Origin of the sequence: Okeania sp. KiyG1, from assembly GCF_014132355.1 — a bacterium.
Lineage (GTDB): Bacteria > Cyanobacteriota > Cyanobacteriia > Cyanobacteriales > Microcoleaceae > Okeania.
In genome coordinates this window covers 57672-115036 of the sequence record NZ_BLZO01000136.1, presented here as the reverse complement: position 1 = coordinate 115036, position 57365 = coordinate 57672, and the positions used below count along the sequence as shown (strand labels likewise).

At 37.9% G+C, this 57365-nt stretch carries 58 protein-coding genes and 2 pseudogenes (1 of these 60 only partly in view); 32 read left to right on the top strand and 28 right to left on the bottom strand.

The window, feature by feature from the left end:
- Both SAGCYANO_RS32675 and SAGCYANO_RS32670 read right to left on the bottom strand, forming a co-directional pair.
- Positions 1 to 1156: the 5' portion of an RNA-guided endonuclease TnpB family protein gene (locus SAGCYANO_RS32675; RefSeq protein WP_202223875.1), read on the bottom strand. Its footprint begins 44 nt before the window's first position; 1156 of the gene's 1200 nt are visible here — the first part of the coding sequence; it begins with the start codon at positions 1154 to 1156; the stop codon falls past the left edge of the window.
- Positions 1062 to 1517 carry an IS607 family transposase gene (locus SAGCYANO_RS32670; protein WP_237396916.1) on the bottom strand — a complete coding sequence of 152 codons (456 nt, stop codon included), beginning with the start codon at positions 1515 to 1517 and terminating at the stop codon, positions 1062 to 1064. The genes SAGCYANO_RS32675 and SAGCYANO_RS32670 overlap by 95 nt, the downstream gene beginning before the upstream one ends.
- A gap of 218 nt (positions 1518 to 1735) precedes the next feature.
- Here SAGCYANO_RS32670 and SAGCYANO_RS32665 point away from each other — a divergent pair, with 218 nt between their 5' ends.
- From SAGCYANO_RS32665 to SAGCYANO_RS46120, 5 genes are all read left to right on the top strand, one after another.
- Entirely contained in the window at positions 1736 to 2191 is a 456-nt protein-coding gene (locus SAGCYANO_RS32665; protein ID WP_202223874.1) for a M67 family metallopeptidase, read from the top strand.
- A 105-nt stretch (positions 2192 to 2296) separates the two neighbouring features.
- Positions 2297 to 3469, top strand: a complete 1173-nt coding sequence (gene moeB / locus SAGCYANO_RS32660; RefSeq protein ID WP_202223873.1) for a molybdopterin-synthase adenylyltransferase MoeB — start codon at positions 2297 to 2299, stop codon at positions 3467 to 3469.
- Between the two features lie 224 nt (positions 3470 to 3693).
- Positions 3694 to 3930: a helix-turn-helix domain-containing protein gene (locus SAGCYANO_RS46130; protein ID WP_237396915.1), complete on the top strand. Its 237-nt coding sequence runs from the start codon at positions 3694 to 3696 to the stop codon at positions 3928 to 3930.
- A 35-nt stretch (positions 3931 to 3965) separates the two neighbouring features.
- Positions 3966 to 4475, top strand: a complete 510-nt coding sequence (locus tag SAGCYANO_RS46125; RefSeq protein ID WP_237396923.1) for a transposase — start codon at positions 3966 to 3968, stop codon at positions 4473 to 4475.
- 107 nt (positions 4476 to 4582) lie between these two features.
- Positions 4583 to 4891 (top strand): transposase, encoded by a 309-nt coding sequence (locus tag SAGCYANO_RS46120; RefSeq protein WP_237396914.1) that lies wholly within the window; start codon positions 4583 to 4585, stop codon positions 4889 to 4891.
- 125 nt (positions 4892 to 5016) lie between these two features.
- Here SAGCYANO_RS46120 and SAGCYANO_RS32650 read toward each other — a convergent pair whose 3' ends face one another.
- Together SAGCYANO_RS32650 and SAGCYANO_RS32645 are read right to left on the bottom strand one after the other, a co-directional pair.
- Entirely contained in the window at positions 5017 to 5292 is a 276-nt protein-coding gene (locus tag SAGCYANO_RS32650) for a hypothetical protein (protein ID WP_202223872.1), read from the bottom strand.
- The gene (locus SAGCYANO_RS32645; RefSeq protein WP_202223871.1) at positions 5258 to 5455 is read right to left on the bottom strand and encodes a hypothetical protein; all 198 of its coding nucleotides are present in this window, start codon (positions 5453 to 5455) and stop codon (positions 5258 to 5260) included. Before SAGCYANO_RS32645 ends, SAGCYANO_RS32650 begins: the two co-directional genes overlap by 35 nt.
- Positions 5456 to 6462: 1007 nt before the next feature.
- Here SAGCYANO_RS32645 and SAGCYANO_RS32640 point away from each other — a divergent pair.
- Positions 6463 to 6675 (top strand): hypothetical protein, encoded by a 213-nt coding sequence (locus SAGCYANO_RS32640; protein WP_202223870.1) that lies wholly within the window; start codon positions 6463 to 6465, stop codon positions 6673 to 6675.
- 310 nt (positions 6676 to 6985) lie between these two features.
- On the opposite strand, the gene gnd is transcribed toward SAGCYANO_RS32640, so the two are convergent.
- Complete coding sequence (gnd, locus tag SAGCYANO_RS32635) at positions 6986 to 8407, bottom strand: decarboxylating NADP(+)-dependent phosphogluconate dehydrogenase (protein ID WP_202223869.1); 1422 nt, start codon at positions 8405 to 8407, stop codon at positions 6986 to 6988.
- Positions 8408 to 9213: 806 nt separating this feature from the next.
- Here gnd and SAGCYANO_RS32630 point away from each other — a divergent pair.
- Positions 9214 to 9552 (top strand): hypothetical protein, encoded by a 339-nt coding sequence (locus SAGCYANO_RS32630; RefSeq protein ID WP_237396913.1) that lies wholly within the window; start codon positions 9214 to 9216, stop codon positions 9550 to 9552.
- 558 nt (positions 9553 to 10110) lie between these two features.
- Here SAGCYANO_RS32630 and SAGCYANO_RS32625 read toward each other — a convergent pair.
- Positions 10111 to 10854 (bottom strand): trans-aconitate 2-methyltransferase, encoded by a 744-nt coding sequence (locus SAGCYANO_RS32625; RefSeq protein ID WP_202223868.1) that lies wholly within the window; start codon positions 10852 to 10854, stop codon positions 10111 to 10113.
- 411 nt (positions 10855 to 11265) lie between these two features.
- Positions 11266 to 11565, bottom strand: coding sequence for a hypothetical protein (locus SAGCYANO_RS32620; protein ID WP_237396912.1), 300 nt, complete (start codon positions 11563 to 11565; stop codon positions 11266 to 11268).
- 226 nt (positions 11566 to 11791) lie between these two features.
- Here SAGCYANO_RS32620 and SAGCYANO_RS50900 point away from each other — a divergent pair.
- The 7 genes and pseudogenes from SAGCYANO_RS50900 (at position 11792) to SAGCYANO_RS48300 (ending at position 16129) form a co-directional block, all read left to right on the top strand.
- Positions 11792 to 13086: pseudogene (locus SAGCYANO_RS50900) on the top strand (AAA-like domain-containing protein).
- A 599-nt stretch (positions 13087 to 13685) separates the two neighbouring features.
- Positions 13686 to 14423 (top strand): AAA-like domain-containing protein, encoded by a 738-nt coding sequence (locus SAGCYANO_RS32605; protein WP_202223865.1) that lies wholly within the window; start codon positions 13686 to 13688, stop codon positions 14421 to 14423.
- Positions 14399 to 14707: a hypothetical protein gene (locus SAGCYANO_RS32600; RefSeq protein ID WP_202223864.1), complete on the top strand. Its 309-nt coding sequence runs from the start codon at positions 14399 to 14401 to the stop codon at positions 14705 to 14707. The genes SAGCYANO_RS32605 and SAGCYANO_RS32600 overlap by 25 nt, the downstream gene beginning before the upstream one ends.
- A gap of 34 nt (positions 14708 to 14741) precedes the next feature.
- A complete protein-coding gene (locus SAGCYANO_RS32595; protein WP_202223863.1) occupies positions 14742 to 15218 on the top strand; it encodes a tetratricopeptide repeat protein in 477 nt (158 codons plus the stop codon).
- Positions 15187 to 15330, top strand: a complete 144-nt coding sequence (locus SAGCYANO_RS50895) for a tetratricopeptide repeat protein (RefSeq protein WP_375340037.1) — start codon at positions 15187 to 15189, stop codon at positions 15328 to 15330. The genes SAGCYANO_RS32595 and SAGCYANO_RS50895 overlap by 32 nt, the downstream gene beginning before the upstream one ends.
- Positions 15317 to 15763 (top strand): annotated as a pseudogene (locus SAGCYANO_RS48305) (tetratricopeptide repeat protein); the annotation flags it as partial. The gene SAGCYANO_RS50895 and the pseudogene SAGCYANO_RS48305, both read left to right, overlap by 14 nt.
- Positions 15755 to 16129: a tetratricopeptide repeat protein gene (locus SAGCYANO_RS48300; RefSeq protein WP_255502789.1), complete on the top strand. Its 375-nt coding sequence runs from the start codon at positions 15755 to 15757 to the stop codon at positions 16127 to 16129. The pseudogene SAGCYANO_RS48305 and the gene SAGCYANO_RS48300, both read left to right, overlap by 9 nt.
- Before the next feature lie 75 nt (positions 16130 to 16204).
- Here SAGCYANO_RS48300 and SAGCYANO_RS32580 read toward each other — a convergent pair whose 3' ends face one another.
- From SAGCYANO_RS32580 to SAGCYANO_RS32555, 6 genes are all read right to left on the bottom strand, one after another.
- On the bottom strand, positions 16205 to 16504 hold the full coding sequence (locus SAGCYANO_RS32580; protein ID WP_202223860.1) for a DUF4351 domain-containing protein: 300 nt from the start codon (positions 16502 to 16504) through the stop codon (positions 16205 to 16207).
- Positions 16505 to 16546: 42 nt separating this feature from the next.
- On the bottom strand, positions 16547 to 16762 hold the full coding sequence (locus SAGCYANO_RS32575; protein ID WP_202223859.1) for a DUF4351 domain-containing protein: 216 nt from the start codon (positions 16760 to 16762) through the stop codon (positions 16547 to 16549).
- A gap of 74 nt (positions 16763 to 16836) precedes the next feature.
- Positions 16837 to 17031, bottom strand: coding sequence for a DUF4351 domain-containing protein (locus tag SAGCYANO_RS32570; RefSeq protein ID WP_202223858.1), 195 nt, complete (start codon positions 17029 to 17031; stop codon positions 16837 to 16839).
- 45 nt (positions 17032 to 17076) lie between these two features.
- On the bottom strand, positions 17077 to 17418 hold the full coding sequence (locus SAGCYANO_RS32565; RefSeq protein ID WP_202223857.1) for an Rpn family recombination-promoting nuclease/putative transposase: 342 nt from the start codon (positions 17416 to 17418) through the stop codon (positions 17077 to 17079).
- A gap of 648 nt (positions 17419 to 18066) precedes the next feature.
- The gene (locus tag SAGCYANO_RS32560; protein WP_202223856.1) at positions 18067 to 18513 is read right to left on the bottom strand and encodes an NUDIX hydrolase; all 447 of its coding nucleotides are present in this window, start codon (positions 18511 to 18513) and stop codon (positions 18067 to 18069) included.
- 77 nt (positions 18514 to 18590) lie between these two features.
- Complete coding sequence (locus SAGCYANO_RS32555; RefSeq protein WP_237396911.1) at positions 18591 to 19265, bottom strand: hypothetical protein; 675 nt, start codon at positions 19263 to 19265, stop codon at positions 18591 to 18593.
- A gap of 1470 nt (positions 19266 to 20735) precedes the next feature.
- Here SAGCYANO_RS32555 and folD point away from each other — a divergent pair.
- The 3 genes from folD to SAGCYANO_RS32540 all read left to right on the top strand — a co-directional run bounded on the left by folD (position 20736) and on the right by SAGCYANO_RS32540 (position 23667).
- Positions 20736 to 21599 carry a bifunctional methylenetetrahydrofolate dehydrogenase/methenyltetrahydrofolate cyclohydrolase FolD gene (folD, locus tag SAGCYANO_RS32550; protein ID WP_202223854.1) on the top strand — a complete coding sequence of 288 codons (864 nt, stop codon included), beginning with the start codon at positions 20736 to 20738 and terminating at the stop codon, positions 21597 to 21599.
- Between the two features lie 661 nt (positions 21600 to 22260).
- A complete protein-coding gene (crtE, locus tag SAGCYANO_RS32545; RefSeq protein ID WP_237396921.1) occupies positions 22261 to 23202 on the top strand; it encodes a geranylgeranyl diphosphate synthase CrtE in 942 nt (313 codons plus the stop codon).
- Positions 23203 to 23211: 9 nt separating this feature from the next.
- Positions 23212 to 23667, top strand: a complete 456-nt coding sequence (locus tag SAGCYANO_RS32540; RefSeq protein ID WP_202223852.1) for a divergent PAP2 family protein — start codon at positions 23212 to 23214, stop codon at positions 23665 to 23667.
- Here SAGCYANO_RS32540 and SAGCYANO_RS32535 read toward each other — a convergent pair.
- Positions 23657 to 24280: a hypothetical protein gene (locus SAGCYANO_RS32535; protein WP_202223851.1), complete on the bottom strand. Its 624-nt coding sequence runs from the start codon at positions 24278 to 24280 to the stop codon at positions 23657 to 23659. The genes SAGCYANO_RS32540 and SAGCYANO_RS32535 overlap by 11 nt on opposite strands.
- Before the next feature lie 872 nt (positions 24281 to 25152).
- Between SAGCYANO_RS32535 and SAGCYANO_RS50890 the strand changes: the two genes are divergently transcribed.
- Genes SAGCYANO_RS50890 through SAGCYANO_RS50875 form a run of 4 tightly spaced genes read left to right on the top strand, consistent with a single transcriptional unit; the run spans position 25153 to position 26425 of the window.
- A complete protein-coding gene (locus tag SAGCYANO_RS50890) occupies positions 25153 to 25503 on the top strand; it encodes an RNA-guided endonuclease InsQ/TnpB family protein (protein WP_375340036.1) in 351 nt (116 codons plus the stop codon).
- Entirely contained in the window at positions 25503 to 25763 is a 261-nt protein-coding gene (locus SAGCYANO_RS50885; protein ID WP_375340035.1) for a hypothetical protein, read from the top strand. The genes SAGCYANO_RS50890 and SAGCYANO_RS50885 overlap by 1 nt, the downstream gene beginning before the upstream one ends.
- The gene (locus SAGCYANO_RS50880) at positions 25726 to 26220 is read left to right on the top strand and encodes an RNA-guided endonuclease TnpB family protein (protein ID WP_375340034.1); all 495 of its coding nucleotides are present in this window, start codon (positions 25726 to 25728) and stop codon (positions 26218 to 26220) included. The genes SAGCYANO_RS50885 and SAGCYANO_RS50880 overlap by 38 nt, the downstream gene beginning before the upstream one ends.
- The gene (locus SAGCYANO_RS50875) at positions 26156 to 26425 is read left to right on the top strand and encodes a zinc ribbon domain-containing protein (protein ID WP_375340033.1); all 270 of its coding nucleotides are present in this window, start codon (positions 26156 to 26158) and stop codon (positions 26423 to 26425) included. Before SAGCYANO_RS50880 ends, SAGCYANO_RS50875 begins: the two co-directional genes overlap by 65 nt.
- A 232-nt stretch (positions 26426 to 26657) precedes the next feature.
- On the opposite strand, the gene SAGCYANO_RS32525 is transcribed toward SAGCYANO_RS50875, so the two are convergent.
- A complete protein-coding gene (locus SAGCYANO_RS32525; RefSeq protein ID WP_202223850.1) occupies positions 26658 to 26999 on the bottom strand; it encodes an MgPME-cyclase complex family protein in 342 nt (113 codons plus the stop codon).
- A gap of 300 nt (positions 27000 to 27299) precedes the next feature.
- On the bottom strand, positions 27300 to 28022 hold the full coding sequence (locus SAGCYANO_RS32520; RefSeq protein ID WP_202223849.1) for a pyridoxine 5'-phosphate synthase: 723 nt from the start codon (positions 28020 to 28022) through the stop codon (positions 27300 to 27302).
- 232 nt (positions 28023 to 28254) lie between these two features.
- On the opposite strand from SAGCYANO_RS32520, the gene SAGCYANO_RS32515 reads away from it, so the two are divergent.
- The 3 genes from SAGCYANO_RS32515 to SAGCYANO_RS32505 all read left to right on the top strand — a co-directional run bounded on the left by SAGCYANO_RS32515 (position 28255) and on the right by SAGCYANO_RS32505 (position 31702).
- Positions 28255 to 28434, top strand: coding sequence for a hypothetical protein (locus SAGCYANO_RS32515; protein WP_202223848.1), 180 nt, complete (start codon positions 28255 to 28257; stop codon positions 28432 to 28434).
- A gap of 1315 nt (positions 28435 to 29749) precedes the next feature.
- Positions 29750 to 31240: a glycoside hydrolase family protein gene (locus SAGCYANO_RS32510; RefSeq protein ID WP_202223847.1), complete on the top strand. Its 1491-nt coding sequence runs from the start codon at positions 29750 to 29752 to the stop codon at positions 31238 to 31240.
- Positions 31241 to 31543: 303 nt separating this feature from the next.
- A complete protein-coding gene (locus SAGCYANO_RS32505) occupies positions 31544 to 31702 on the top strand; it encodes a hypothetical protein (protein ID WP_202223846.1) in 159 nt (52 codons plus the stop codon).
- Between the two features lie 1414 nt (positions 31703 to 33116).
- Here SAGCYANO_RS32505 and SAGCYANO_RS46110 read toward each other — a convergent pair.
- The 6 genes from SAGCYANO_RS46110 to SAGCYANO_RS46100 form a co-directional block, all read right to left on the bottom strand.
- The gene (locus SAGCYANO_RS46110; RefSeq protein WP_237396910.1) at positions 33117 to 33308 is read right to left on the bottom strand and encodes a hypothetical protein; all 192 of its coding nucleotides are present in this window, start codon (positions 33306 to 33308) and stop codon (positions 33117 to 33119) included.
- Positions 33305 to 34288: an aldo/keto reductase gene (locus SAGCYANO_RS32500; RefSeq protein WP_202223845.1), complete on the bottom strand. Its 984-nt coding sequence runs from the start codon at positions 34286 to 34288 to the stop codon at positions 33305 to 33307. Before SAGCYANO_RS32500 ends, SAGCYANO_RS46110 begins: the two co-directional genes overlap by 4 nt.
- Positions 34289 to 34730: 442 nt before the next feature.
- Positions 34731 to 35459 (bottom strand): class I SAM-dependent methyltransferase, encoded by a 729-nt coding sequence (locus SAGCYANO_RS32495; RefSeq protein WP_202223844.1) that lies wholly within the window; start codon positions 35457 to 35459, stop codon positions 34731 to 34733.
- 13 nt (positions 35460 to 35472) lie between these two features.
- Positions 35473 to 36135: a hypothetical protein gene (locus SAGCYANO_RS32490; RefSeq protein WP_202223843.1), complete on the bottom strand. Its 663-nt coding sequence runs from the start codon at positions 36133 to 36135 to the stop codon at positions 35473 to 35475.
- 438 nt (positions 36136 to 36573) lie between these two features.
- A complete protein-coding gene (locus SAGCYANO_RS46105; protein ID WP_237396909.1) occupies positions 36574 to 36762 on the bottom strand; it encodes a transposase family protein in 189 nt (62 codons plus the stop codon).
- The gene (locus tag SAGCYANO_RS46100) at positions 36737 to 36922 is read right to left on the bottom strand and encodes a transposase family protein (RefSeq protein ID WP_375340032.1); all 186 of its coding nucleotides are present in this window, start codon (positions 36920 to 36922) and stop codon (positions 36737 to 36739) included. The genes SAGCYANO_RS46105 and SAGCYANO_RS46100 overlap by 26 nt, the downstream gene beginning before the upstream one ends.
- A gap of 1933 nt (positions 36923 to 38855) precedes the next feature.
- Here SAGCYANO_RS46100 and ureC point away from each other — a divergent pair.
- From ureC to SAGCYANO_RS32475, 3 genes are all read left to right on the top strand, one after another.
- Positions 38856 to 40565: an urease subunit alpha gene (ureC, locus tag SAGCYANO_RS32480; RefSeq protein WP_202223842.1), complete on the top strand. Its 1710-nt coding sequence runs from the start codon at positions 38856 to 38858 to the stop codon at positions 40563 to 40565.
- A gap of 1238 nt (positions 40566 to 41803) precedes the next feature.
- Positions 41804 to 41932 (top strand): hypothetical protein, encoded by a 129-nt coding sequence (locus tag SAGCYANO_RS48295; protein ID WP_255502788.1) that lies wholly within the window; start codon positions 41804 to 41806, stop codon positions 41930 to 41932.
- Between the two features lie 520 nt (positions 41933 to 42452).
- The gene (locus SAGCYANO_RS32475) at positions 42453 to 42914 is read left to right on the top strand and encodes a universal stress protein (protein ID WP_202223841.1); all 462 of its coding nucleotides are present in this window, start codon (positions 42453 to 42455) and stop codon (positions 42912 to 42914) included.
- 158 nt (positions 42915 to 43072) lie between these two features.
- On the opposite strand, the gene SAGCYANO_RS32470 is transcribed toward SAGCYANO_RS32475, so the two are convergent.
- The 3 genes from SAGCYANO_RS32470 to SAGCYANO_RS32460 all read right to left on the bottom strand — a co-directional run bounded on the left by SAGCYANO_RS32470 (position 43073) and on the right by SAGCYANO_RS32460 (position 47388).
- Entirely contained in the window at positions 43073 to 44734 is a 1662-nt protein-coding gene (locus SAGCYANO_RS32470) for a bifunctional UDP-sugar hydrolase/5'-nucleotidase (RefSeq protein WP_237396908.1), read from the bottom strand.
- Positions 44735 to 45802: 1068 nt separating this feature from the next.
- The gene (locus tag SAGCYANO_RS32465) at positions 45803 to 45970 is read right to left on the bottom strand and encodes a hypothetical protein (protein WP_202223840.1); all 168 of its coding nucleotides are present in this window, start codon (positions 45968 to 45970) and stop codon (positions 45803 to 45805) included.
- 59 nt (positions 45971 to 46029) lie between these two features.
- Positions 46030 to 47388, bottom strand: a complete 1359-nt coding sequence (locus tag SAGCYANO_RS32460) for a cytochrome P450 (RefSeq protein ID WP_202223839.1) — start codon at positions 47386 to 47388, stop codon at positions 46030 to 46032.
- A 540-nt stretch (positions 47389 to 47928) separates the two neighbouring features.
- Between SAGCYANO_RS32460 and SAGCYANO_RS32455 the strand changes: the two genes are divergently transcribed.
- The 5 genes from SAGCYANO_RS32455 to cmoB all read left to right on the top strand — a co-directional run bounded on the left by SAGCYANO_RS32455 (position 47929) and on the right by cmoB (position 55038).
- Positions 47929 to 50469 carry a glycogen/starch/alpha-glucan phosphorylase gene (locus tag SAGCYANO_RS32455; RefSeq protein WP_202223838.1) on the top strand — a complete coding sequence of 847 codons (2541 nt, stop codon included), beginning with the start codon at positions 47929 to 47931 and terminating at the stop codon, positions 50467 to 50469.
- Between the two features lie 1412 nt (positions 50470 to 51881).
- Positions 51882 to 52682 (top strand): class I SAM-dependent methyltransferase, encoded by an 801-nt coding sequence (locus SAGCYANO_RS32445; RefSeq protein WP_202223836.1) that lies wholly within the window; start codon positions 51882 to 51884, stop codon positions 52680 to 52682.
- A 711-nt stretch (positions 52683 to 53393) separates the two neighbouring features.
- On the top strand, positions 53394 to 53789 hold the full coding sequence (locus SAGCYANO_RS46095; RefSeq protein ID WP_237396907.1) for a hypothetical protein: 396 nt from the start codon (positions 53394 to 53396) through the stop codon (positions 53787 to 53789).
- Complete coding sequence (locus SAGCYANO_RS32425) at positions 53759 to 53983, top strand: T9SS type A sorting domain-containing protein (RefSeq protein ID WP_202223883.1); 225 nt, start codon at positions 53759 to 53761, stop codon at positions 53981 to 53983. Before SAGCYANO_RS46095 ends, SAGCYANO_RS32425 begins: the two co-directional genes overlap by 31 nt.
- Before the next feature lie 74 nt (positions 53984 to 54057).
- On the top strand, positions 54058 to 55038 hold the full coding sequence (gene cmoB / locus SAGCYANO_RS32420; RefSeq protein ID WP_202223832.1) for a tRNA 5-methoxyuridine(34)/uridine 5-oxyacetic acid(34) synthase CmoB: 981 nt from the start codon (positions 54058 to 54060) through the stop codon (positions 55036 to 55038).
- An 837-nt stretch (positions 55039 to 55875) separates the two neighbouring features.
- On the opposite strand, the gene SAGCYANO_RS32415 is transcribed toward cmoB, so the two are convergent.
- From SAGCYANO_RS32415 to SAGCYANO_RS32405, 3 genes are read right to left on the bottom strand one after another with little or no spacing between them, the layout of a single operon-like run.
- Entirely contained in the window at positions 55876 to 56034 is a 159-nt protein-coding gene (locus SAGCYANO_RS32415) for a hypothetical protein (protein WP_202223831.1), read from the bottom strand.
- Complete coding sequence (locus tag SAGCYANO_RS32410) at positions 56031 to 57050, bottom strand: polysaccharide deacetylase family protein (protein ID WP_202223830.1); 1020 nt, start codon at positions 57048 to 57050, stop codon at positions 56031 to 56033. Before SAGCYANO_RS32410 ends, SAGCYANO_RS32415 begins: the two co-directional genes overlap by 4 nt.
- Before the next feature lie 15 nt (positions 57051 to 57065).
- The gene (locus SAGCYANO_RS32405; protein ID WP_202223829.1) at positions 57066 to 57293 is read right to left on the bottom strand and encodes a hypothetical protein; all 228 of its coding nucleotides are present in this window, start codon (positions 57291 to 57293) and stop codon (positions 57066 to 57068) included.
- Positions 57294 to 57365: the final 72 nt, after the last annotated feature.

Genomic DNA, 57365 nt, shown 5'->3' with positions numbered 1-57365 from the left:
CTACCACGCTTTTGATCAAAATTCCACGCGGGACCTTTAAGTCGCGATCGAGGCGAAAACCATCGTTACCAGTAACAACTTTTTTACCACCTAAATTATTCAGCATTTCACCAGTCCAGCTAACGGTTTTGCTAGTATAAGCTTCACTTACATCTAAGACGATTTTGTGATATTCAGCAGCTTTATGTTTCAAGAAAAGTTCAAACCTGTAATGCGCCCAATTCAGCATTTGCCTAACTGACTTACTTCTAAGTTTTCTACTTGATTTGATTGTCATCTGAGAAACTTCAAAAGTTGGGAGTAAAATCACATCAAAATTTTGAAAGCGAAGCTCCTCTGAAAGAGGCACTAAAAATAAAGCAACTTTGTGATGCAGCTCCGTTGGGAGATTCCTAATTTTCAATCTCATTCGATTAGCTGCTTTTTTCATCCGTTGCTTGGTTTTAGACTTAGCTTTAGTTAGCCTTGAAATCAAATCATCTAAGTGATAGCAAAGTCTCTGGATTTTGCCAATATCACCAGAACCTATCCAACCAAAACTATTTTCTGAAAATAGGGTTAAAAAGTTTCTAACTCCGGGGTCTAATGCTACAACTCGTCCTTGATTCTCCAGATTGTACTTTGGTAAATCCACTGACAAACAAAGGTAATATTGTCCTCGTTGCACAACTATTCTACCATCCCCAAAAGCTTCTGGAATTGGTTCGCTAAATCTAATTTGACCTAGTTTAGTGTGGTAAATACCTTTAGATGACACTGCCGACTTAGGTATGTAACAAGACTGAATAGGATTTTTACGAGATTTGAATTTAACCTGCTGAACCTGTCCTGTCTTAGAATACTTAACCTTTGCTTCTCTAACTGCTATACAAGCATCACGAATGGCAATGGATTTTATCTGGTAAGGAACAGGTTTAGACCACTCAGGTAAATCATTCAAGATACCACCTTTGATTGCTTTCCAATTAGCTTTGGTATCAGGTTGCATTAGATATTCAACGGTTCGGTTATAGGTAAACCTAGCCACACCTATCCATTGTCTGAGTAGTTGCCTTTGTTCACTATTTAGGTAAATCCGAATCTTCTTTGATTTTTTGCTTGTACTTTCTAAGTCCGTGGACTCTACAGGAGAATATGTGGATGATGGAGAGAACATCGGCGACCATTTCTGATTCTGGACAGTAGATATTTTGCCCTTGAACCACGATTTTTCCACCGTTTTGTTCGACCAAGTACTGTATAAGCTCGAATCCAAATCTGGTAAGTCTGTCCCTACAGGTAACAATAATTGTGAGCTGATCTCCTTGCAAAAGTTTGTCCAGTATGGCTCTAAGACCTTTTCGTTTGAAGTTGAGTCCACTGCCGATGTCTTTGATAACTTCTGCTTCTGGGTACTGGTTTTGCATGAACTCAACTTGTCTATTGAGGTCATCTTTTTGTTTTGCTGATGAGACTCGGCAGTAGCAAATAAGGGAAGCTCTGGTTGCACCCCTGATGTAAGATTGTGTGTTATACAATCTTTGCCCGGCTTCGTTTTTGATAATTTCGATTTTGCCTTCATCTGCATATTTGCGTGTCGGTGTTAGGATGCAAGCTAAGTATTTCTACGGCTTTCCTAAGTGGAACATAACCCATAATTCTATATTAACATATAGGAGCTTATGTGAGCAAATTATCAATAGTTAGTCAACCCTTTTTTTCTTCTTACTTTACTATTGCCTACTTTTCAAAACAAATGCCCTTAATATTCCCCCCTTCGCACTTCCAAACTATTTCCACCCATGCAGAAACAGCTTACCCAAATGAATGTTGCGGTCTAATATTAGGTAAGCAAAACCAACAGACAAAAACAGTCATCGAAGTCTGGCCTGCTGAAAATTCCTGGCAAACAGAAGCAGATGAATATTGGCCAGAACAAAAAGATTTTACAGAAGAACGAAGATATGCAATGCCCCCAGAACTAATGCTGAAAGCAATGAAATATGGAAGAGAACGCCACCTCTCCATCATCGGCATTTATCATTCTCACCCAGACCATTCAGCCATCCCTTCAGAATTTGACCGTACCTACGCCTGGCCAGAATATTCCTATATCATTCTATCTGTCCAAAAAGGCAAAACTATTGACTTTCTCTGTTGGTCTCTTGACCACAACCATCAATTTCAATCAGAAGAAATAATTAAAAGATAGGCAACTTGATGTATTGCAGGTTTAATTTAGATAATTTTGGCAAAATATTAACCATACTTGTCAAACAATACTATCTACTAGAAAAATATCTAGGCCGAAATTGCCATGTTAAATCCGAATCTGGAACAAGTCCAGTTAAATACAGAAGAGTATCAACGTTATTCCCGCCATTTAATTTTACCGGAAGTAGGATTAGATGGTCAGAAACGTCTTAAGGCAGCCAGTGTTCTATGTATTGGTACTGGCGGTCTTGGTTCCCCACTATTGTTATATCTAGCAGCAGCAGGAATTGGAAATATTGGAATTGTAGATTTTGATATTGTCGATCATTCCAACCTGCAACGACAGGTTATTCACGGAACCTCTTGGGTGGGTAAGCCAAAAATCGAATCTGCTAAAAATCGGATTCACGAAATAAACCCTCACTGTAAAGTTGACCTTTACGAGACGAGGCTAAGTTCAGAAAATGCCCTCGACATTCTCAAATCCTATGATGTAGTAGTCGATGGTACTGATAATTTCCCGACCCGCTACCTGGTTAATGATGCTTGTGTTCTTCTAGATAAACCTAATGTCTACGGTTCAATTTTCCGTTTTGAAGGTCAGGCAACTGTCTTTAATTATGAAGGTGGACCTAACTACCGCGACCTCTACCCAGAGCCACCGCCTCCAGGAATGGTACCTTCCTGTGCAGAGGGTGGTGTTTTAGGAATTTTGCCGGGAATGATTGGGGTTATCCAAGCGACAGAAACTATCAAAATTGTTTTGGGTCAAGGTACAACTCTCAGTGGTAGATTGTTACTTTATAATTCCTTGGATATGACTTTCCGGGAATTGAAACTGCGTCCTAATCCAGTACGGCCAGTTATTGAAAAGTTGATTGATTACGAACAGTTTTGTGGCATTCCTCAAGCTAAAGCACAGGAGACAGAAAGTAAGATGGCAATTCCAGAAATGACGGTTCAAGACTTGAAGCAATTATTGGATAGTGGGGCAGATGATTTTGTCTTAGTTGACGTGCGGAACCCCCACGAATATGAGATTGCTCAGATTCCTGGGTCTGTGTTAGTACCGTTGCCAGATATTGAGCAGGGTGATGGTGTGACAAAGGTTAAGGAATTAATGAATGGTCATCGTTTAATCGCTCATTGTAAGATGGGTGGGCGATCGGCAAAGGCGTTAGGTATTCTGAAGGAGGCTGGTATTGAGGGTACTAATCTTAAAGGTGGAATTACTGCCTGGAGTCAGGAAATAGATTCTTCTGTACCTCAATATTGAGGTAGCACTCAGCACTCAGCTATATAGCAGTCAGCTTCTAGTTGCTTGTATAATGGGGGTTTGAATCCCCCGTTAACAGGCATCAAGGGCTAACTACTGAAGCCGAATAATTAGACAAAGTTGGAAAAATCTTAATAAATCTTGAAAACCTGCTGATTATCTGCTATGGTATCTTAAATTCTTCTAAGTTATTAAATGCTTTTTTTCATGGTTTACCAGTTCCAATGAAATCAATCAAGACCAAGTTAAAACTTAACAATCAACAAAAAACAATACTTGCCAAACACGCAGGAGTTGCACGTCATGCTTATAACTGGGGATTAGCAACTTGCATTACTGAGTACGAAGAAACTAAAAAACGCCCAAGCGCCATCACCCTGCATAAGTGTTTAGTAGCTGAAGTCAAATCAATTAATCCCTGGTATTATGAGGTGTCGATCGGGTCCCACAACAAGCCTTAAGGGATTTAGAGAGGGCATTTAAAAACTTTCTAACAATCCCGAGTCGTGGATTCCCAAAATTTAAGAAAAAAGGTAGAAAAGACAGCTTTTACTTAGAAGGAAGTATTAAGATTTTCCAAGGAAACAACATACAATTACCCAGAATAGGAATAGTAAAAACTTATGAAATCTTACCCTCTGTACCAGTAAAAAACGTTACCATATCCAAACGAGCAGATAGTTGCTACATCAGTTTCAAGTACAATTTTGAACAAGATCCAACAGAAAAAGTAGGAGAAACTATAGGTGTAGACATAGGCATAAATACATTAGCAACCTGTTCTGATGGCAGCAAATTTGCTTTTCATGTCCGCGACAGCGGAAACGTCAAAGCCTACAGGCAAGCCAAAAAACACTTAGTTCGTCATCAACGTGCAGTCAGCAAAAAAGTTATTGGTTCTAAAAACAGACGCAAAGCAGTAAAAAAATTAGCAAAACTTCACAAAAAAGCGGATGCGACCCCGCGACGACGTCAGCTCGCTTGCGGAACGCGCACCAAGCAGTAGCTGATATCAGAGCAGATGCACTACATAAACTCACTTCGTGGTTAGCTAAAAATCACAGCACCATAGTAATTGAGGTATGACAATGTAAGTGGAATGTTGAAAAAGCGGTGCGACCCCGCGACGACGCCAGCTCGCTTGCGGAACGCGCACCAAGACACCATAAACTAGCAAGTGCCATAGCAGACTGTGGATTTTATGAATTTAAGCGCCAGCTTACATACAAATGTGAATGGTACGGCAGTGAATTAGTCATAGCGGATAGATATTATCCAAGTTCTCAAATATGTTCAAACTGTGGGCATCAACAGAAAATGCCGTTAAACTTGAGAACTTATGTTAGCGCAGCTTTGCGGAGCGCAAATGTAGTGAATGCGGTTTTGAAACTGATAGAGATTTGTTTGCGGAGCATGACCTAGGAAATGCTGCTATCAACTTGAAAAACTATGTGCATCAGTAGCTTGAGTCTGGAGTTTAGACTACGACAAAATTTCCCAAGATTGTTTTGGGTGAAAAAAGAAGGTAAATTAACCAAAAATTGAGTCTAAGTTTTCAGATTTTTGGCTTTTTTTGTGGGACTTTTTCGTTTTTTTACTACAGGATAACGGGTTCTTTTGCTTCTGATTTTACCTGTTTTCCAACCAGTAGATTTTCCACGGGGTTTGGGAGTTTTAGCAGGAGTTCCAATCTCGACTAAAAGTCCGAACATTGATTGTGCAACCCTCCCTGGACTTAAATTTTTCTGAGGCTTGTGCCAAGGAAGATGATGTTCTTCAACTATATCTCTAGACAGCCATAATTGCCAAGTTAGTAATGGCATGTTTCTCACTCCATCTTTCACATTGATGAGGTGTACTGAGTGCAGGTAATGTCCAATGTAATCTTTGCTTGATAAATCTATACCAATGGTCAACAGCGAAGCGCCTTAAATATTTTTTCCACAGTAATTCTAGGGGGAGTAAATCTAGTTTATATTTACCCATAAAAACTAACCATAAAGGTTTTTGAAGTAGCCCTTTTTTATTAGCTTTAAGCCTCTCAACTAAAATCAGGGCTTTTTTGTTCCTCTTGCGGGAGATTTGACTAGCTATCAGCTATTAGCGCTTCCCTACGGGATGCTACGCAAACAGCTATCAGCCTAAAAATTTGCGCATATAATTAGGTATCTGTTTGGGGAGCAGTCTGTTAGGAAAAGCTGATAGCTAGTTAAGTTTTTTAGAGTGCGATTTTTGGGTTGTGCATTACCAAAGTGTGGGATAAGTAAGTAGGGCAGGCGGTTGGTAATCAGTCAGCACTGATATATATAAGGTTGAGCGTATTTTTGTTGCGAAGGGGGTGCGAGTTGTTAAGCTTGTTGGACCAAAAAGTTAGGACGGCATCAAGACAAGCACAATAAATATACACCCAACAATTATTCCTCCTACTTTCTTTCTTAGCTCTCCCCACATTCCCCTCCACGGTCGGGGAGGGGCTAGGGTGGGTCCCCACCCTCCCCACACTTCCTTGACGCACTACCGATTTTTGCACCCTGATTCCAAGTAAGTTCTAATTTGCTGTCTCTTCTCTGATTAAGTTTTTGACTAAAAGGTGCTTCAATACTTAACTAGACAGTGCAAAGTTCTAGGAATAACTATTGCTAGCTAAGGCTTTCAGCTATCTAAAGGTTAGAAACTTTCTATTCAGATTTGTAGGTGCTGTAAGCCTTTTCCAGTAATACTTTTAGTCTTGAAAGCTAATCATTCTTTAGAAGAACTTTGTACTCTCCAGTACTTAACTAATATTTAGATATAAATTAAGGTTTTTTAAAAAGGACAAAATGAAATATTTTTTGATTAAGTGAAATTATTATTTATTATCGATCCCTAATAATTGTAAAACAGTTTTACATTTTTTTCATATAAGAACCAAAAGTAGTAATGATAGAAGTAGAAGGGAAGAGTAATTTTTATATGCAAGCCTTCCTTCAATTATATTAATTGAGGAGAAATCCATGGTTGTAATAACATCAAATACTAAGAAATTAACATTAACTGAAAACTTAAATCAGCAACTTATGAGTTATCAAATATCACAGAAAGAAATTACTGTCAGCAATCATAGAGTTGATCAAGATGAAGCAATAGTGACAAATTTTTTAGCTGAACTACCATTAGTTTTAGAATCTCTAGAAAGTCTTTCCGAGAAACATGATTCCAGCAAATAGTCAGCAACAAATGTCAGCATAAAATGAGATAAAATTTGTTGTTTTTTAAAGTCTTGTTAGTAATTTTGTTATTAGGTAATAGAGAGCGTAATCTACCTAACTTCTAAATATCTCAAGAATAATCCTCAATAATTATCATTAGCAAATCTCAAAGTAATTCGACTTCAGAATTAGCTCTATTCTTGTTAACGATATCTGGAGTAATCAACCAAGATGCAAAACTCTAGGAAACAAGGATAGCTAAAAGCGATCGCTCCTATTTGATTTAGCATAAAGAGCGATCGCCTAATTTTTAAACAGATAGAAAGAATTACTTAGTAGGCCACTCAGTATGGAAGAACTCACCACGAGCTTTATCAATACGCTCATAAGTGTGAGCGCCGAAATAATCCCGTTGAGCTTGAGTCAAGTTTTGAGGTAAAGTTGCTCGACGATAACTATCAAAATAATCCAGAGAAGCACTAAATGCAGGTACAGGCAAGCCTAACTTACCAGCAGTAGCAACAACTTCCCTCCAAGCATCTTGGCGATCGAGAATAGTCTGCTTAAATTCTGGTGCTAGCAATAAATTAGGCAAACCAGGATTTTCATCAAAAGCCTTCTTAATCTTATTCAAGAAGCCAGCTCGAATAATACAACCACCCTTCCAAATTCGCGCCGACTCACCCAAATTCAGATTGTAATTAAACTCCTTGGATGCAGCAGCTAACAACGCCATACCCTGAGCATAAGAACAAATCTTAGAACAATACAAAGCATCGCGAACCTTGTCGATCATAACTTTGGCATCGCCTTCATACTTACCAGTCGGACCTGTCAATTCTTTAGAAGCAGCTACGCGCTCATCCTTAATACCAGACATAATCCGAGCATTAACAGCAGCGGTAATGGTTGGAACAGCAACACCCAACTCTAAAGCATTAATTACCGTCCATCTACCTGTACCTTTTTGTCCGGCAGAATCAACAATCATATCAACTAGATGATTGCTAGTCTCAATATCTTTCTTAGTGAAGATGTCGGCGGTAATTTCAATTAGGAAGGATTCCAACTCAGGAGTTTTATTCCATTCAGCAAAAATTTCATGGAGTTGTTCATTACTAATACCAACAGCATTTTTGAGTAAGTCATAAGCTTCAGCAATTAACTGCATATCGCCGTACTCAATACCGTTGTGTACCATTTTTACATAGTGACCAGCACCACCAGGACCGATGTAGGTGACACAAGGACCATCATCAACTTGAGCTGCTATTTTAGTTAAGATTGCTTCTAACTCTTTGTAGGAAGCCTCTGTACCCCCTGGCATTAAACTAGGTCCCCATAAGGCTCCTTCTTCACCACCACTAACTCCCATCCCCATGAAACCTAATCCGGTGGATTCTAAATCTCTAGTGCGACGTTCTGTATCTTCGTAGAGGGAGTTACCACCATCGATAATCATATCATCTTTGTCTAGGAGAGGTTTTAGTTGTTCGATGACTTTATCAACTGGTCCTCCCGCTTTTACCATAACTAAGATTCTGCGGGGTCTTTCTAGAGATTGGACAAAATCTTCTAGAGTGTAGGCAGCATAGACATCTTTACCTTGTGCCCGCTCTGCCATAAATTTCTCGGTTTTATCACTACTGCGATTGTATACGGAGATGGGAAATCCATTGCGTTCTACGTTGAGAGCTAAGTTTTCTCCCATTACGGCTAGACCTATAACACCAAATTTTTGCTGTCCCATAATATTTTGACTTCCCTGAGTTTCTCTACTAAATTTTAAGTACTGTTTTCAGTACAATCTTTAGATTACAGGTGTTTTTTTTGACTTTTTCTAGTAAAGGTTTTTTAAGATTTCAAGTATAGGTTGATACAAAAAAAGCGTATTTAATAGACCTCTCCAGAAAAGAGGCAACAGAAAAGAGGGAACAGGGAACAGGGAGAAGTAATTGATAATTTATGGATAAGAATTGATTCTATTTTTGATTTTTGTAGATTTATAATACAGATTAATAATTCTGTATAAATCAATTCATTCGTAAGCATTTCCTAGGTCATGCTGCGCAAACAGCGGTCAGCTATCAGCTATCAGCTATCAGCTATTGCTTTTAGTAAGTGATAAAAGCAATATTTAATTGAGAAACGAAAAATCTTACTACAAAAGTCAGCTCCAAAGTCTGTATTAATTTCAACCCTGTCCTTAAGTACAAGGTCTTATTGCTGTTAACGCAGTTCCTCCGCAGGAGGCTAGTTCAATAATTGATAATTGATAATGGATAATTGATAATTACCTCTCCCTAAAAGGCAGAGGATTGAATAAAAGGAAAATTTTTTCTCTCTTGGTCGATGGTCGGACAGCGAGGAGACTTCGCCATCCCTCGACCGCTTGTTTCTCCTTTATAAGGAGAGGCTTTAAACCTTAATTATTCGGTAACAGCTAGCTGAATGCTTACATTCAGTCTTATACCAAGCGTGATAAAATATTTATTTGAAAGTCTAAATTAAACATAGTATTGGTATTGATAATTGGTATGATTCAAGAGGTAATTTATGGATGAATTAAAGTATCTTGCTAATTGGGTAAAAGAGCAACACGCTCAGGAATATATTTTGACTTGGTTATTGAATCAACCCGGACTTTGGTGGTCTGATGGAGAAGCTTATCAGGCTGCTTTACAAAAATCTGGGAAATTATTGAGGGAGTATGTTCAAAAAAACCAAAGTGGAGATTTATTTCAAGGTATTGCTGAAAAAATTGTAGATGATGAAAGTTGGAATGAAGTGGCAGAGTCTCTGGCAAAAATTATTTCTGTTTATCAACAGGAGTTGGTAAGATTACAAGATTTTAGTCGGCGCAAAAATAACCAAAATATTTTAAAAAAAATCTAAATAGTGATGATTTATCTGTTGAAGAAAATGAAGACATGGAAATACAAGAAGCTTTGCCCGATCCATTTGCAGATGCTTTAACTGGTCAGGGGTAGGGAGTAGGAGAGTAGGGGAGTAGGGGAGTAGGGGAGCAGGGGAGTAGGGGAGCAGGGGAGTAGGGGAGACCTGAAGTTGGAAAAGCTGTGAGTAGGAAAGAAACCAAAATACATCCTCTTTCTTTGTAATTGGAGCTGAGGTAATAATAGCTGATATCATCAGGTAATTTGTCCCCAGTTCAATCAATAGATATCTCTAGAAAAGAGGGAGTAGAGAGTAGAGAGTAGGCGGAAAAAATTAATCAGGACTTACGCAAAAAAGGAAATTATACACCATCTGTAGGGGCGAACGGCTGTTCGCCCCTACTATATGTGGTGGTTTTGCCTAAGTCCTGTTAATGTATATAGTAGGAGAATTAATTTGATTTTTTATTATCGGAGATATCTAACAGCTTAAAACTCAGACAAAGCAATATTTTTCCCTCTTCCTTCTTCCTTCTTCCTTCTTCCCTCTTCCTTCTATTTAAACTTCTGGTTTAATACCACCAAATAAAGCTATTTCAAACAATTTCATAAAACAATCAACATGAATAAAACCTATTTTTCTTAACCAGTCACATTGAGTTTCTACAGGAGCAAGAATATTTGCTTCTTTATCTGGGCGACTATAATACTGCTGATTAATTTCTTCCCTAGATTGATTTTTGTTGCCTTGATTTTGATGAAAAGCATAGAGAGAATCAACAAATAATTCATCAAATAACTGCTCAATTAATTTAGATGGCGGGGCAACGTGTTCCAAGTTCAAAAATAATCCTCCTGGTTTTAATAATTGGTAAATTTCTTGATATATTTCTTGTTTTCTGATGTCTGGTTGATGATGAATAGAAAATCCTGAGACAACTACATCAAATGGTGCTTTTCCCTGAATTTTATTTACCCATTCTGGTAAACCATAATCTTGATTGATAAATTCTAAATTAGCTTGATAATCATCGGCAACTTTACTTTTTGCAGCTTCAATCATTGCTTCTGAAAAGTCTAAAAATACTCCTTGAGAATTAGGGTATTGACTGAGAATTGCTTGACCTAAAATACCATCGCCACAACCTAAATCTAAAAAGTTATTTACTTGAGGTCTAGTTCCCTGAATAATTCTCAAGATAATTTCAATTTGTTCAGTAGCTAAAGGAATTGCACTCCTGACACCAGAAAGATATTTTTGTGCAAGGTCTGCTTTTGTCCAGACTTGATAGTTTTGACTCATTTTTCAGAAATAATTAAATATAGAAATGTTTTATAGCATTTCTCATAAAAATACATTTACGATCCCCCTAAATCCCCCTTAAAAAGGGGGACTTTGAAACCTATTTTAAGGGTTTCCAACCTTATTAAGGGCGACTTTGAAACCTATTTTAAGGGGTTTCCAACCTTATTAAGGGCGACTTTGAAACTATTTTAAGCAGTTCCCCCTTATTAAGGGGGTTAGGGGGGATCTAAAACTGTATCTAATCAATTTGAGAAACGCTATATACCAATTTAATGTGAAGTTGCACAGAATAAACTTAAGCAAGACAATACTTTTATAAGCTCTAGTTATATGCAGCTTCATCAAAATTTGGTATCAGATAATTCTAGTAGAGTTGGTAAATATTTGTCTACCAATCTTTGCTTTCTTCTAATCTTCGTCTTGAAATTCAGTTGCTATTTTATCGAGTCTTTCATTGGTATCTTTAGTCATTTTTAGTAAACCGATACTGACAATTTGTGAAGCAAGTCCGCCTGCTGTTGTGGCTGTTCCTTCAGAAGTTTTTCCTGACAGTAAAAGCCCCGTACCTGTTACGCTGATAATGGCACTAATTACAGTTAAGGTTAGAGCAATATTAAAGCTTAATTTTGCTTGGCGCAGGCGTTCTTGAATTACGAGTTGTTCCATTGTGGCAGAGGTAGAGTTTTGATTATTATTAAATGTAGTCATCGTTAAAATTCCTTTATTACTTTGTTGTCTCCTATATTTACATTTAATAATTAGAGTAACAATGGGAAAATGTAAGGAAATAATTTACATATAAAATACGGAAAAATTATGCAGTTTCACAAATAAAGTATGGAAAAGTATGGAAAAGTATGGATTTATCTATTTTGGATAGTAAATAAATTTATTATGGTACGATAAATCACGAGTCTATATTTCTAAACTATCCATGAACTCAGAAGTTAAATTTACTTTAGATATAGCAGAAAAACTTGCAGACAAGTATCTATTTGAAAAGACAGGAAAATATCTCAGTGATGTTGAAAAAACAGTTCTTCAAGGTTCTTGGGATGACAAGTCTTACCAGAAAATTGCAGAAGAATGTGATTATGCCACAAATACTTTGAGTAAGGATTATGGCAAAAAGCTATGGCGTAAGCTTTCAAAAGCATTAGGAGAGGAGGTTTGTAAGAAAAATTTTCGAGAGGCTTTGAAGCGGAAATGGCAGAAACAAAAATTATCAGAAATCAGCAGTTATTCTGAAGGAAAAAAGGAAATTTATATTGAGCGACAACCCATTGAATCTATTTGCTATCAAACAATTTTACAACCAGGGGCTTTAATACCAATTAAAGCACCTTGCAAAATGGGCAAAACTTTGCTTTTAAACCAAATTGTTAACTATACTAGGCAAAAAATTATTGTACTGTTAGATTAGATTTCCTAAAATTGCCAAAAGAAAAGTTTAAAGACCTGGATATATTTATGCGGTGTTTCTGTGCTTATATCCAAAAGCACCTGCCAGATAATTTACCGAGAATAACTGAAAATTGGAATGATGTAACAGGTAACACTATCAGCACCACAAATTATTTAGAAGCAGTTATGGAAAATTTGGAAAATCCTCTACTTTTAGCGCTAGATAATGTTGATAAATTGTTTGATTACCCAGATATTTATCAAGATTTTTTACCTCTATTACGGAGTTGGCATGAAGAGGCAAATAATATTGATGTTTGGGAAAAACTACGTTTAATTGTAGTTCATTCCACAGAAGATTATGGACGTTTAGACTTGAATAAATCTCCGTTTAATGTCGAAGCTTTGATAGAGTTAAGAGATTTTAATCAAGAGGAAATTAAAAATTGGGCACAACAACTTCAACTTAATTTAACTAACGATGAAATTAAGTCTTTAATGGAAAAGGTAGGGGGTCATCCTTATTTAATCAAACTGGCATTTGATAAATTGGTACGTCAAGAAGTCACCTTAACAAAATTGTTAGAGGATGCTACTACTGATGCTGGAATTTATGAAAGACATTTGCGCCGACATTTGAATACACTAAATGGAAATCCAGAACTAAAAGCTGTTTTTAGACAAGTAGTTAATGCTAGGGTATCAGTACAAATTGATTCTATTCAATCCCATAAATTATATAGTATGGGATTAATTACTAGAGAAGGAAACAAAGTAATGCCTCGGTATATTTTGCATCGTATATATTTCCAGGAACATCTATAAAATTTAAGCATTTCCTACGGAATGCTGCGCAAACAGCGGTCAGCTATCAGCTATCAGCTATGAGTTATTAGCTCATTATTGCACTGAAGGAGGAATTAGTATCCAAGGAAATTAAAAGTTATGTTTGCTTCTGCATTCCGCACCAAAAGAAAAAGGTTATTTGATAACTTTAGTAAGTTATTACCTTCAAAAGCTGATAGCTGACTGCTAATAGCTGAATGCTTATATGAAATTGACTTATTAATTAGTTGTTAATCACTTTTAAATTACCGAATAATTAATAATTCAATAATTCAATAATTCAGGTTGAAAGCCTCCCTTTTAAGGGATGGGATTGCGAGGTTTCCTCGTCATATTCAATCGACAAAGAAAAGAAAAAAAATCCTTTTAACCAATCCTCTTATTTATAAAAAGAGGTAAGGGATTTGCAACTTAATAAAGTACCAATTATTAGTACATAAAAAAAGCCTGTTTCTGTCATTGCGAGGCGGTGATATTAGACTCAACCTTAACCGGAAAGAGTCAACCTAGCCGAAGCAATCTCTAGTCTATTTTTTTGCTAGTCCCTAATTCTAAATTCTAAATTCTAAATTCTTGATATGTTGTCAACTACTAACTATTATAAAGTCGGTGGAAGTTTAAAATATACACACCCCACCTACGTCAAACGAGAAAGTGATTGCTTGCTAATTGATGCTTTAAGAAATAGGGATTTTTGTTATGTGCTGAACTCACGACAAATGGGTAAGTCTAGTTTACGAGTTCGGGCAATGAAACAGCTTGAAAGAGAAGGGCTAAAATGTGCGTCCATAGATGTTACAAAAATTGGTAGTCATGTCACTCAAGATACTTGGTATGAAGGATTTGCTTCTGAATTATTACGAGGATTTCGTTTGAGAGAAAAGGTCAAATTAAATGATTGGTGGCAGGAACATAGTGCTGTGACTCCGGTACAACGTTTGGGAGCGTTTATTGAGGATGTATTGCTGGTAGAATTATCACAAACTCTAGTAATATTTGTTGATGAAATTGACAGTATGATTAAGCTAGAGTTTAAGGATGATTTTTTTGCTTTTATCCGCGCTTGTTATAATCAGCGTGTTGATAATCAAGATTACGAACGTCTGACATTTTGTCTATTGGGAGTAGCTACAGTATCGGATTTAATTCAAGATAGAGAACGTACTCCTTTTAATATTGGTACATCTATCGAGTTAACAGGTTTTAGTTTAGATGAAGCAAAAGAGGTTTTAACTCCTGGTCTAAAAAATAGGGTATATAATCCAGAAAAAGTATTAACTGAAGTTTTAGAATGGACTGGTGGGCAACCTTTTTAACTCAAAAGTTGTGTCAAATAATTGTTAAAAATAATTATACCTATCATCCCAATATTAAAAAATTAGTTGAGAATTACATTATTAATGATTGGGAATTTCAGGATAATCCAGAACATTTGCGTACAATCAGATACAGACTTCTACATAATGAAAAAAATCTTATAAAAAGACTAGGAATGTATCAGGTAATTTTACAGCAAGGAGAAGTGGAATTTGATAATAAGAGTATAGAAGCAAGAGAGTTGCAGTTGTGTGGCGTAGTTGTTAAACAAAAAACAAATTAAAACCAACTAACAAAATATATAAAAAATTTTTGATTTGTCGTACATAGAAAACATCTTAAACAAAAAGCGGTTATATTATGGCGATAAGTTTAATGCTTGGGTTAAATCCAATTTTAAAGAACAGTTCTACCTGTTGTATGGAGCGGAATTGCAAGATGCTTTAAAATGGGCACAAGAAAATAGCTCCCTTAGTGAATATGACTACGAATTTTTGAGTGAAAGTCGAGTATTCGATCAAAAACTCAAATCATTGGTGGATGATATACAAATTTATCAAGATGTGATGAAAATAGTCGAGTCATCACTAGAAGGTCGAAAAATTTTCAACATGATTCGTGAAGTGCCATACCCAGTTAAAGTTTACTTCCATATAGGTGCTGCCTTCGCTAAACTCCGAAAGTGGGATAAAGCTGTTTCATTTTATAATCGCGTTATTGATTATCGACCTAATTCAGCAGCAGTTTATCACCGCCTAGGTTATGCTCTTGCTCAACAAAAAAAAGTGGAATGAAGCCATTGACTCTTATCATCGTGCTATCAAAATCAGTCCCAGTTCACCTGAAGCTCATTACCATTTAGGCATTGTCTTAGGTCAACAAAAAAAAATGGGAAGAAGCAATTAACTCCTACCGTTGTGCAATAGAACTGAAGTCTGACTTAACTGAAGCTCATTATTATTTAGCAGATGCTTTGGCTAAACTGCAAAAGTGGGAAGAGGCTGTTACTCACTATTATCAAACAGTCAGACTTAATCCCAACTCAAATCAAGCTCATTATCACTTGGGGATTAGTTTGGCTAAACTGCAAAAGTGGGAAGAAGCAATTGAGTCTTATCACCGTGCAATAGAACTTAAGTTTGACTTAGCCGAAGTTCATCACCGTTTGGGATACGCCTTAGCTAAATTGGAAAAGTGGGAAGAAGCAATTAAGTCTTATCGTCGTGTTGTAGTTAAAAATCCTAAATCTGCTATAAATTTCCATCATTTAGGAGTAGCTTTAAGTAAACTCCAGAAGTGGGATGATGCTATAGAAGAGTTTTGTCGTTCTGTGGAATTAAATCCGAACTCAATTCATGTCTATGCTGACTTGGTAGAAACCTTAGATGAATTTCATAATTGGCATGAAGTTTTGACCAAGCGTGGTAGTTTCCTGTTTCAAAAATTAAATCCTTCTTCTCATACAAAGATTTATAGCTGTTTAGGTGTAGCCTTTGCTAAACAGAAAAAATGGGATAGAGCTGTTTTTTGCTACAAAAAAGCTCTTGAGGGGAACCCTAATTCAGCAAAGATTTATCATCATTTAGGATATGCCTTCGAGAAATTACAAAAACGGTATGAAGCAGTAAAATCCTATCGTCAAGCTCTTCAACTTAAACCTGAATCTAAAGAAATTCGCGATCGCCTAGATACTTTAACCCAATAAAAAAGGAATTTGAATCAGAATCTTAAACTCTTCAGTCATCAAATTCCTCAAAACCCAGATTGACAAAACTACTAATTAATTCTCAGATTCACTTAACCAATTAATCAAATCCTCCAGAAAAGTAAAATTCAATTGGGCGATCGCCAATTCATTCAACTGAGAAATAGATAAACTCCGAATTTTAGCTTCTATTTCCTCATAAATAATTCCCAAACTATGAGTTAAAACAAGAACAATTATTTTAGCTTGCCCCTTTTGGAAGCCACGTTCAAAACCTCTTTGGAAACCACGTTCAAAACCACGTTCAAAACCTACTTGAAAAGCACGTTGTTCTCCTTCCTGAAAAATCTCCTGGTAAATTACAGATTCTTTCATAATTTCCTCCCTCAAAACGAGCTTTTTAATTCTCAGATTGACTTAACCAATATTAACGATGGCATGCTCAGATAACCAATTAGTTAAATCATCGAGAGAAGTAAAATTCAATTGGGCGATCGCTAACTCATTCAACTGAGAAATATCTCTCCTCCGAATTTGAGCTTTTGTTGTCTCAGAAATATCTCCGAATCTGTGAGTTATTAATGTGATAATAACTGCAATTTGTCCCTGTTTAAAACCTCGTTTGAAAAGCACGTTGTCCTCCTTCCTGAAAAATATCTTGGTAAATTATAGATTCTTTCATAATTTCCTCCCTTAAAACGAGCTTTTTAATTCTGAGATTGACTTAACCAATTAATCAGATCGTCCAGAGAAGTAAAATCTAACTGAGCATCTGCAAGTTTGTCCAACTGAGAAATAGATAGACTCCGAATTTTAGCTTCTATTTCTTCAGGAATATTTCCCAAAGTACGAGTTATCAAACGGATAATTATTTTAATTATTTTAGCTTTTCCCTTTTGCAAACCACGTTTTTTACCACGTTTTTAGCCTCGTTTTTAACCTCGTTTTTAACCAATTTTTTCTCCTTTCTGGAGAATATCCTGATAAATTACAGATTCTTTCATAATTTCCTCCCTCAAAAGTTGACGAATTAAATTTTTATCAAATCTTAAACCACCTAGTATTTCCGCAGCAGCAGAAATATTTCTTTGTCGATCTAGCTCTTCTATTCTACCAATTCTATCTGCTACTTCTGACAATAAACCTGTCGGACTTTCACTACGAGTTAAAGTTGCCAGTGGTAACAAAGCATTATCTGCCAGAAAAGGTGCGGACTCCTCCTCCCAAAGTCTAATTACTCGATAAGAATGGCGAGTATTTTGCCTTTTAAATTTCTCTTGAAAAGCCAATTCTGAGAGATTGTTTGAGAAGTCCCATTTGCTATATCCAAGCCCCCTAAATCCCCCAATTTTGGGGGACTTTTAGAAGCAAATAAACTCTTGTTCCCCCCAAAGTTGGGGCTAGGGGGGCAAAATTCAGTATCAAAAAACTTTTCAGATATCCTCTAAAGCAGTCTCTTTTAAAAAGATAACAACTTGCTCAATATCACACCAATATTGCCCATAAAGCAACGTCCAATATTTGAGCATTCTATTCAGTTATCAGTTATCAGTTATTAGTTATCAGTTATCAGTTATTAGTTATTAGTTATCAGTTCTTTGATTTGAAGTCTTACAGCAGATTCCGGACAAATGAGGTACAAATTTGGATAGTAAAATTATTGTAGTGCGGGCATCTTGCCCGCGATAAGTGTACCTCTTAAAGAAGTCAGAAGTCAGAAGTAAACCCACCCCTAACCCCTCCCAACCCACCCCTAACCCCTCCCAGGAGGAGGGAAGTAGGGGATTTGAGCAAGGTTCCAAAAATATTTCGCCTTAAAAGGCGGGATTTTAGACCCATGTTATTTTGATAAATAATTTCTGTTTTAATTACCCGCACATTATTAGAGTTAATTCCCAGTAACCAGCGGAAAAATTATCTAAAATAATTTCCAAGTTTCAATCAATTAAAGTACCATATTTATCCATAAAATCTAAGAGAATTTTTTGATGAAATTCACCAAGCGATCGCTCCATTCCAGCATTCTCAGAATAAGCTTTACCAGCCTTAATTTCTGCTGGAGTTAATAACCCCATATCCCAACCTTCTCCCAAAACCAAATCTTTTAATTCCACAGTTAAAGGAGCATAAAATACATGACGAACAACTTTAACATCAGAGTAAACACCAAACTCCGAAACTGTCTCAGGTATATAACTTATTTCTTCTGCTAATTCTCTTTTCAGAGCCACTTCTGCTGTTTCTCCAGGTTCGATATGACCTCCAAAAAAAGCCCAAACACCAGGATAAAAAATATTCGGAATATTATCCCGGAGTTGCATCAGAAATTTCCCTTCTCGGTAAAGAATAGCGATCGCTACATGAGGTAAATTATTGTTATTCATTTTCTTCTTGATTGTAAAAGCATTCAGCCGTCAGCTATCAGCTAATAGCTGTTTGCGCAGCATTCCGCAGGAAATGCTTACTCTTGATTTTGATTTTCAACTTCTACTCGTTCTATTTCTTCTACATAAAAATCTCCCACATCCTGGTTTCCTAATTCGGGAACCACTATACTTTGATAACTTATTTTCCCTTTAATTGTTATTTCCGTTCCCACCTCTGGTAATTCTGCTGTAGTAAATATCCAAATACTGCCAGTATCATCTGTTAATTCATAAGCACCAGTTTCTAAGAATGGAGCTTGACTTTCTACAGTTCCTTTCAAATATACTTGGCGATCGATTTTACCCCTTGTTTGAATTTTGTTAATTCGACTCACATTCAGATTTAATTTAATCGCTGTTTCTGTAATTTTTCCGCAACTAATTAAATTTGTTACTAACAACAGAATTAGAATAGTTTTGAATTTATTAAACAATGGATTTAAACAGAAAGAAGGAATAAACAGAAAGCTAAATGGAAACTTCTGCAATATCCTTAATAAATTCATTCTCAATACATTTTTATCAAAATAATTGGGTCTAAACCTCCCCCTTTTAAGGCCAATTTTTTTTGGAGGCTTGCTCAAATTCCCGTCACAAAAATAACTTCTGACTCTCTTGGTGCGCGTTTCCTTGCGACTGACGTCGTCGCGGGGTCGCACCGCTTCTGACTTCTGACTTCTGACTTCATTAATGGCTTCCCTCGTTTTCATCAAAACTTTTTTTCCTTATTTAAACTATGGTTTTATAATTATTACTAAAAAAATAAAATTTATTTCCATCACTTTCATCATACTTAAAATTTAGAAGTATAGCAGAACAAAGAAGGAAGAAATAAGAATAAAAAATCTAGCGTTGTCTGAGTTTTAAGTTTTATAGCAATCAGGAATCAGTTGTGAGAATTGAGATATTCCTTAAAAGTATAGAATATAGCAATTATTATATTCATATGATAGGTTTTTTCTACTTCTGTGTTCCCTGTTCCCAGCTTAGGTGTTCCCTAAAAGTTTGCAATATCTCACAACTCAAATCATATTGCTATAGAACTATCCTAACCCTTGCTTTGACTGCTATAATTTTTTTTAATTATCACCTAAAAATTAAGCCTTAAAGCCTCTACTCATCAAAGATAAAAAAGAAAAAAACATCTTTTTTGAAGGAGAGTTCAAGAATTTAGAATTTAGAATTTAGAATTACCTCTCCTTTAAAAATTGACTAATCATGAAAATTTTTCTTCTCTTGGTCGATTGGATATGGCTCCGAGACCCGCTCTTATCAGAGCCGCTCCGCTGTTAGCGTTTGCGGTAGCATTCCGGAACGGAAAGCTTTGCGGTAGCAAACGCCATCCGGAGACCGCTTTTTATCCTCTTAAAATTAGGAGGCTTTCAACCACAATTTTTCGGTCATTTCAGTTATCAGTTATCAGTTATCAGTACCTCTGCAATAAAGAGGCTTGATATCAGAAATAGTTTCTGTTTTTATCTCTTTAAAAAGCTATGCTTTATCAACATTTTTTAAAACATAAAACTTGATAGCATAGACAGGTTATCTACAACTAGATAAAAGGTTTTTGTCAGATAAAAAGTTTATTAAAAAGTACATTTTTTTGATTACTTAAGTTGTTTTTTCCTATCTACTATGATTCTTTCTTCCTTCTCCCCTGCTCCCTGCTCCCCTACTCCCCACAAAGTTTTCAGGAATTCCTTATAAGGGATAGTTTAAAAAGGGAGACTTGAGACCACAAATTTTCGGTAATTGTTAATTATTAATTGTTTAATTCTTTCATCCTGACCAAATAAATAAAGCCTCAAGCCTGCTCCTTCAAGAGGATAAAAAAATAAAATTCAGTATTTCAAGCCTCCAGTTTAAAACTGAGATACTGATAACAGTTAACTTTTAACTGAAATTATCCTAGATTCCACTAAAATATTAGTTTTCAAATAAAAATACTCTATTATTCCATAATACCAATAAAATATTTAACTCTATATTGAATCCTTTAGTGCCCAAAATTAAACAATATTTTTATTTACTTAAAACATCACAAAATCTACTTTTAGATACTAACAACCATACTATTATTCTTATGTTGACAAAAAATATACTTTAAAAATCAAAAATAAAAATAAAGAAATCTATTCCGATACAGAATTTTCAAAACAAAACTCAAACAAGAAATAACCATGGTAAATAAATTAGACGGTAAAGCACTGGCCAAAAAAATCAAAGCAGAACTCCAACAAAAAGTTCAAACTTTGCAAAGCAAAATTGGTCGTCCTCCGGGGTTAGCAGTATTAATGGTGGGAGACAACCCTGCCAGTGCAGTATATGTCCGCAACAAAGAAAAAGCCTGTAGTCAAGTAGGAATATCCTCCTTCGGCAAACATTTTCCGGCCCAAACATCTCAAGCTGAACTAACACAAGTAATTCAACAATTAAACCAAAACCCAGAAGTAGACGGCATTCTCGTCCAACTACCTCTTCCAGAACACTTAGACTCTACTTCTTTACTCTACCAAACAGACCCCAGTAAAGACGTAGATGGACTTCATCCCATGAATTTAGGTCAACTGCTCCGAGGTGAAAAAGGTTTACGCAGTTGTACTCCTGCGGGGGTGATGCGCTTGTTGCAAGAATACAAAATAGAATTACCGGGAAAACAAGCAGTAATACTGGGGCGTAGTATTTTGGTCGGCAAACCAATGGCATTAATGTTATTAGAAGCTAATAGTACAGTAACTATTGCCCATTCTCGGTCTCAGAATTTAGAGGACATAACCAGAAATGCAGATATTCTCGTAGCAGCAGTTGGTAGGCCAGAAATGATTACGGCGGAGATGGTCAAACCAGGAGCAACAGTAATAGATGTAGGAATTAATCGAGTCACAGATGAGGCAGGCAATAGTAGATTAGTGGGAGATGTTCAATTTGACTCTGTAGCGGAGGTAGCAGAATTTATTACTCCCGTGCCTGGTGGAGTTGGCCCGATGACTGTAGCCATATTATTACAAAATACTGTAGAACGCTGGAGTAGTTTACTCAAGTAGGGAAGTGGCTCACACAGATTATGGCACGGATACACGGATAGGTCAGGGAGTGGGTAGGGACGTTGCATAAGGGCGTCCGTACAGGGAGTGGGGTAGTAGGGGAGAAGTAAAAATAAGAATAATTAGGGCTTGCTGATTAAATATAAAAGCACTATTCAATAAAGGTTTGAGCCTTTTTAGGTCTGGAAAGAGTACCTAGTTTTTGGCTGTTGTCGTCTCAAAATAGTAAAGTTTTGACAGTAACTATCAGAAAATGTGGCCATGACAGATAGTCTAAACTGTTCCCTGTTCCCAGTTAAGTGTTCCCTATCATCACTATTAGACTTTTTCAGCAAACCCTAATTAACATTAAACTGAAGTGACACCTCTGAAATGTTGTCCTGCAAAGAATCGTTCAATAGGTACTGATAATTGTTAACGCAGTTCCTGCGACAGGAGGCTAACTGACATGACAGCTTATACTTTATAGCAGTTGAAGGAAAAGAAAAATTGTCCTTGGAGTCAATCCTATTCTTTAAAAGGAAAGGTAATAATTCATTATTAATTATTAATTATTAATTATTAATTGTTGAAGACCTACCACCTACCACCTACCACCCAAAACCTTCTTCAAATAAATTTTCAGGATTGAAACCGATAAAGTGTATAATCTATGGTGCTAATGCCAAATAGTGGCCATAATATTAATCCCATGCTCCCTCAATTTCAAATAGATACAACTTTTGACCTATCTACCTATCTAGCAAAGCAAAAAGCTCTGGTTGAAAAAGCTCTGGACAATTCTATTACCGTAGTCTATCCAGAGAAAATTTATGAGGCGATGCGCTATTCCCTATTAGCAGGTGGTAAGCGGTTACGTCCAATTCTTTGCTTGGCTAGTTGTGAATTATCAGGCGGAAATATAGAAATGGCAATGCCTACTGCCTGTGCATTAGAAATGATCCATACTATGTCATTGATCCACGATGACTTACCCGCAATGGATAACGATGACTATCGCCGAGGTAAATTAACAAACCATAAAGTTTATGGTGAGGATATTGCTATTCTGGCAGGGGATGGTCTGTTAAGTTACGCCTTTGAGTTTGTAGCTACTCAAACTAAGAATGTCCTACCACAGCAAGTGCTACAAGTAATAGCTCATCTCGGAAAAGCTGTGGGAGCAGCAGGGTTAGTCGGAGGTCAAGTAGTAGATTTGGCTTCAGAGGGACTTTCAGAGGTATCTGAAGAAACACTGCATTTTATCCATACTCACAAAACAGGCGCTCTTTTAGAAACCTGCGTAGTCTGTGGAGCAATACTTGCCAATGCTTCCCAAACTAATCTACAAAGACTTTCCCGTTATGCTCAAAATATTGGTCTAGCTTTTCAAATAGTTGATGATATTCTCGATATTACTGCCACAACAGAAGAGCTAGGGAAAACCGCCAGAAAGGATATTGAGGCTCAAAAAGCTACCTATCCTGCTATTTGGGGACTAGAAGAATCTTGGTCTCAAGCTCAAAAACTAATTGAGAATGCCAAGGCAGAGTTAGAAGTTTTTGGAGAAAAGGCCATGCCTTTAATAGCCTTAGCAGATTTTATTGTCAGTCGCAGTAACTAGGAGTACAATATGCAAAATATTGGCGAAATCATGGATAACCATGTTCTATGGGTTGCCCTCCTAGCTTGTGGAATAGCCCAAGTGGTCAAGGTAGTGGTGGAGTTAGTTCAAAATGGTAAGATTAATTTACAGGCTTTAGTCACAGCAGGGGGAATGCCCAGCTCTCATTCTGCATTTGTAGCTGCACTGGCAGTAGGAGTGGGTCAAGCCAAAGGTTGGGGGAGTCCAGAATTTGCACTGGCTTTAGTTTTTGCCATAATAGTAATGTATGATGCAGCGGGAGTTCGTCAAGCTGCCGGACTACAAGCAAGAATTCTCAATCAAATTATCGATGAATTTTTCCAAGAAGACCACCATCTCAGTCAAGACCGTCTCAAAGAGTTATTAGGCCATACTCCCATACAGGTAATAGCAGGTTTTGTTCTAGGAGTAGCTGTATCTTGGGTTGCTAGTTTTAGTTATTGATTGATTTAATTCTAGGACTAATTAATGTCACCCTGCTACTATCCACAACAAAAGCTAAAAATCCGCGATCGCTTAAGTTGAATAAGCTATTTGTAGCAGCTTTCCTATTCTCAGTATATGTAACCAATAAGAAAGGTTTTTGTCCATAGGCAACTAAACCTACATTTCGCCCTAAACTTCTTTCCAACTGTAGAGCAATTTCTGGTTGATTATTATAATCGACTAAAACTGCAAAACCCTTACCCAGAGGTTGAGGATTAAATCCTATTTCAGGAGGCGCTGGTAATGGAGTATCTGATGGAGTTGTTTCTTCGCTAGGTCTAACTACATAAGCAGACAACCCTACAATGTCCTGAATATAACGCGCCCAATCACTAGCCACATCTTGGTCATCAAAACCTCGGATACTACTAACAGTCTGGTCAATGTAGCGACAGACTTCGATGATAATATCTGGCGGTAGACTCCGTCTAACTATATTTTGAGCTGCTGATGTCTCTGTAATTATTACCAGTAAATATTCGTCAGTAGCAGGAGGTTGACAAGTTTCTACACCAAAAGCATGATTAGTATCAATTGTCAAGGATGACAAAAACAAAAAAGCTGAGGCCATAAAAGTTTTCAGGCCCCCCAAGCAGAATTTATGGAGTTGCAGTTGAGTATCATTCATGGCCAAAAACAAAGTAGGGAGTCATTTCAGTTAGCCTCCTGGCGGAGGAGCTACGCTATCAGTTAGCCTCCTCCGGAGGAACTGCGTTAACAGTTATCAGTTATCAGTACCTCCGACTAAAACCGGAGGCTTGAAAATACTGAATTGAATTTTTTTCATCCCTTTAAAAGGCTATCCATTATCCACATCTTTCTTAAGATAATACTTGACAAAATAGACTAGTTATGCATAAGTCGAGCCAAGACTTTTTCGGGAGAAAAAATGTATAGAAAAATACATTCTTTTAACTACTTCAGTAGTTTTACTTAGCTAAATTGATTTTTTCTCCTTTCTCCCCTGCTCCCTCACAGGAGTGAGCGTTCCCTTGCGTCTGACGCGCCCCGCGGGGTCGCACCGCTGCTTCCCTTTTCCTCACAAGGGTTTCAAGACTTATTGGTAAGGGATAGCTTAAAAGGGGAGGCTTTGGACCTCATTGTTTGCTCAGGGAGTAAGGGAGTGGGGGAGTAGGGTCAATTTATCGTCAAGGGAGAAAAATTTTATCCCTTGAAATTTCGTACATCTGGCTAGAATTAGTTAACCAAAAATATAGAGTTGCAAATATTCTCTGGCGACAATAAATGAGCCATTGCTACAGAGGAGGGGGGAATCTAATATATTCTCAAGATACAAGATACATGAAGATAATTTTTATCTAAATGTTGACATTTATACCCGCGCTCTCCGCAGATCGGGAGCGGAGGGATGGGAATGCCAATCAATTTTGCGGTTTCACACAGAATATATTAGAATGTAAACCTAGAATTAGCAAGTAGTAAATGGTTGAAAAAGCTTACAAGTTTAGGTTCTATCCTACTCCAGAACAGGAAAACCTGTTGCTGAGAACATTGGGGTGTGTTCGACTGATCTACAACAGAGCTTTAGCAGCAAGGACTCAAGCTTGGTATGAAAATAAAGAGCGAGTAGGGTATAAGCAAACTTCCGCTATGCTGACTCACTGGAAAAAGCAGGAAGATTTAGATTTCCTAAAAGAAGTAAGCAGTGTACCCTTACAGCAAGGCTTGAGACACTTACAGACAGCTTTTCCTGCGGAATGCTGCGCAAACACTAACTTTTTTAGTGGGCGGACTAAATATCCCTACTTTAAGAAAAAGCGCGCCGGGTGGTAGTGCTGAATTTACGCTCATCAGCGTTCAAGTGGAAAGATGGTCAAGTCTATCTAGCTAAATGTGCTGAACCGTTACCTATGAGATGGAGTAGACAACTGCCACCAGATTGTTTACCAACAACAATAACAGTGAAACTTGATTCCTGTGGTAGATGGTCTGTGTCTTTGAGAGTCAATGATACCAGAGATTTAAAACTTAAACCAGTCAAAAAACAAATAGGTATTGACGCGCGGAATTGCCAGTTTAGTTACTACCAGTGATGGAAAAAAAATTGCTAACCCTAAGAATATAAACAAATTACACAAAAAGCTGAGATTGGCGGGGAAGTATCTATCTAGAAAAACTAAGGGATCTAATAACTACCAAAAGGCGAGACTGAAAGTAGCTAGGATACACGCAAAAATTAAAGATTCAAGAGGAGACTATACCCACAAGTTGACCACTCAATTAATCAGAGAAAATCAAACTGTTGTAGTTGAGGACTTGGCAGTAAAAAACATGGTCAAAAACCATAACCCACCCCCATCCCCTCCCGGGAGGGGAGCAAGAGGGGTGGGTAGTGATGCCAACTGGTCCGAATTAGTCAGGCAATTAGAATACAAAGCTCAATGGTATGGACGGGAATTAATCAAGATTGATAGATATTTTCCTAGTGCCTCTTTCAGAGGAGCTTTCCTATCGGAATGCTTCGCAAACGCTAACAAAGCGTTGTTCTAATTGTGGGCATATAGTAGAAAAATTACCTCTAAGTGTAAGAGAGTGGGATGGCCCAGAGTGTGCAGCTCACCATGACAGGGACATAAACGCTTCAATAAATATTTTGCGGATGGGAACCCGCGTCGGCGTCAGACGCAAGGGAACGCCCACGCTCGAAGGCTGCGGGAGGAGCAGTGTCAGTCTGTGGAGCGACTGTAAGACCTGAAGGGATTAAGTCTGCGAAGGCGGGTGCTAAGAAACAGAAAGCCCCTAACAGTGATGTTAGGGAATCCCGCGCTTTCTCGTGTGAGAGCAGCGTCGGGAGGATGTCAAATAATCCAGTTATACAGTATATGTTAATAATTCTATAATTACTCCCCTACTCCCCCACTCCCCTACTCCCCTACTCCCCACTCCCCTACTCCCTACTCCCCTACTCCCCTACTCCTGTCAATTCTTCAAGAGTCTTTCACAGAAGCATCCTCAAGAGAAGCTAAAGGTTCTGGGATAGAATCTGAAGGTGCTTGAAATTCACCTGTAATTACAGACTCCAAACGTAACTTTAACCAAGTAATAAATTTAGGATTAGTAGAAATAATCCCTGCAGCAGGTTGAGGACATTTTGCCTTAATATTAGCCATTTCAGGAGCTTCTAAAAAAGCAGGCTGAGGAACCAGCCAAAAATCTATTTCTTTTTCCTTTTCGTGATAATCTCTGGTGCGTTCCCTAAAAACTTCTTCTAGGGGTTCTTCCTCTAGTAAAAACTTTTTACTAGCTAAAACGTAATAGTAAGTTTGCATTTCAATCAATCAACAGAAATTATTGACTACTCCCCAGACTCAAGTTACGGGGATTCTAAGTATATACTACGCAACATAATAAATCTGTGTTGCTTCATCTATTCTTAGCTGACCAAAGATATATTCTTTGGGGAAAAGTCAAAGTGCCCCTACACAGTCTACTAAGGCCAATGCCTAGGATTCTGCTTACTTTTTATTCCTAAATAAAGCACAGGACAACTTTAGTTGTCTAGTCTAAACGACTTCCTTCCCGTTTAAAAAACGGGAGCCTTCAATGTCGCTTTTCGGTAATGATAGTAATTATAACTGGTTATTAATGGCTTGTTTCATCTCGCGGACAGCTCGCTCCATACCCACAAGTACCGCCCTAGAAATTATTGTATGACCAATGTTTAGTTCTTCCATACCTTCTAGACAAGCAACTGGATAAACATTCCAGTAAGTGAGGCCATGTCCAGCATTAACTCGAAGTCCAACAGCGATCGCCATTTTGCACCCATCTGCCAAAATCGTCAATTCTTGATGGCGAGTGGCCTCATCAGTAGCTTCTGCATAACATCCTGTGTGGAGTTCAATAAACTTAGCCTGAATTTCTGCGGAAGCTTCAATTTGGGCTTTTTCTGCATCAATAAACATACTGACAGGAATATTTGCTCCTTGCAACTGAGATACTACTTCTCTCATACGAGGGATATTACTTGCAACATCCAAACCACCTTCGGTCGTTACTTCTTCCCGACGTTCTGGTACAAGAGTAATATAATCAGGCTTAATATCCAGAGCGATCGCCACCATTTCTGTAGTAGGTGCCATCTCCAGATTCAAATGAGTCCGCACTGTTTGTCGCAGAATATGGACATCTCGTTCCTGAATATGGCGACGGTCTTCCCGCAGATGAACAGTAATACCATCAGCACCGGAAAGTTCAGCTAAAACTGCTGCTGCTACTGGATCTGGTTCTACAGTTCGTCGCGCTTGTCTAATTGTGGCAACGTGGTCAATGTTGACACCTAGAGTGGGCAATTTTTAATTCTCCTGGTAGTGTTAATCAATTTGCCATATTAGTTTAGTTGGAAATGTTCACTTGAGCAACTGTTACTGTCCAGGCACTTAAAAATTTTACCTATTAGGAAAAAATAATTCAGAATTTGTACCAATTCCGACAGCTAGACTTAAGGAAAGAATAGCTCAATTATGCTCTGAATATGGAATAATATTTATAGAAACACCAAGAAAGTTATACTTGTAGGGGCGAATGGCATTCGCCCCTTCATTTTTAGGTGGTGACGATCTGCCTAATTATGGTGAGAAACCCAATGATTGGAAACCGTCAGGAAAAAGAATAAAGCGATGCAGCGCCGCCAAAGGGGGTTTCCCCCATGAGCGACTGCATCAAGACAGCGTGGTTTGTATAAAAGTAGCAATAATTGGTTAATTAATGCAGACTGTAACGGGGCTGCAAATATAATCACAAAAGTAAGCCGCAAAGCAGTAGGGGCGAACGGCCGAAAGCTTGCGCATAACTATCGTTAACGCCCCTACTTAAGCCAACTGTGTAGGGGCACCGCGGAAATTGTCCCCAGAGAGTATATCTTTGGTCAGCGCTCGAAAAAACGAAGCAACATGGATTTATCCTGTTGCGTAGTATCTGCGCTTGTTTCCCCGTGACTGACCTCCGGGGAGTAGTCAATTAAGTAGGCCATATCAAATCCGGTAGCATTGGTGTAATTAGAGTTAGATAAAGAGTGTGGGGAGATGGGGAGAGAAAGAAAGATTGGGCAATAGTACTCAGATGGAACATTTTAAGCGGATTTGATGTCTTAATTAATAATAGAGTTGTTGGGAATTAAGCTAAAAAAATGGCTAAAACCCTTATCAGTCAAAGTTTATAGCATTCTTTATACCTAAAATCGTAAAAGCCTTATATGGTAAGCTTTTGAGCATTGTTCAACTTTTATTTCCCAACAACTCTAATAAATATGGTTGTGATAAGGATTAATATTTTTCTGTGACTTTCACTTCACCCTATTTCTTAGTTTTATTTTGATTTATGGCTACTTATTAGAATCCCTGTAAATTTAATTCATAGGGTAGTCAATGATTAGTCTTTTAAATCAACTATAGACTAGGAAAAAATATGTTATTGCTGTTTGCATCTCTGTCAATTTATGGCTTTCCAAATCAATTTTAAATCTTGATAAAAACTTGGGGTTTTTGATAGCTATATAAATAAAAATTCAAAAACTGTAAATTGAAAGCTTCTATCCTATAGAAGCTAATACGGGTGCATCTCATATTTGCAAAAATACTTTTTTCCTATATATTCCCTCACAGGAGTGCGCTACCAGATGCGTCTGTCGCGCCCCGCAGGGTCGCACCGTTGCCTATTGCCTAAAAGAGATAAATTTTTGGCTTTATTCACGCATTGAGATGCACCCACTAATACATTGTTTTTGAATCAATGCTATGTTATCAATCCAAGAATTTGGTGCTTAATTAAAATTGCAAACAGCTATAACTAATACCAATTCACTTTAAAGGTGTCACAATATAGTTTCAGACTTTAAATGTTAAATAATTTCCTGAAATTACTGTAGCATCAAAGTTTTGATCTTATAAAATCTTAATTTTGACTGTCAGATGTGCGTCTTACATTCTGAGGAAACCTCGCCAATTAGCACTCGATGCATGACTTTTTGAATTTTGACTTCTGTGAAACGATATAATTAGTTGTAGATTGGAGCTGTAGCATGGAAATATCACAAAATTGTCTAAATTTAATCAAAAAATGGGAAGGACTTTATCTGGATGCTTATCTAGACCCAGTAGGAATACCCACCATTGGGTATGGAACCATTCGTTACCCCAATGGAAAAAAAGTTCAGCTAGGAGAAAGAATTACAGAAAGGAATGCAGAATTCTACTTAAAGTATCAATGCGACAAAGTAGCAGAAATAGTTTCGAGGCTGGTGAAAGTTCCTCTGAATCAAAATCAGTTTGATGCTCTTGTATCGTTCTGTTATAACGTTGGAACTGGTGCTTTTGAAAGGAGTACCATGTTAAGAAAACTCAATCAAGGAGACTATCAAGGAGCAGCAAATGAATTTCCACGTTGGGTAAACGGAGTAGTAAATGGTGTTAAGCAACCACTGCCAGGATTAGTATCCCGTCGTGCTGATGAACAAAAACTATTCAACACTCCTAGTAATGAAGGAAAACCCTTGGTTCAAGAAGAATCATTGCAAGACCGAGTAACTTGGCTAGAAGGATACAGAGATGAAAATAAAAAAACTGTAGTTGTAGCTTGGCAGGGAGGTGAAGTAAGAGAAATATTAACTTTAGAAAAATTTGACAAAGAATATTTAGCTAATGTTTTTCCTCTATACAAAAATGCCAGATTTTTTGTAATTGCTCCGGCAAATAAACCAATTCCAGCAGGGGAAAGAATCTCTATTTTTGGCATTTCTGATATATTTAAAAAAGGTCAAACTCCTAGTCTCAATCGTGTCTTGGTGCGGGGTAGTCAAGGGGAAGATGTGAGAATTTTACAGGTTAGATTGAAAGATTTAGGGTATTTTACCGGAAAAATTGATGCTTTTTTTGGTAATAAAACCGAATTAGCAGTTATAGACTTTAAACAAGATTATTTTTTCAATAACAATGCTGACGGTACAGTAAACTTAACAACCTGGCAAAAATTGTGGGGAGAAGAGCCTGCTCCTGTTCTTTCTACACCCCCTGGTACTACAGGCAAAAATTATTTGCTGCTAACAAAAACAAATCGTCAAGATGTGTATGGATGTTATGTGCTGAACTTAGACTATTTTAAAAATGGGAAACTACAGGACAGATTAGAAGTATGTTGTGGCGCTCCGGGAAGACAATTTTTCCGTACCGCTGCTCAAAGTCGGGCCATGACTGGAGAACCATTGCCAGAGGGAAAATGGTACGTTAATGATATTATCTGGGCTGATGGGAGAGATAATTATTACGGTAATATTTTTCAGAGTGGTATTGGTCCTGTAACTGTTCCGTTAGACTATTTAGAACCTGGTACTACCGAAAGAAGCGCGATCGAAATTCATATTGATTGGAATCGCTATTATGGCTCTCCTGGCACTATTGGTTGTATAGCTACCTACAATATAGATGACTATAAAACCTTAGTTACTTGGCTCAGGGATACAGATCCTCGCGGTCTTTATGTTGACTGGAAATTAGGAACTTGCCCTAAACCTTAGATTAAATAAGCGATCAGTATTTTCCGTACCGGAATGCTGCGCAAACAGCATTTCTGTACCGGAATGGGGAGCTAATATCAAATCCGGTAGCATCGGTGTAATTAGATGGGGAGTAGAGGAGTAGGGGAGTAGGGAGATGGGGAGATGGAGAACTCTAGAAATATTTGGTAATGGTTGAAGATAGAACATTTTTTTATACCGAATTAAACGGATTTGATATAAAAGCTTTCAGCACCTTAAAACGAGTAGGGGAATAGGGTAGTAGGGGAGATTGAAGTAATATCATGTCCGGTAGCATCGGTCTTGTATAACAAAGGTAAGGAAGAAGGAAGAGGGAAGAAGGAAGAGGGAAGAGGTCCGAAAGCTACCCTCGCAAGAAAAAAACCATTATTTCCTGTAGATATTCACCCTTGGGTTTACACTAACGATATAAACGGACATGATATAATTATAGAATTATAAACATATACTATATAACCGGATTCTATATAAGGGAAAAAGGTTGAACAATACTCTCTACCTCTCTATATCCCTACCTCTTATATCAAATCCGGTTGAATACTTATTATATAGTTGAGAGTAGGGGACCCACCCTAACCCCTCCCCCGACCGTGGAGGGGAAGAGGGGAAGAGGGGAGTAGGGGAGATTAAATATACATCTTCAATAATAAAAATCTATGATCGTATTATCGTACAGAAATTATCAATTATTTCCCTGTAGGGACGTTTCATGGAACGTCCCTACTATGTATGAAGGAGATGTCTAATACCAATTTTATAAATGTTTACTACAAATAGCTAGGGTATTTCTTAGAATTTCCTAGGTCATGCTCCGCAAACATAATTCAGAATTCAGGAGTCGTATGGGAATAGATTTAATACCAGTTTTTAGGTCGTAAATTCTCTTTTTTGTCAAAGAGACATTTCCTACAAAATCTTTTTATTACACTTATTATTCGTAACATTCTTTTTTCAAATTGGTATAATATTGAAGTAATTTAAGAAATTATAAACAGATATTATATAACCGGATTCTATGTGCAACCCCACCGGATTTGATATTACCAGAAAATTGGGTTTAAAGCCTTGCCCATAAACGGGCGACTTTCTATGTTATAACCCACATTCCGCACTTCAATTTGTAAGATGAAAATTATAGTCATTCCAGTTAAGATTGAGACAAGGGTTTCTTGCCTTGAAAGAGTTTCAGCTGAAAAAGTGTTCCAGTCTTATTCAGAATGACTATAGAACCCCTGAGTGGATCTATTTAAAAATATAGGGAGAGTGTGGGGATTGTGGGGACCCACCCCTAACCCCTCCTGGGAGGGGAATGTGGGGACTGTGGGAACCCACCCCTAACCCCTCCCTGGAGGGGAATGTGGGGACTGTGAGGAGATGGAAGCAAATTTCAACTTGCTAGGGTTGCCAGCAGATGCGACTAACGTCGTCGCGGAGTCGCATATGCTTGCCTCCCCTATTCTCGTTCCTGAATTTCGCTCTTCACTCCTCAGTCGTCGGGTCGGACTTCTGCTAAAAGCACATACCGCGTATAAAGATACGATCGGGGATTCTATAGTATAAAATCCTTAGCAAGCTTAGGCATTTATACTATGCAAATTATCTCAATTACTTTTTTCGTTCATCAAATTCCGAGTAAACAATCAAGCCAGTATTTATGCTTAATTGTTTACTTAGGAGCCATGTAAGAATAAGTTGTACAAATTTTATCTGGGATAAATTGTGAAATATAGCTTCCATTAAAAAAACTGTTTAAGTTATTTTTACACGACTACTTAATCACGACGACTATGATTTTCTCCTAAATTATGACTTCTGACTCCTGATATCATGTCCGCTGGGGCGCGTTTGTGTAAAATCAAGAGTGAATATCTACAGGAAATTTACGTTTTTTCACACTTTTAAGCCTTCTTCCCTCTTCCTTCTTCCCTCTTCCTTCTTCCTTCTTCCTTACTTCACTATACAATACCGATGCTACCGGACATGATATGACTCTTTCTTTTCTCCTACATTTTGTAGTGCGGAATGTGGGAAGTCGGGAGTATGTCAAGCCCCACCATTGTAAGTTCCGTGTATTTTTCCATCGAACCAAAGTTGTTGCAATTGCCCAAAGATGTCTTCCGAAAGATTAGGTAATCCAGCTACAGAAGCATTTAAGCGAATATGTTCGGCACAAGAAGAACCCGAAATCACAGAAGTAACAGTCTGATGGTTTAGGATATATTTTAAAGCGATCGCCGACATCGATAAATCGGAATCCTTAACAATTGGCTTAATCAAATTAACCATTTCTACCTGTTTAGCTAACCAATCTTCGGGAGTCCATAATCCGCGCCAATCCCCTTCTGGAAACTTATGATTTGGCGTCCAATTACTAACTAATGCACCCGAACTAAATGGACAGCGTGCTATGACACCCACGCGATGTTTTTCAGCCATCGGAAATAATGTATATTCAGGTTCTTGTTCCATGATATTATACACCGCTTGAATAACATCAATTCGTCCAGCTTCAATGTGACTATTCGCTTCACTCGCGCGGCGATCGCCAACCGATATTCCAATCGCTCTAATTTTACCCTGTTCTTTCAACTTCAGCATCGCTTCATACCATTCCGTACAATGCCCCCAGGCTAAATTCCAGGTATGCAAAAATAAAATATCAATGCATTCTCGCTGCAAATTTTTGAGGCTTGTTTCACAACGATCAATTATCCAATTTGGGGAAAAGTAATCCTCAATCTTACTTTGAGGTTTGGGAGACCAATCATCGCATTCAGGTGGAATTTTACTAGAAATTACTACAGATGAATTTCCCTGTAATGCTTTCCCAATCACCTGTTCGCAATAGCCATTTCCATAGTCTAAAGCCGTATCTAAGTAATTAATATCTGCATCTAAAGCCACCTCAATTGCCTCGATATATTCCGCTTCAGTTTTTTTACCCCAGACATCTCCTGACAGTTGCCAAGTTCCTAAACCTACTTCACTAATTTTGATATCGGTTTTTCCTAATTGACGCTTTTTCATGGTTACGTTTTCTGATTTCATTTAATTGAGGGTTTGCCTATCAAATATAAAAGCATTGAAATATAAAGATTTTAGCCTTTTTAGGGGCTAATTGCGGTGCGCCTATTTCAGTCTAAAACGCTCATGCATGGAGCGTATTTTAGGCTCATAGTTGGGCAAAACAATCTTGGGACAATTCTTACTCCTACCTCCTCGCTCATTCCCATTTCTCCTGTCTTCCCCTCCCCTCCTGGGAGGGTTAGAGTGGGTTGTCTCCTGTCTTCCCTCCCCTCCTGGGAGGGTTAGGGGTGGGTGAAAAGACTTTTGAGCGCAAACCCTAATTATCATTTCCCTTATGGGTTTAATACCCCACCGTCAACGGGGGTGCTCAAAATTGTTTGGGGTTAGAATCCATAAGCAATTTTCCCTCCTGACTCCTGACTCCTGACTCCTGACTCCTTCTTCAATTCAGACCTCGAATGTAGAGAACAAGATTAATTCCCGGGTCTATTTTATGATTAAGCCAATAAAGTGGGTACAAGTTCCCTTCGCGAGAAGATTGGAGTAAATACTCAGTAACACCAGACCAACGTGCAGGTATTCCATAATCATGCCAAAGAATAATAGCTTGCTCATTGGCAACAGATAGAGCTAACTTAGTATCGTTCTCAACGTAGGGATATGAGTGCGATCCGTCAATAAAAATCAAGTCAAACTTATCTGAAAAATCTTCAGCATTTAGATTAGCTGTATCTTCCTTAATTTGCTTAATTCGGTTAGCTGTTGAACGACCTTCAAACAGGAGTGGCGTTTTATCTTCCGGAAAGAATTGTGCATTCCATCCACTAGAATTGAGGTGAGGAGTCTGAGCATCTGGTAAGTCAATAGTTACTAATTCTGCATCACCTCTTAATTGGAGAGCTAAATTGTGGGATGTCCAACCCTGATAAGTACCAATTTCTAGAACTCGCTGGGGCTGAAGCCAAAGTGTAAGAGCTGCTAGCATTGCCATATCCGCGTATGAAACACCCCCATTGTCAATCACAGCACCTACTTCAAGGCATGGGAACTGGCTATCTAAACCAGGGAAAAGTTTGAATAGATGTTGGCGCTCAATTTCATAGGGGCCTGCAAACTCTGAGTTGCGTGAATCTATATCTAGAGGGTTTACAAATGTTGAGGGATATTTCATAATACTCCGATCCTTATTGAGGATTACCTAACTCGCCATATTTCTCGCAGATTGCTCTCACCACTAACTGTTGTACGTGATAAGAATTAACTAACTGAGATATGGGTATACGCTTTAGTAACCACCAACCATTATAATCGCACTCTTCTTTCTGGCGATCGTAATGACCTTTTAACCAACCATCCTTCGTTTCCTCATCTGTCAATTCTACCCGAAAGTGATTCCAGATATTTTGGGCGACATCCTCCACCCTCTCGGATTTTTTTTCTGTCTCCGGTTTGGCTATTCCAAACCAACATTCTGGCTCTTTTGTATCCGGAACATACGCATCATTTAATCCTATCCAATTCCAGACAAAACCTAAATACTTCGCTTGTTCGATCGGACAATCTTCTGAAGTCGTCTCTGCTGGTATTTTGATGGGATCGACATAAAAACGACCGTACCATTGTGGAATCCAAACATCAAAGGGATAAACCTGACTATCATAAATAGTGTAGTCCTTGGAATGAGTGAATAGTTTATTATAGCGGATTGGCTCTAATTTCACCCCATATTCCTGAGCCTTAAACTGTGCGTCTAGAAATTGGTACATTCCCTTGAGCTGCTTTTGATATCCTACCACTTGCCAATAGCTATCTACTAGATTGTTGAATTCATCTGTTTTAATCAGCATATCAATCCGACCTAATTTACAATTACTTTACCATCACATCATCCTTAACAGGATAACTTCTTACAGGATTCTTCTAAAATTTACATGAGACGGGGCAATTTTGCCCCGTTTCTTTATTCAGCCTTGCTTAACTTATTATACTTCTCACATATTGTACTTGCTTTGCTGGATAATCCTCAAGGGGACTATAGTCTACTAAATAATCCATATCAATAGAGTTGTTGGGAAATAACTGAGGTTAGTGAAAAATGAAAACTCAAACTGATCAATTTTGGTTATTGATTTTATTATTTATGCTGCCATCAGGTACAAGTTCCACGGGTCCAGTCGCTGTTAACATTAATTTGTCATCAAAATCAACAAGCGTGATTACGGTAAATCTGATTGACAGAGCCATAGCGCTTGACACCTGCAAAGGCGTTTTCACATATCACTCGCTTATTGACTCAATTTCCGATTTTTGGTATGCGGCTGTTCATTTAATTGTCTCCCCTTTGGTTTTTTATGGGGTATGCGGATATTTTCATACTGGTGTTGAATACCTTGAAAGCCACTATCTACTTCAATTGGTATCTCCACAGGTATACTTCCTACCAACTTTTCAAGGGGAATGGAATTTCTTGTCATGTAACTTTCCTTCTCTTGCTAGGCTCAACAGCAGCACTTGTTTGTTTTGGTCTACTGCTGCTAGGTGTTGACTCGTATGACGCTTTTTTTTTCCCGAATAATTCAGTTTTTGTTTTTCTGAGTCAGTGGGTCGTTGCACTGGCCGTTCTGTGCCATCCATTACCACTCTTTCTACTCCAGGGAAACGCTCTATAAATGCTTGGACACTGTTGATTTGGCGTTCTGGTAGTGCCTTTTTTCTCCCAGGGCTGCTTCTAATATAGGCTGTAAACGATCTCCTCCGACAGAGCGTTGACGAGGTTTGTCTGTCAATGTTTGCTCATATACATGAGTAAAGGCTAAGAGCAAGGATTGAAATGCTTTACGATTTAATCCTGTCAATGCCCTTAATAACCTATCCTGTTTTAAGGCCCGTTCAAAATAAAGCATTTCTAAACGCCAATTTCTTCTCGGCTTATCTTACCTTATTTCCCATTATTTCCCAACAACTCTATTAAAATACGTTTACCTTAAAATTAAGAATTGTAAATATTTATTTAGATAATTTAAAAGGGGTTAAGATTTATTAAAATATTATGTGATTACAAAAATTTAGTGTTAAATTCAAACGGTAGGTTAAATTTAGATATGTCTTATATATGTGTATGTGTGTGTAGGCTATAACACCAATACGTGTTATCAGAGTAGTTTGCAAGTTGCGGTATTGGTAGTCCAATTGAGCTGCTAACCAAAAGGAGATTCTAATAACGCTTTCTTTTTGCAAAAACTGAAACTACTCTTTTAGGTTAAGACCTACAAAGTAGAAAAGATAGTAAAAGGTAATATTAATAGCCCAATTTAGTTGCTAACTCAAAAGACATATCTTGTTTTCTTTGATATATAACCTAACCTCTAGTCCATCTTCAATGACTAAGTTAAAATTCTTATTGATTTTAGTCCAACAAAAAAATAAGTTTGTACAAGTACTAAAAGCTTGGTTTTTGACTTTTGTATGTTTAATTGAAACCAAACTAAATATTTTTGTGTAAATTTTTATGACAGGTTTTATATGCCAAAATGGATATAAAACAAGCTTATCCCATAATCAAAACCCTTGTTTAGCAAAGGATGTAACCTTGGAAAATGCTTCCTCATTAAGACGAATTTGATATGATAAGTCTATAAATTAATATTTTTGAATTTTGTATAGTGTTAGTAGCAGCTCAATTTATTGAATATCAAGGACTACTAAGACGATGAAAAGTTACAATCAAATAATTATCGCATCATCTAATACAAATAGCCTACCTATTCTAAGAAGTGCAGATAGTTTAATCCCATTAATTTTTAATGGTGGTATAGCCATTTTAATAATTATTGCAATGTCTTACTTTACTAAAGTTCAACTTAAATCAATTACTGATTTACTCAAAAAGCTAAACGAGAAATAGAGTAATCCTATAAAAAGGAGTGCGATTACTTTTAACTGGTTGCACATAAAGATAACGATAACAAATCTACTGATACTAAGCGATCAGTATCAGTAGTAACAGAACAAAAAGATCATAAAATCGTATCCGCTCAAGAAATGAGGGCGAACTACGAGTTTAGGAACGATTGTACAGCATTTGAGGCTTGCCATTTACCGATTTACCCCAGATTATTGAGCGGTAACATAAAATCAACCAAACTAGCAGAGAATCATAAAAATGAAAATTACTACAAACAAGATGAATAATGATTGGAACGCAAGAAAATAAAAAACATATTAACTAATTCTAGTTTTATTAATTATTTTAAAAACTAGAACTTTTCTTCAATTCCGATATCATTAATGATGGCACAAACATAAATATAAATATATTAATATTTGAGCTAAAAGTAGAGAAACTGCATTTTAGTGCCAACTAATTTATGATAAAATCTTACACAAGAAAAGTTCTATATTACAGTAGAGTTGTTGGGAAATAACTGAGGTTAGTGAAAAATGAAAGCTCAAACTGATCAATTTTGGTTGTTGATTTTATTATTTATGCTGCCATCAGGTACAAGTTCCACGGGTCCAATCGCAGAGTAACGCAGTTTAATTTTACAGTTTTTACTAAAGAATAAATATGGCTTATAGAATAAACCGTCGCGCCTATGCTGAAACTTATGGACCAACAATAGGCGATCGCGTCCGTCTAGCTGACACAGAATTATTTATAGAAGTCGAGCAAGACTATACCACTTATGGCGATGAAGTAAAATTTGGTGGAGGCAAAGTTATCCGCGATGGTATGGGACAATCTCCCATTGCCAATGCCGACGGCGCAGTAGATCTAGTCATTACCAACGCTCTCATTCTCGACTGGTGGGGAATTGTCAAAGCAGATATCGGCATCAAAGATGGAAAAATCTACAAAATTGGCAAAGCAGGCAACCCCTACATCCAAGATAATGTAGATATTATCATCGGTCCGGGAACTGAAGCTGTAGCGGGTGAAGGCATGATTTTAACGGCAGGTGGCATTGATTCCCATATTCATTTTATTTGCCCTCAACAAATCGAAACAGCGATCGCTTCTGGTATAACAACCATGTTAGGAGGAGGAACAGGTCCTGCCACAGGTACTAATGCGACAACCTGCACTCCCGGTCCTTGGAATATTCACCGAATGTTACAAGCTGCTGAAGCTTTTCCGGTAAATCTGGGTTTCATGGGTAAAGGTAACAGCAGTCAACCTCAAGCTCTAGTCGAACAAGTATTAGCAGGGGCGATGGGATTGAAATTACATGAAGACTGGGGAACTACTCCGGCAGCGATCGACACCTGCTTAAATGTTGCGGACGAATACGATGTGCAAGTTGCTATCCACACTGATACTCTCAATGAAGCAGGGTTTGTAGAAACCACTATAGAAGCTTTTAAAAACCGGACAATTCACACTTATCACACTGAAGGTGCGGGAGGGGGTCACGCTCCAGATATTATCAAAGTCTGCGGTCAAGCAAATGTTTTACCTTCTTCTACTAACCCGACTCGTCCTTATACTCTCAATACTTTGGAAGAGCATCTGGATATGTTGATGGTCTGTCATCATCTAGACCGAAATATTCCAGAGGATGTGGCTTTTGCAGAGTCTCGTATTCGTCGAGAAACTATTGCTGCTGAGGATATACTGCACGATCTGGGAGCGTTTAGTATGATTGCTTCTGACTCTCAGGCCATGGGACGTGTGGGAGAGGTGATTATTAGAACTTGGCAAACAGCTCACAAAATGAAGATTCAGCGCGGTGCTTTGAGTGGAGAGTCTGGGGAAAATGATAATTTGCGTGCTAAACGTTATGTGGCAAAATACACTATCAACCCGGCGATCGCTCATGGTATTGCTGAGTATGTGGGTTCGGTGGAAGTGGGAAAGTTGGCAGATTTATGTTTGTGGCGACCTGCTATGTTTGGGGTGAAACCAGAAATTGTGATTAAGGGAGGAGCTATTGCTTATGCTCAGATGGGAGATGCGAATGCGAGTATTCCTACTCCACAACCAGTGGTTATGCAGCCAATGTTTGCTAGTTTTGGGGGAGCGATCGCTGCTACTTCTTTGACTTTTGTTTCTCAAGCTGCTCTGGAAAGTGGTATTGATGCTCGACTACAGTTGAGAAAGTCAGCAGTCGCAGTGGCAGATACTAGGCAAATTAGCAAACAAGATATGAAGTTAAATGATGCTTTGCCAGAAATAGATGTTGACCCGGAAACTTATGAGGTTAGAGCTGATGGGGAGTTGTTGACTTGTGAACCTGCAACAGTTTTACCGATGGCACAGCGATATTTTCTGTTTTAGGAGGTTTGTTCAAAAAAGCTATTAATATCAAATTCGGTAGCATTGGTGTAATTAGGGCTTTAAGTCAAAAGTCAAAATTCATGCATTAAGAAGAAAATTATAGTGGTCAATAGAAGTCAACGATTCAGCAAGTATTTATGCTTAATATTTAACTGAGAATTTGACTCCTGATAAAAGTCAATGAAGATAATTTATATAGTATAAATACTTAAGCAAGCTACGGATTTTATACTAATTTTCATGTTACAAATTAAAGTGCAGAATGTGGGTTTTAGACTTTTTAGGTCTGAAATACCTTGGTTTTCAGCCCTTCATGCTCATGCATGGAGCGTATTTTGGGCGAGAGTTGGGCAAAAAAATACTCCCGTACGGACGTTCCATGCAACGTCCCTACCCTACTCCCCTTTTCCCCTCCTGGGAGGCAGGGTCTATTTATTGTCACCAGAGAAAAAAGGAGGAGGGGGTGGAAAGTGTGGGAGGTGTGGGAGGTGTGGAAAGTATGGGAAGCATAGGATCTCAAAAAGAATAGGGTTGTAAATATTCTCTGACGACAATGAATTAGCCCTGCTCCTATGAGGGGAAAATGGGGAGAGCGAGAAAGATTCGGCAATGGCACTCAGATGGGACATTTCTTTAGACCATAGTAGTAGCAAATCCGCAAATCAGGATATGAAGTTAACTAGCTATCAGCTTTTCTGTTCCGGAATGCTCCGCAAACAGCATTTAGCTGTTAGCTGAAAATTCAAGGGTTTAAGTCCCCCACTATATTTGAAAAAGCGCGTGGTGCGTGTTAATGGGGGTTTGAATTCCCCATTAGACATCTCCAGAAAAGAGGGAACAGGGAACAGGGAACAGGGAACCCACCCCTAACCCCTCCGGTGGAGGGGAATAATTGATAATTTATGGATAAGAATTGATTTTATTTTTGATTTTCACGTCTATGTCTATTATACACGCCTGAGAAGCTGATTGCTGATTGCTGAGTGCTACTTTAAATGATGCTTTAGCAAAAAAAATGTAGATTGACCCTGAAAGCTATGAAGTGAAAGCGGATAAAAAGTTATTGAGTTGTAAATTTGCTACAACTTTACCGATGGCGCAGCGATATTTTCAACTCTAGTAACATAAGGATATTCTTTATACTAGGAAAGTATAGAGAATTCTATAGTCGGACGCTACTTGGATTCTTTTCTATGGATGATTCGCTACTTATCGCACTCATCATTTTCTTGAACGCAATGAGTAATATAGGGGCGATCGCTAGCGCCACCATTGGACAAACAATACATGAACAGGATTCACAAGCACAATTCATTGCCATCATGTGTGTCATTTTGTTATCGTTGCTAAAGAATATATTAGTATAAAAGTATAACAGATAAAAATATAACTGTAATATTTTTTATAATCTCTTAAAACATATTAATTTATTCTATACCCATGTTTATTATACTATTCCATTGAATACTAATACTAACTAAAGATGATATAATAGCGCTTGGAGGAATTTTTGCTACAAATATCTATTCCTTACAAGTAGACTGTTATCACATTATTTGAGTAAATTAGTATAACTTAACCTACCACTAAATAATTAACCTACAACCTACAACCTACCACCTAAAACCTAAAACCTAAAACATATCACCTAAAACTATAGCAATCCTAAATAGGTTGCGACAAATCAAAAAGTAGATAAAAAAACTGAAACTCTTACCTGTTCCCAGCTCCGGTGTTCCCAGCTCCGGTGTTCCCTCTCTTGGTCAGCATTCCGCAAGCGAGCTGACGGCGACGCGGGGTCTGACCGCTGTTCCCTAAAAAGCAGTAAGATTTTTGACACGAATAAAATAGGATTGCTATATATTCAATTAACAACCTCAATTACCAATGAAAAATATAGTTGTTGCCATCGACTTTTCTCAAATAACTCCTGCCATTATTACTCAAGCTGAAGCTTTAGTCCAGGCTTTTAACAGCAAATTATGGCTAATTCACATTGCTGAACCAGATCCTGATTTTGTTGGTTTTAAGACAGGACCTCAGCCTAAGCGCGACCGCTGGGCACAAGAGTTTCGTAGAGAACATCAACAGATTCAAGATTTGGCAAAAGAGCTACGCCAAAAAGGTCTTGATACAGTGGCTTTGTTAACTCAAGGTTCTACAGTAGAAACTATTTTGGCAGAGGCAAAAAAATTAGCTGCCGATTTAATTATAGTAGGGTCTCATGGACGCAGTGGTATTGAGAAATTTTTTGCAGGTAGTGTTAGTGAGGGTATTTTGCATGGTGCCCATTGTCCAGTTTTGGTAATTCCTGCTAGTTGGCGATCGCCCGATCTCAAATCCGGTTGAATACTTATTAGAGTTGTTGGGAGTGGGGGAGTGGGGGAGTGAGGGAGTGGGGAGTAGGGGAGTGGGGGAGTAGGGGAGATTGGATATTGAAGTAATTCTAGAATTAATTATAAAAATATACAGTCTTCCTTCTTCCTTTTTCCATCTTCCTTACGATATTAATTACCAAAATATTTTTGATATAAATCTGGAACTAATTGTAATCCTCCTGAAGTAATAGTATCCGATTCAATTATGCCTTTATTCTTGACATATTCAGCAATTAATTCGCGAATTTCTGTAGCAGATCGCCAAATTATTTTCCCCTCTTTAAACATCAAATAACCACCACCACCATTAGCGCGATAACTATTCATAGCAGCTAGCAAAACTTGATTTGGTTCAACATCTTTTCCATCTAACTGTAACTTAGTAATTCGTTTTCCTACTGGTTTGGTAATATCGACAGTGTAATCAATTCCACTATATAAATCCCAATTATAGCCAAGATGATTTTCAGCCAAAACCTCCTCAGGAAGACTGGGTAAATCATTAATATTAAGTTGTTTAAAATAAGCAGCATTTTTTTCTAATGCACAACGCAAAATATCCCCATTAATTTCTATAACCAACAAATAATTATCATAATTATAGATACTGTAAATATCTCTCCTAGTAATTTTTCCTGGAGAAATTTTTCCAGTGTTATTAACAATAGAAGTCAGAGAAATATTGACAGGATAACCTGCTGCTTCTGCCACCTGTATTTGTACTTTATTGATTAAATTTGACAACTTGCTCTGATGAAACCGTGCCTTTATACCACCATAAAATTCTATTTTTGCCACACCAATATTTTGATTGATATAGCGTAATGTTTGCTGATGATATGGTAAAGAAAGTTGTAAAATATTCTGTTCTGGCTCAACATCAGTAACATATAAATTAGTAGAATCTTTAGCAATAACTTCCCACTTTTCACCCCGACGCTCTAATACTAAAGTATACCTACTTAAAGCTTTTCCCCAAAAAGAAGGTTCTGCAATTAAAACATTATTAACTATAGCTTTAGGAACATCATGATGTGAATGTCCCGCCATAATTATATCAATATCTTTTACCTGTTGTGCTAATTCTAGGGTGAGATTTGAATCAGGAATAGAGCCAGTTTCTTTCCACTCTTGAATATCGGTTAACCAAGCAGAAGCCAGCCTTTGATCTTTTGGTACTTTAGAAAAACCAGTATGTTGAACAATAGTAATTACATCTGCACCATCATTTCGCATTTGAGGAATATATTTTTGGGCAGTATTTATGAGATTCTCAAAAGTTAATCCAGCTATATTTTCAGATGGCACCCAGTTAGAAGTTGCAGGAGTAATTAAACCAAGAATACCAATTTTTATACCATCAACATTTTTAATGATATAAGGTTTAAAAGCAGGAGTGCCATCACTTTTGTGGATATTAGCACAAACTATGGGGAAATTAAGCTGACTTATCCAATGGGAAAGCACATTAGTACCATAGTCAAACTCATGGTTTCCTAAAGTAGCAGCATCAAATTTGAGAGCATTCATTGTTACTGCCATCGGATGTGCTGCTTCTGTGTCAATTCGATTATAGTAATAAGTTAATGGTGTCCCTTGAATAGTATCGCCGGCATCAATAAGCAGTAAGTTAGGGTTTTTAGCTCGTTCCTGTGCGATTAAACTAGCGACTTTTGCTAATCCCCATTCTGCGGGTTGGTTGGTACAGTAATCATAAGGCATAAGGTTGCCATGAAGATCGCTAGTTTCCAGAATGGTGATGGTTTTGGTTGGGGGTTTTGATGTTATCAAGGGAATAAATACTAATAGTAGATAGATAAGGGAGTGGGGGAGTGGGGGAGTGGGGTAGTGGGGTAGTGGGGGAGTGGGGGAGTGGGGGAGTGGGGGAGAAGTAAACATCAGAATAATTAATACGCGCTCTAGGGTGCTAATTATCAAAAATGTCATTGCGCCTGTATTATAGTGCTTTTGATATAGATATACTACAGTTAGGAGCCATGTAAGAATAAGTTGTACAAATTTTATCTGGGATAAATTGTGAAATATAGCTTCCATTAAAAAAACTGTTCAAGTTATTTTTACACGACTACTTAGTACGAGCAACCCAAAAGCATTTTTCTACTCCCTACTCCCTACTCCTTACTCCTTACTCCTTAGTCCTTACTCCCTACTCCCTACCCAAAAATAATTTTGTTGTCTACTTTAAGTGAAAAGCGCTGTAATTACTTAGGGTTTGCTGATTAAATCTAAAAGCATTGACATATAAAGGTTTTAGATTTTTTTAGTTGAAAAAAGTCTAAGCTTTTAGGTCTCTTAGGTTCAAAAAATTAGCATTTTAGGCGCATAGTTGCCCAGAAAAATCAAGGGACTATTCTTCCTCCTACCTCCTTTATAATTCCCCGTTCCTCCTGACTTACCCTCCCCTCCTGGGCTATGCTTTATAAACATCTTTCTTAACACAAAACGTAGACATTATAGACAAATTATGTTCGAGACTTTAAAAGCCTTTTTCTATAGAAAAAATGTATTTAAAAGTACATTAATTTTGAATATTTAAGTAGTTTTACTTATATGCTATTACTATTTCTCCCTTCTCCCCTGCTCCCCTTCTCCCCTTCTCTCCGTGTCCCCGTGTCCCCGTGTCTCCGCGTCTCCGTGTCCTCGTGTCTGAGGAGTTCCTTATAAGGGATAGTCCTCCTGGGAGGGGCTAGGGGTGGGTTGACTCCTACCCTCACCCATAAGACTTTTTCAGCAAACCCTACTTAATAATTGGGCGTTGGTGAAAAGAGGTATGATATTATGTCCGGATAAGAGCGCGATAGAACTCCGTTACCTTTACGCGACCAAAAAACTTTCTCCTTATACTTCTGTTTCTTCTTCTTTACTCCCCTCCACCGGAGGGGTTGGGGGTGGGTTGACTCCTGACTCCTGAGTTCCCCTCCCCTCCACGGTCGGGGGAGGGGCGAGGGGTGGGTTGACTCCTAAAGAATTAAGATTAATATCATACACGCGCTTTACCAACGCCAATTATTGAAGTTTTACCTCACAAAAGCATTCTTTTTCACATTTAGTATAATATAATACATTTATTTAGCAGTGCCAAATTTCTGTTTAACGACCATTGGCATCTTTCCTGGTGGTGCCATAGTTAACCCTCTGCGGACAGGTTGGATAGATTTATCGGAAACTAACTTGAGTTCGCACTTTGATAAAATAGTTGCCAAAACTAATTTCATTTCAAATAAAGCGAAAGCTGAACCGATACAACGACGACTCCCTCCTCCAAAAGGTAAATATTCATAAGGTGAAAATTGTCTTTCGAGAAAACGTTCCGGTTTAAATTTTTTAGGTTCTGGATAAATATCCTCTCTTTGATGAGTTAGATAAATAGAAGGAATTACTACCATTCCTGGTTCAAGTTGATAACCCATAATTTCTATAGGTTTCTGGACAATTCTAGGGAAAGCATTTGTGGCAATGGGATAGAGACGCAAAGTTTCTTGACAAACCGCACTGAGGTAGGGCAGTTTAGTAATGGCAACTTTGTCTGGGTTAGTAGGAAGAGTTGCTAATTCTGCTAATAGTTTTTCCCGCACTGATGGAATTTTATCAATCCAATATAATGCCCAAGCTAGAGCTGAAGCAGTAGTTTCGTGACCTGCAAAAAGCAAAGTCAGCAGTTCATCCTTAATTTCTTCGTCACTGATACGATCGCCTGCTTCGTCACGCGCTTCTAGCAGCAAACTGAGGATATCATCACGATGATTTGCTTCTTCCCTAGCAGTTTCAATTTCTGCGAAGATTAGCTCATCAATTTTTTGTCTTTTTCGTAAAAATCTACCCCAGGGACTCCAAGGACCCCAGTCTTTTCGCAAGAAACTGAAGAACAGAAAAGTGGAGCTGAGGGGAGAGCTAATGGAGTCGAGGACACCAGACAAAAGTATTCTTAGTTGTTCGTAACGTTCCCCTTGGTCTAAACCAAATACCGCCCCAAGGATAACTTTTAGGGATATTTCTTGAGTAGACCTACGGATGGGGAAAGGTTTATCTATTTGCCAGCAATCTATAACATCAGAAGTAACATTATATATTAAGTCCCCATAAGTACGCATTCGATCGCCATGAAAAGGTGGCATTAATAGTTTTCTTTGACGTTGATGGCGATCGCCATCTTGGATAAATAGAGAATTTCTACCCACAATGTATTGTAAAACACCATTACCACCACCTGAGCTAAAGGTATCAGGGTCAGCAGTAAAAATTTGTTGAATAGCTTTAGGGTTACAGAAATAGATAAAAGGAGTCTTGGAGTTAGTGTTAGTCCTGAAGATATCTCCGTATTGAGAATATCGCTCTTCTATTGTTTGTAAGGGACGAAAAATAAATTTCCAAGTCCGGAGTCTTCTTTGTAGAGGGGACAATGCTGGGCCATCAGGTAATACCATTTTTGCTTTGCTGATTATCTCAAAGTTACCTCATCTATTTTGATTCATTTGCAAATGAGATGGGAGGCTTTATTGGCCTAAAGATTGAAGAAGGCATAAGGGTGCAGAATTTGAACAATGTGGTTTTAATCGCCGGATTTGGTATTATCTATCCGACAACTCCTAACTTTTGACTTTTGACTTTTAATTTTTGACTTTTAACTCCTGACTCCTAATTCTGTCATTGAGAAACAGTAGAAATTTTATCTATATGGTAGAGCTTGAATAGCTATAAGGGCAGACTCTGGCCAAATATTATAGGAATCTAAAATTCCATTAGCTAGTCTAACTGGATGAAGAAGTTTCCTATAGAATATAGCAGTCGAAGCAAAGGGCGTGGACATTCCTAAATGCTCAAACCCAGTCATAGATTACTTCTAACTTTTGACTTTTGACTTTTGACTTCTGACTTGCGCTATAACTCCTATGTGGCAAAGCTAATTACCACCTTTGTCTTTCTACTACAGAAAAATTAATAACGGTTAAATTTATGGAGGAGTAATGAATCAATATATCAACCCTACTACTGAAAATAAAATTCAGGTAGAAGACGATCGAACCGGCATGAGTGTCACTACTCTCAGACGTGCTCTAGCAGATAACCTGTTTTATTTGCAGGGGACTTATGAGTCCATGGCAAAACAAGATGATTTTTACCGTGCTCTGGCTTATACTATACGCGATCGCTTACTCCAACGCTTTCTTTCTACAATTCGTACTTATAATGAGAAAGATGTGAAGGTCGTATATTATCTCTCTGCCGAATTTCTCATGGGTCGTCACCTGGGTAATAGTTTGATTAACCTGGGAATTTATGAACAAATTCGTCAAGCTATCACCGAATCTGGGTTAGATTTAGATGAACTACTGGAACAAGAAGACGACCCTGGTTTAGGGAATGGTGGTTTGGGTAGATTAGCAGCTTGTTTCCTGGACTCTTTAGCGACTTTAGAAATTCCAGCTATAGGGCACGGTATTCGCTATGAGTTTGGCATTTTCACCCAAACTGTACAGGATGGTTGGCAAGCAGAAATTCCTGATAAATGGTTGCGTTTCGGCAACCCTTGGGAAATAGCTCGTCCTGCTGAAAAAGTAGAAATCAAGTTTGGAGGTCATACAGAAGGATACCATGACGATAAAGGCCACTATAGAGTAACTTGGGTTCCGGCAGAAACTGTAATTGGTATTCCTTATGATACCCCTGTTCCTGGCTATAAAGTAAATACTGTAAATCCTCTTCGTTTGTGGCGAGCAGAAGCTAGTGTAGACTTTAAATTTGAAGAGTTCAATGCTGGAAACTATGACGGTGCAGTAGCAGATAAAATGAGTTCGGAGACTATCTCTAAAGTTCTCTATCCAAATGATAATACTCCTCAAGGTAAGGAACTCCGCCTGAAGCAACAATATTTCTTTGTTTCCTGTGCTTTGCAAGACATCATCCGTAGACATTTATCTCACAACAAAAATCTAGACAACTTATACGAGAAAGCAGCAATTCAACTGAATGATACTCACCCTGCTGTGGCGATCGCGGAGATGATGCGCTTGTTAATTGATGAGTATGATCTGGACTGGGAGCGTGCCTGGCACATTACTCAACATACTTTTGCCTACACTAACCATACTTTGCTGCCAGAAGCATTAGAGCGTTGGGCAATTAGTTTGTTTGGTCGCCTTCTCCCTCGCCACCTAGAAATTATCTATGAAATTAATCGGCGCTTTTTAACTCAAGTGCAAACTTGGTTTCCTAAAGACGAGGAATTGCTTGCCCGTGTTTCTCTGATTGAGGAAGGGGATGAAAAATCTGTGCGGATGGCTAATTTGGCTACTGTTGGTAGTCATGCTGTCAATGGAGTAGCAGCACTGCACACAGAATTGTTGAAAAAAGGTGTGCTTAAAGATTTTTACCAACTCTTCCCAGACAAATTCTTTAATAAGACTAATGGAGTGACTCCCCGTCGTTGGGTTTTACTGAGTAACCCCAAACTTTCTGCTCTATTCTCTGAGAAACTCGGAGGAGATAGTTGGTTGCGAGATTTCGACCAACTAAGGAAACTAGAAAAATATGTTGATGATGCAGAATTTCGGAATCGTTGGCGAGCAATAAAGCAAGAGAATAAGGCTAAGTTGGCAGAACGTATTCTCAAGCATAATCGGATTGAGGTGGATATTAATTCTCTATTTGATATTCAGGTCAAACGTATTCATGAGTACAAACGCCAACATTTGGATGTATTCAACATCATTACTCTGTATAACCGCATTAAGCAAAATCCAAACATTGATATTCCACCCCGCACGTTTATTTTTGGTGGTAAAGCTGCTCCTGGTTACTACATGGCTAAGTTGATTATTAAGTTGACTAATGCTGTTGCTGATGTGGTTAATAACGATCCTGATGTGCGCGGTCGCCTGAAGGTTGTATTTTTGGCAAACTTTAATGCTTCCCTTGGTCAGATTATTTATCCTGCTGCTGACTTATCTGAGCAAATTTCTACTGCTGGTAAGGAAGCATCCGGAACTGGTAATATGAAGTTTGCCATGAATGGAGCTATGACTATTGGTACTCTTGATGGAGCTAATATTGAAATTCGCGAAGAAGTTGGAGCAGAAAACTTTTTCTTATTTGGAATGACTGCTCAAGAAGTTTTCGATCTCAAAGCTAAGGGTTATAAACCTCTGGAATACTACAATACTAATGCTGAACTCAAAGCAGTAATTGACCGAATTGCTAGCGGTCACTTTAGTGAAGGTAATCCTAATTTATTTAAACCTTTGATTGATTCTCTACTGTACAATGACCAATATATGCTGCTAGCTGACTATCAAAGCTATATTGAATGTCAGGAGCGGGTTGGTCAAGCTTTCCAAGACCAGGAGAAATGGACGAAAATGTCTATCTATAATTCTGTTCGCATGGGTAAATTCTCTTCTGACCGAACAATTAGAGAGTATGCAAAGGAGATTTGGGGAGCGCAACCAGTCAAGATTGACCAAGAAACCTATACTCAAGATAATGCTGGTTTGAAGGTAGATTCTTAAAGAAGCACTTCAGCGGTCAGCATTCAGCAATCAGCTCAATACTGTAGGTTGGGTTAAGCGGCAGCGCAACCCAACAAAAATAACTGTCTGTTGAGTTTATCCTACAGATAAGACTTGCCAAGGATTTAAATCCTTGGCTAATATTTTAAGTCATCTTTAAGATGACTTTTGAGGAGTATGCCATCTTTTTCATCTTTTTATATTTTGGTTAAGCAGCAGCGCAACCCAACAAAAATAACTGTCTGTTGAGTTTATCCTAGATACAGCATATTTCGGGCAAATGAGGTACAGGGTAAATGATGAAAATGTTGTAGTGCGGGGATCTTGCCCGCCTCGGGCTGTACCTCACGGGCAACGGGAAGCGCTGTATAAGCTGTCCTAAGGTTCCTGTAAGCATTTCCTGCGGACTGCTGCGCAAACAGCTATTAGCGGTCAGCTATTCCTAGGTCATGCTGCGCAAACAGCTTTTTAATAGACATCTCTAGAAAAGAGGGAGTAGGGAACCCACCCCTAACCCCTCCTGGGAGGGGAAGAATTGATAATTGCTGTGGGATAATTGATTTGATTTTTTATTATTGGAGGTGTCTAATAGACATATCCGAAAAAGATATAGATTTTTTGCAGGAGTAGGCAACAGCTCATATCATGTCCGGTAGCATCGGTCTTGTATAGCAAAGGTAAGGAAGAAGGAAGAGGGAAGAAGGAAGAAGGAAGAGGGAAGAGGAAGAAAGGCTACCCTCGCAAGAAAAAAACCATTATTTCCTGTAGATATTCACCCTTGGGTTTACACAAACGATATAAACGGACATGATATCATCTGGCAACAGGCAACAGGTAATATATTTTTACGCGCGAAGGCACGAAAAAAGATTTTTTAGAGTGAATTTTTCGCATCCTTAGCCTGATCTAATTAAAAGATTTATTTTCTGGAGATGTCTAATATTATGTTCGGTTGAATACTTATAAATAACTGTTCTGAGTCCTCAGGAGTCAACCCACCCCTCGCCCCTCCCCCGACCGTGGAGGGGAGGGGAAGTCAGGAGTCAGGAGGGAAGAAAAGAGGAATGCATAGGAAATATTGGAGAGGTCTATTGATAATTTCAGTATTTCTTTAGTACTATCGGTACTGTCAGTCCTTAAATTTTATTATAACTGATTATCCGAACATGATATAATGAATAAAGAAAGCATTCATTTAATTTCTACTACATTCTAAATCAGAGATTCGTACTCTGAAGCTTTGATAAAATTGCTTTTTCTCCTTTAAAGGTAATAAAGCTGATAGCTGACTGCTGTTTGCGCAGCATGACCTAGGAAATGCTTACACGTTCCTTAACCCTACCAGACAAAACTATAGAGCGTTTTTAATTCTATAATATTCCCTATTTTTTTATTCTGAATTACTGAAAAAAATGCAAGACAAAATATTAGCTAAAGAAAGACAATTCCACGATATCTGGGCATCAACTATTGATATAGAAGGTATTCGAGTAGTTGATTATTTTGAAAGTTGTACTGCTCCAGAAAATAGATTTATTCTCAAACAAATGGGAGATTTAACTGATAAATATTTGTTAGATTTAGGTTGTGGTGCAGGGGAAAATAGTGTTTATTTTGCTAAAAAAGGAGCGCGGTGTGTGGCGACAGATTATTCTCCTGGAATGGTGGATGTTGCTGTTAAGTTAGCTGAAACAAATGGGGTACAAATTGAGGGAAAAGTTATGGATGCAATGGCTTTAGAATTTGCCGATAATACTTTTGATTTTGTTTATGCTTCTAACTTACTTCACCACTTACCAAATCCCAAATTAGCAATTAGAGAAATGCACCGCGTTCTTAAACCTGGTGGTAAAGCTTGTTTTTGGGACCCGTTGAAACATAATCCTGTGATTAATGTTTATCGGCGTATTGCTACAAAAGTTAGAACTGAAGATGAAATGCCTCTGGATATTAATCTTGTTAATTTTATTAAATCTCTCTATTCAGAAACAGCTTACGATACATTTTGGTTAGCAACTTTGTGGATTTTTTTAAGGTTTTATTTGATTGAAAAAATTGACCCGAATAAAGAACGTTATTGGAAAAAAATTATTATCGAACATCAAAGATTAGAACCAATGTATCGGAAATTAGAAAGATTAGATGGAGTATTAAAAAAATTGCCTTTGATGAAAAGATTTGCTTGGAATTTAGCAGTAGTTGCGACTAAATAGTATAGTATCAGGCAACAGGGAATATAGGAATATGTAGTCTTATAGAAGCCCTAACCGTATCTTTGGAAAGGTGTGGGTTTTTGATAAAGGAGTCAGGAGTGAGAGAAAGAGAAATAGAATAGAAGAAAAACACTCCTATTAATCTCCCCTTATGCACCATCTCGCCATCTTTCCCACTCTCCTACTCCCCCCTCTCCCCACACGAACCAACTTCCAACACTTCCCAAACTCCCAATCTAATCTATGAGATCCACTCAGGGGTTCTATAACTGTACCTCAAAAGAAAAAAAAGACAGTTTCTATGCAAAACGAAACCTACTGTATAATTGTCAACGTTCGGAGGATATTTTAGCAACATCATCACACAAATGGCGATCGCTCCCCTTAGTTTTATTATACCTAATCATCCGGACATGATCAGGACTTACGCAAATTGACTGTCAAACCACCATCTGTAGGGGCGAATGGCATTCGCCCTCTCTATATATAGAGTTTCTGCGTAAGTCCTGATGATATTAGACTTGTCGCTTTATAACTTCAAAAATCCCCAAAAACCTTGTTCTATAAGGATTGTAGCTATTGGCGACTAAAAAGCCTTGGAATTATTGCTCTGTCTAGGTTGGAGCGATTTTTTTCCTTTATTTAGCGACAACTCTATTATACACCGTCTGTAGGGGCGAATGGCATTCGCCCCCAGTAGATATGGCGGTTGTGCCCAAGTCCTGTAATTCTAATTCTGCGATTGGGAGTGAAACCTCCCCCGTCATTGGAATTGAAACCTCCCCCGTCATTTGTAGGGGCGAATGGCATTCGCCCCCAGTAGATATGGCGGTTCTGCCTAAGTCCTGTAATTCTAATTCTGTGGTTGGGAATGAAACCTCCCCCGTCATATCATGTCCGGTAGCATCGGTATTGTATGGCAAAGGTAAGGAAGAAGGAAGAAGGAAGAAGGAAGAGAGAAGAGGGAGGAAGGCTACCCTCGCAAGAAAAAAACCATTATTTCCTGTAGATATTCACCGTTGGGTTTACACAAACGATATAAACGGACATGATATCATTGGGAGTGAAACGAAGCAATCTCCAAATCTAAAGGTGCTTTTGTATTAGTCCTGGACGAGCTATTAAAAAATGCCAATGTTGATTTATATGATAGTACCGAAGGCTTGATAAACCAGTGGAAAAACAAGGGCATCAAACGAGAAAGCATTGTCACGACATTAGACCCAGGGACTTATTTTGTACGAGTCTATCCCCAAGGTAGCAGTCGCACCCCCTACCGTCTCAGCGTTGATTTGTTGTAATACATGCATGATAATGGTTAACGAAGTAGGGGCGAACGGCCGTTCGCCCCTACAGTTCTTTAATACTGAGCAAAATGTTTAATAATAATATCGGCTATATTCCCTCAGATTATTTATATAAATATGACATCCCTATCAACACAGAAGCAATATTAAAAACCCGTCAAGAAAAGCACAAAAAATTATTTGAAACCTCTACTCAAAAGTATTGCGAAGCAGTACAAACAGTCGCAGATATCAAAAGTGATTTTTTCGACTTTTCCGGTGCAGCGATAAAAGTCGGTCGTGCTGAGGAACTCTCCCCAGAGCAACAACAACTGTTCCGGAACAGTTTGCAAACATTTTGTCCTTGGAAAAAAGGTCCGTTTGAACTATTTGGTATAAACATTGATGCTGAATGGCGTTCTGACTGGAAATGGGAGCGTATTTTGCCACATATTAGTTCTCTGAAAAATCGTAGAGTCGCCGATATTGGTTGCCACAATGGTTATTTTATGTTCCGCATGGCAGCTCAACAACCGGAGTTAGTTATTGGTTTTGAACCTTATGCCAAACATTTTTGGAATTTTCAACTTATTCAAAATATTGTGCAACAAAAAATGCTGATGTTTGAATTGTTGGGAGTCGAACACATTCACTATTACCCCCAATTTTTTGACACCATTTTCTGCTTGGGTATTCTCTATCATCATACTGACCCCATTGGTTTATTACGCAAAATGCGAGAAGCTTTAGCGCCCAAAGGGGAAATTATTATTGACTGTCAAGGCATTCCTGGAGATTTACCAGTAGCTCTCACGCCTCGGAAACGTTATGCTCAAGCACGAGGTATTTGGTTTCTCCCTACTCAGTCTTGTTTAGAGAATTGGATAGGTAGAGCAGGGTTTAGTAATATTAATTGTTTTTTTGCCGAACCCTTGTCAGTGGCAGAACAACGGCGCACTTCTTGGGCAAATATTGATAGTTTGTCAGAATTTCTCAATCCTGAAGACCCTTCCTTGACAGTTGAAGGTTATCCTGCACCTTGGCGCTATTATGCGATCGCCTGTAAATAATGAGTGGGGGAGTGGGGGAGTGGGGAGTGGGGACGTTGCATGCAACGTCCGTACAGAGTAGAGGGAAAGAATTGATGATTTATCTGCGATAATTGATTTGATTTTTTATTATTGGAGATGTCTAGAGAACACATTTTTATTATTGTTAATTTAATGAGAATTGATATTATATCAAATCCACTTAATTGGAGATAAAAAAAGTTCTCCAATTACCATAACTACGCTCATCTTTCTAATTTTTTATCCTCCTGAATTGCTGCAATTATGTACGGGCAATTTCCATTTTTCATGCTCCTAATTACGGGTTTGCGTTATGCAAAGCATCTGAGGATCGAAACTATTCCGGAACGGAAATTGCCCCTACTGACTCCGACTCAACTTAACCATTCTATTAACTGTTTAACCAGATTTGATATTCAGCCTTTCTGCCTCTTCCCTCTTCCCTCTTCCCGAAAAATTGTGCTTTAAAGCCTCCTCTTTTAATACCAATTTGAAAAAAGAATGCTATGAAAAGTGCCACTCTATCAGATATTCTTAAAAATAGTGACTATCGTAGATTTTAGATAGTTATTTATATTTTTTTTACCTTTTTTAAAATATTTCCTTATTCTTCCTTCTTCCTTCTTCCTTCTTTCTTACTTCTACTATTTGTAACAAACACTTATCAAATTGGTATAAGGGGATAATAAAGAAAAGTTTTCCTGTTCGTCAATCCTATCCGTTTTAAAGGAGAGGTAATTATTAATTATTAATTATTAATTATTAATTATTAATTATTAATTATTAATTGTTTAATTCTGCCTTTCTGCCTCTTCCCTCTTCCCGAAAAATTGTGCTTTAAAGCCTCCCCTTTTCAGGGGATAATAAAGAAAAATTTTCCTGTTCGTCAATCCTATCCGTTTTAAAGGAGAGGTAATTATTAATTATTAATTGTTGAACTGTGCCTTCTGCCCTCTGCCTTCTTCCTTCTTCCCTCTTCTTTATTCCTTCGTTCATTTTTTCGACTTACGAATTTTTTTCAGTGTAGAAGCTCGACTCGCTAACCGAATTAACTTATAAGGAGATGTGCGACTGCCAACTGTAATTCGAGAAATGCGGAACTTATTTTTCAGATAATTTACTTTCAAAAATTTATCATCATAAATAAATCCAGTCAGATGATATTTAGGTAACTTTTTTTCCACCTTTCTATTGATGGCACCATAAGGATAAGCAATATGAGCAGCGACAATTTTATTCCTGTCTAAATCATTAGTACATTTTCTCAAAGCCAACTTAGCAAAATATAGTTCTACTTCTAATTCTTTGGAGCTAATTTTAGTTAAATTTTTATGAGTAAATCCATGAGATTGAATATCATAAAAATCTTTTTGATATCCTTCTCTTAAATCTTGGCAACTAAGATGTGGTAAATCTTTTCCATTCTTAATTCCGAGAGTTTGAGGATTAATAAACAGCACAAATTTTACTTTTTCACCATATTTTTCTTCCATCTTTTCTAAGATTGGTATTCCATTTTTATGCACTCCTTCATAGCCATCATCAAAAGTTAGCATTACAGGTTTTTGACCTATATGTTTACTTGGTATAGGTTGAGATTTATTAATAAAATATACGAATAAATCTTGAGAAGATAACAACCAGTAATTTTTCTTTACTAAATACTCTATAAACTTTTCTAAATCTTGCTTAGTATAATCCATATCATAGAGGGGGCGATACGGTGGTAAATCAGCTTTATTCTGTAAATCAATAATGTCATGGAAGCCAAAAATCGGAATTTTGACAGTCGGAGATTTAATAGATGCAGCAGTCAAACCTAAACTGACTATAAATATTAGTGAAAGGTATACAAGTTTACTTATCCACTTTGGTAAAAATTTAATTAAAAAGTAATTTTTGTACAAATCTATAATAGTTAAATTTAATTTCTCTACAGTGGAAAATAAAGATTGAGTTACATTCCTACTTAGTCGCTTAATCGCATCTTGAATCCATTTTTGATTAATCATATCTTTCCCTGATATTCAATCACAAATCTGTAAATTATGCCTAGTTATTGATGATAATATCACTATTTTTTCCTGACTAATATAAAAATTTGTTTTATTTCGTAACACTGGGCGATCGCCACTGATATAGAATCCGGTTGAATAGTTGTTGTATAGTTGGAAGTGGGGAGTGGGGGAGTGGGGAGTGGGGAGTGGGGGAGTAGGGGAGATTAAAGGTTTGAAGTAATTTACAGCGGTTTTCATTTCAGTAGACCACAGTAGGGGTGAATGGCATTTGCGCTCCGCAAAGCTCCGAATGGCGCCCTTACAGGATTT

Excerpts from the sequence above, each read along its gene's own strand:
- SAGCYANO_RS32665 (WP_202223874.1), top strand. The coding sequence starts at position 1,736 with ATGCCCTTAATATTCCCCCCTTCGCACTTCCAAACTATTTCCACCCAT.
- moeB (WP_202223873.1), top strand. The coding sequence starts at position 2,297 with ATGTTAAATCCGAATCTGGAACAAGTCCAGTTAAATACAGAAGAGTAT.
- SAGCYANO_RS46130 (WP_237396915.1), top strand. The coding sequence starts at position 3,694 with ATGAAATCAATCAAGACCAAGTTAAAACTTAACAATCAACAAAAAACA.
- SAGCYANO_RS32650 (WP_202223872.1), bottom strand. The coding sequence starts at position 5,292 with ATGCCATTACTAACTTGGCAATTATGGCTGTCTAGAGATATAGTTGAA.
- SAGCYANO_RS32645 (WP_202223871.1), bottom strand. The coding sequence starts at position 5,455 with ATGGGTAAATATAAACTAGATTTACTCCCCCTAGAATTACTGTGGAAA.
- SAGCYANO_RS32640 (WP_202223870.1), top strand. The coding sequence starts at position 6,463 with ATGGTTGTAATAACATCAAATACTAAGAAATTAACATTAACTGAAAAC.
- gnd (WP_202223869.1), bottom strand. The coding sequence starts at position 8,407 with ATGGGACAGCAAAAATTTGGTGTTATAGGTCTAGCCGTAATGGGAGAA.
- SAGCYANO_RS32630 (WP_237396913.1), top strand. The coding sequence starts at position 9,214 with ATGGATGAATTAAAGTATCTTGCTAATTGGGTAAAAGAGCAACACGCT.
- SAGCYANO_RS32625 (WP_202223868.1), bottom strand. The coding sequence starts at position 10,854 with ATGAGTCAAAACTATCAAGTCTGGACAAAAGCAGACCTTGCACAAAAA.
- SAGCYANO_RS32620 (WP_237396912.1), bottom strand. The coding sequence starts at position 11,565 with ATGACTACATTTAATAATAATCAAAACTCTACCTCTGCCACAATGGAA.
- SAGCYANO_RS32605 (WP_202223865.1), top strand. The coding sequence starts at position 13,686 with ATGTTGTCAACTACTAACTATTATAAAGTCGGTGGAAGTTTAAAATAT.
- SAGCYANO_RS32600 (WP_202223864.1), top strand. The coding sequence starts at position 14,399 with ATGGACTGGTGGGCAACCTTTTTAACTCAAAAGTTGTGTCAAATAATT.
- SAGCYANO_RS50895 (WP_375340037.1), top strand. The coding sequence starts at position 15,187 with ATGCTCTTGCTCAACAAAAAAAAGTGGAATGAAGCCATTGACTCTTAT.
- SAGCYANO_RS32580 (WP_202223860.1), bottom strand. The coding sequence starts at position 16,504 with ATGAAAGAATCTGTAATTTACCAGGAGATTTTTCAGGAAGGAGAACAA.
- SAGCYANO_RS32560 (WP_202223856.1), bottom strand. The coding sequence starts at position 18,513 with ATGAATAACAATAATTTACCTCATGTAGCGATCGCTATTCTTTACCGA.
- SAGCYANO_RS32555 (WP_237396911.1), bottom strand. The coding sequence starts at position 19,265 with ATGAAAACGAGGGAAGCCATTAATGAAGTCAGAAGTCAGAAGTCAGAA.
- folD (WP_202223854.1), top strand. The coding sequence starts at position 20,736 with ATGGTAAATAAATTAGACGGTAAAGCACTGGCCAAAAAAATCAAAGCA.
- crtE (WP_237396921.1), top strand. The coding sequence starts at position 22,261 with ATGCCAAATAGTGGCCATAATATTAATCCCATGCTCCCTCAATTTCAA.
- SAGCYANO_RS32540 (WP_202223852.1), top strand. The coding sequence starts at position 23,212 with ATGCAAAATATTGGCGAAATCATGGATAACCATGTTCTATGGGTTGCC.
- SAGCYANO_RS32535 (WP_202223851.1), bottom strand. The coding sequence starts at position 24,280 with ATGGCCTCAGCTTTTTTGTTTTTGTCATCCTTGACAATTGATACTAAT.
- SAGCYANO_RS50890 (WP_375340036.1), top strand. The coding sequence starts at position 25,153 with ATGGTTGAAAAAGCTTACAAGTTTAGGTTCTATCCTACTCCAGAACAG.
- SAGCYANO_RS32525 (WP_202223850.1), bottom strand. The coding sequence starts at position 26,999 with ATGCAAACTTACTATTACGTTTTAGCTAGTAAAAAGTTTTTACTAGAG.
- SAGCYANO_RS32515 (WP_202223848.1), top strand. The coding sequence starts at position 28,255 with ATGGCATTCGCCCCTTCATTTTTAGGTGGTGACGATCTGCCTAATTAT.
- SAGCYANO_RS32510 (WP_202223847.1), top strand. The coding sequence starts at position 29,750 with ATGGAAATATCACAAAATTGTCTAAATTTAATCAAAAAATGGGAAGGA.
- SAGCYANO_RS32500 (WP_202223845.1), bottom strand. The coding sequence starts at position 34,288 with ATGAAAAAGCGTCAATTAGGAAAAACCGATATCAAAATTAGTGAAGTA.
- SAGCYANO_RS32495 (WP_202223844.1), bottom strand. The coding sequence starts at position 35,459 with ATGAAATATCCCTCAACATTTGTAAACCCTCTAGATATAGATTCACGC.
- SAGCYANO_RS32490 (WP_202223843.1), bottom strand. The coding sequence starts at position 36,135 with ATGCTGATTAAAACAGATGAATTCAACAATCTAGTAGATAGCTATTGG.
- SAGCYANO_RS46105 (WP_237396909.1), bottom strand. The coding sequence starts at position 36,762 with ATGACAAGAAATTCCATTCCCCTTGAAAAGTTGGTAGGAAGTATACCT.
- SAGCYANO_RS46100 (WP_375340032.1), bottom strand. The coding sequence starts at position 36,922 with ATGGATGGCACAGAACGGCCAGTGCAACGACCCACTGACTCAGAAAAA.
- ureC (WP_202223842.1), top strand. The coding sequence starts at position 38,856 with ATGGCTTATAGAATAAACCGTCGCGCCTATGCTGAAACTTATGGACCA.
- SAGCYANO_RS48295 (WP_255502788.1), top strand. The coding sequence starts at position 41,804 with ATGAGTAATATAGGGGCGATCGCTAGCGCCACCATTGGACAAACAATA.
- SAGCYANO_RS32475 (WP_202223841.1), top strand. The coding sequence starts at position 42,453 with ATGAAAAATATAGTTGTTGCCATCGACTTTTCTCAAATAACTCCTGCC.
- SAGCYANO_RS32460 (WP_202223839.1), bottom strand. The coding sequence starts at position 47,388 with ATGGTATTACCTGATGGCCCAGCATTGTCCCCTCTACAAAGAAGACTC.
- SAGCYANO_RS32455 (WP_202223838.1), top strand. The coding sequence starts at position 47,929 with ATGAATCAATATATCAACCCTACTACTGAAAATAAAATTCAGGTAGAA.
- SAGCYANO_RS32445 (WP_202223836.1), top strand. The coding sequence starts at position 51,882 with ATGCAAGACAAAATATTAGCTAAAGAAAGACAATTCCACGATATCTGG.
- cmoB (WP_202223832.1), top strand. The coding sequence starts at position 54,058 with ATGTTTAATAATAATATCGGCTATATTCCCTCAGATTATTTATATAAA.
- SAGCYANO_RS32415 (WP_202223831.1), bottom strand. The coding sequence starts at position 56,034 with ATGAACGAAGGAATAAAGAAGAGGGAAGAAGGAAGAAGGCAGAGGGCA.
- SAGCYANO_RS32410 (WP_202223830.1), bottom strand. The coding sequence starts at position 57,050 with ATGATTAATCAAAAATGGATTCAAGATGCGATTAAGCGACTAAGTAGG.
- SAGCYANO_RS32405 (WP_202223829.1), bottom strand. The coding sequence starts at position 57,293 with ATGAAAACCGCTGTAAATTACTTCAAACCTTTAATCTCCCCTACTCCC.